This window comes from Virgibacillus kimchii (genome assembly GCF_055379185.1).
In genome coordinates this window covers 3,742,501-3,800,171 of record NZ_AP043951.1, presented here as the reverse complement: position 1 = coordinate 3,800,171, position 57,671 = coordinate 3,742,501, and the positions used below count along the sequence as shown (strand labels likewise).

54 protein-coding genes, 2 tRNA genes and 3 riboswitches (1 of these 59 running past the window's edge) are annotated in these 57,671 nt (G+C 40.9%); of the genes, 25 read left to right on the top strand and 31 right to left on the bottom strand.

Going from position 1 to position 57,671, the window contains the following annotated elements:
• On the bottom strand, positions 1–480 hold the 5' end (the start) of the coding sequence (locus ACZ42C_RS18530) for a spore germination protein (RefSeq protein WP_461182406.1). 1,068 nt of this gene lie to the left of the window's left edge; only the first 480 of its 1,548 coding nucleotides appear in the window; the start codon lies at positions 478–480; its stop codon lies beyond the left edge, outside the window.
• A 203-nt stretch (positions 481–683) separates the two neighbouring features.
• On the opposite strand from ACZ42C_RS18530, the gene ACZ42C_RS18525 reads away from it, so the two are divergent.
• Genes ACZ42C_RS18525 through ACZ42C_RS18515 form a run of 3 tightly spaced genes read left to right on the top strand, consistent with a single transcriptional unit; the run spans position 684 to position 2,648 of the window.
• The gene (locus ACZ42C_RS18525; protein WP_461182407.1) at positions 684–1,721 is read left to right on the top strand and encodes a DUF3231 family protein; all 1,038 of its coding nucleotides are present in this window, start codon (positions 684–686) and stop codon (positions 1,719–1,721) included.
• On the top strand, positions 1,705–2,145 hold the full coding sequence (locus ACZ42C_RS18520) for a hypothetical protein (RefSeq protein WP_461182408.1): 441 nt from the start codon (positions 1,705–1,707) through the stop codon (positions 2,143–2,145). The genes ACZ42C_RS18525 and ACZ42C_RS18520 overlap by 17 nt, the downstream gene beginning before the upstream one ends.
• Before the next feature lie 5 nt (positions 2,146–2,150).
• Positions 2,151–2,648, top strand: a complete 498-nt coding sequence (locus tag ACZ42C_RS18515; protein ID WP_461182409.1) for a hypothetical protein — start codon at positions 2,151–2,153, stop codon at positions 2,646–2,648.
• A gap of 132 nt (positions 2,649–2,780) precedes the next feature.
• Here ACZ42C_RS18515 and ACZ42C_RS18510 read toward each other — a convergent pair whose 3' ends face one another.
• Positions 2,781–3,050 (bottom strand): hypothetical protein, encoded by a 270-nt coding sequence (locus ACZ42C_RS18510; RefSeq protein ID WP_461182410.1) that lies wholly within the window; start codon positions 3,048–3,050, stop codon positions 2,781–2,783.
• 186 nt (positions 3,051–3,236) lie between these two features.
• Positions 3,237–3,307, bottom strand: a tRNA-Gln gene (locus ACZ42C_RS18505).
• A gap of 281 nt (positions 3,308–3,588) precedes the next feature.
• Here ACZ42C_RS18505 and ACZ42C_RS18500 point away from each other — a divergent pair.
• From ACZ42C_RS18500 to ACZ42C_RS18485, 4 genes are all read left to right on the top strand, one after another.
• Positions 3,589–4,212, top strand: a complete 624-nt coding sequence (locus ACZ42C_RS18500; protein ID WP_461182411.1) for a flavodoxin family protein — start codon at positions 3,589–3,591, stop codon at positions 4,210–4,212.
• Positions 4,213–4,456: 244 nt separating this feature from the next.
• Positions 4,457–5,116 (top strand): HAD family hydrolase, encoded by a 660-nt coding sequence (locus tag ACZ42C_RS18495; protein WP_461182412.1) that lies wholly within the window; start codon positions 4,457–4,459, stop codon positions 5,114–5,116.
• 261 nt (positions 5,117–5,377) lie between these two features.
• Positions 5,378–5,692 carry a transposase gene (locus ACZ42C_RS18490; protein WP_461182413.1) on the top strand — a complete coding sequence of 105 codons (315 nt, stop codon included), beginning with the start codon at positions 5,378–5,380 and terminating at the stop codon, positions 5,690–5,692.
• Between the two features lie 26 nt (positions 5,693–5,718).
• The gene (locus ACZ42C_RS18485; RefSeq protein ID WP_464891302.1) at positions 5,719–6,573 is read left to right on the top strand and encodes an IS3 family transposase; all 855 of its coding nucleotides are present in this window, start codon (positions 5,719–5,721) and stop codon (positions 6,571–6,573) included.
• A 314-nt stretch (positions 6,574–6,887) separates the two neighbouring features.
• On the opposite strand, the gene ACZ42C_RS18480 is transcribed toward ACZ42C_RS18485, so the two are convergent.
• Positions 6,888–8,465, bottom strand: coding sequence for a BCCT family transporter (locus ACZ42C_RS18480; RefSeq protein ID WP_461182269.1), 1,578 nt, complete (start codon positions 8,463–8,465; stop codon positions 6,888–6,890).
• A 227-nt stretch (positions 8,466–8,692) separates the two neighbouring features.
• Between ACZ42C_RS18480 and ACZ42C_RS18475 the strand changes: the two genes are divergently transcribed.
• The 3 genes from ACZ42C_RS18475 (at position 8,693) to ACZ42C_RS18465 (ending at position 10,617) form a co-directional block, all read left to right on the top strand.
• A complete protein-coding gene (locus ACZ42C_RS18475) occupies positions 8,693–9,961 on the top strand; it encodes a hypothetical protein (RefSeq protein WP_461182268.1) in 1,269 nt (422 codons plus the stop codon).
• Positions 9,962–10,120 (top strand): hypothetical protein, encoded by a 159-nt coding sequence (locus ACZ42C_RS18470; protein WP_461182267.1) that lies wholly within the window; start codon positions 9,962–9,964, stop codon positions 10,118–10,120. It begins immediately after the preceding gene.
• Positions 10,121–10,215: 95 nt separating this feature from the next.
• On the top strand, positions 10,216–10,617 hold the full coding sequence (locus ACZ42C_RS18465) for a KGG domain-containing protein (RefSeq protein WP_461182266.1): 402 nt from the start codon (positions 10,216–10,218) through the stop codon (positions 10,615–10,617).
• 176 nt (positions 10,618–10,793) lie between these two features.
• On the opposite strand, the gene ggt is transcribed toward ACZ42C_RS18465, so the two are convergent.
• A complete protein-coding gene (ggt, locus tag ACZ42C_RS18460) occupies positions 10,794–12,512 on the bottom strand; it encodes a gamma-glutamyltransferase (RefSeq protein WP_461182265.1) in 1,719 nt (572 codons plus the stop codon).
• 1,407 nt (positions 12,513–13,919) lie between these two features.
• Here ggt and ACZ42C_RS18455 point away from each other — a divergent pair.
• The 4 genes from ACZ42C_RS18455 (at position 13,920) to thiE (ending at position 17,236) form a co-directional block, all read left to right on the top strand.
• Positions 13,920–14,816, top strand: a complete 897-nt coding sequence (locus ACZ42C_RS18455; RefSeq protein ID WP_461182271.1) for a LysR family transcriptional regulator — start codon at positions 13,920–13,922, stop codon at positions 14,814–14,816.
• 97 nt (positions 14,817–14,913) lie between these two features.
• Positions 14,914–15,023: riboswitch (TPP riboswitch) on the top strand.
• A gap of 206 nt (positions 15,024–15,229) precedes the next feature.
• Positions 15,230–15,715 carry an energy coupling factor transporter S component ThiW gene (gene thiW / locus ACZ42C_RS18450; protein WP_461182264.1) on the top strand — a complete coding sequence of 162 codons (486 nt, stop codon included), beginning with the start codon at positions 15,230–15,232 and terminating at the stop codon, positions 15,713–15,715.
• A 36-nt stretch (positions 15,716–15,751) separates the two neighbouring features.
• Positions 15,752–16,570 carry a bifunctional hydroxymethylpyrimidine kinase/phosphomethylpyrimidine kinase gene (gene thiD / locus ACZ42C_RS18445; RefSeq protein ID WP_461182263.1) on the top strand — a complete coding sequence of 273 codons (819 nt, stop codon included), beginning with the start codon at positions 15,752–15,754 and terminating at the stop codon, positions 16,568–16,570.
• A gap of 45 nt (positions 16,571–16,615) precedes the next feature.
• Positions 16,616–17,236 (top strand): thiamine phosphate synthase, encoded by a 621-nt coding sequence (thiE, locus tag ACZ42C_RS18440; RefSeq protein WP_461182262.1) that lies wholly within the window; start codon positions 16,616–16,618, stop codon positions 17,234–17,236.
• A gap of 102 nt (positions 17,237–17,338) precedes the next feature.
• On the opposite strand, the gene ACZ42C_RS18435 is transcribed toward thiE, so the two are convergent.
• The 4 genes from ACZ42C_RS18435 to thiM form a co-directional block, all read right to left on the bottom strand.
• Positions 17,339–17,578 (bottom strand): thioredoxin family protein, encoded by a 240-nt coding sequence (locus ACZ42C_RS18435; protein WP_461182261.1) that lies wholly within the window; start codon positions 17,576–17,578, stop codon positions 17,339–17,341.
• A 159-nt stretch (positions 17,579–17,737) separates the two neighbouring features.
• The gene (locus ACZ42C_RS18430) at positions 17,738–18,097 is read right to left on the bottom strand and encodes a Lin0512 family protein (protein WP_461182260.1); all 360 of its coding nucleotides are present in this window, start codon (positions 18,095–18,097) and stop codon (positions 17,738–17,740) included.
• A 1-nt stretch (position 18,098) separates the two neighbouring features.
• A complete protein-coding gene (locus ACZ42C_RS18425; protein ID WP_461182259.1) occupies positions 18,099–18,713 on the bottom strand; it encodes a cysteine hydrolase family protein in 615 nt (204 codons plus the stop codon).
• 27 nt (positions 18,714–18,740) lie between these two features.
• Positions 18,741–19,523, bottom strand: coding sequence for a hydroxyethylthiazole kinase (thiM, locus tag ACZ42C_RS18420; protein ID WP_461182258.1), 783 nt, complete (start codon positions 19,521–19,523; stop codon positions 18,741–18,743).
• A 98-nt stretch (positions 19,524–19,621) separates the two neighbouring features.
• Positions 19,622–19,722, bottom strand: a riboswitch (TPP riboswitch).
• 119 nt (positions 19,723–19,841) lie between these two features.
• Positions 19,842–19,939, top strand: a riboswitch (TPP riboswitch).
• Positions 19,940–20,098: 159 nt separating this feature from the next.
• Here thiM and tenA point away from each other — a divergent pair.
• A complete protein-coding gene (tenA, locus tag ACZ42C_RS18415) occupies positions 20,099–20,773 on the top strand; it encodes a thiaminase II (protein ID WP_461182257.1) in 675 nt (224 codons plus the stop codon).
• A gap of 115 nt (positions 20,774–20,888) precedes the next feature.
• Here tenA and ACZ42C_RS18410 read toward each other — a convergent pair whose 3' ends face one another.
• Positions 20,889–23,561, bottom strand: coding sequence for a M14 family metallopeptidase (locus tag ACZ42C_RS18410; protein WP_461182256.1), 2,673 nt, complete (start codon positions 23,559–23,561; stop codon positions 20,889–20,891).
• A gap of 600 nt (positions 23,562–24,161) precedes the next feature.
• Between ACZ42C_RS18410 and ACZ42C_RS18405 the strand changes: the two genes are divergently transcribed.
• Positions 24,162–24,848 (top strand): class D sortase, encoded by a 687-nt coding sequence (locus tag ACZ42C_RS18405; RefSeq protein WP_461182255.1) that lies wholly within the window; start codon positions 24,162–24,164, stop codon positions 24,846–24,848.
• A 156-nt stretch (positions 24,849–25,004) separates the two neighbouring features.
• Positions 25,005–25,457 carry a hemerythrin domain-containing protein gene (locus ACZ42C_RS18400; RefSeq protein ID WP_461182254.1) on the top strand — a complete coding sequence of 151 codons (453 nt, stop codon included), beginning with the start codon at positions 25,005–25,007 and terminating at the stop codon, positions 25,455–25,457.
• Positions 25,458–25,627: 170 nt separating this feature from the next.
• Here the strand turns inward: ACZ42C_RS18400 and ACZ42C_RS18395 are convergent, their stop codons facing one another.
• Entirely contained in the window at positions 25,628–26,914 is a 1,287-nt protein-coding gene (locus tag ACZ42C_RS18395; RefSeq protein WP_461182253.1) for a S8 family peptidase, read from the bottom strand.
• A 201-nt stretch (positions 26,915–27,115) separates the two neighbouring features.
• Between ACZ42C_RS18395 and codA the strand changes: the two genes are divergently transcribed.
• Positions 27,116–28,372, top strand: a complete 1,257-nt coding sequence (codA, locus tag ACZ42C_RS18390; RefSeq protein WP_461182252.1) for a cytosine deaminase — start codon at positions 27,116–27,118, stop codon at positions 28,370–28,372.
• 211 nt (positions 28,373–28,583) lie between these two features.
• On the opposite strand, the gene ACZ42C_RS18385 is transcribed toward codA, so the two are convergent.
• Entirely contained in the window at positions 28,584–30,638 is a 2,055-nt protein-coding gene (locus ACZ42C_RS18385) for a catalase (protein WP_461182251.1), read from the bottom strand.
• A 370-nt stretch (positions 30,639–31,008) separates the two neighbouring features.
• On the opposite strand from ACZ42C_RS18385, the gene ACZ42C_RS18380 reads away from it, so the two are divergent.
• On the top strand, positions 31,009–32,409 hold the full coding sequence (locus tag ACZ42C_RS18380) for an MDR family MFS transporter (protein WP_461182250.1): 1,401 nt from the start codon (positions 31,009–31,011) through the stop codon (positions 32,407–32,409).
• A gap of 84 nt (positions 32,410–32,493) precedes the next feature.
• Entirely contained in the window at positions 32,494–34,341 is a 1,848-nt protein-coding gene (gene asnB / locus ACZ42C_RS18375) for an asparagine synthase (glutamine-hydrolyzing) (RefSeq protein WP_461182249.1), read from the top strand.
• Positions 34,342–34,728: 387 nt separating this feature from the next.
• Here the strand turns inward: asnB and ACZ42C_RS18370 are convergent, their stop codons facing one another.
• Together ACZ42C_RS18370 and spxA are read right to left on the bottom strand one after the other, a co-directional pair.
• Positions 34,729–35,028, bottom strand: a complete 300-nt coding sequence (locus tag ACZ42C_RS18370; protein ID WP_461182248.1) for a hypothetical protein — start codon at positions 35,026–35,028, stop codon at positions 34,729–34,731.
• 243 nt (positions 35,029–35,271) lie between these two features.
• On the bottom strand, positions 35,272–35,667 hold the full coding sequence (gene spxA / locus ACZ42C_RS18365) for a transcriptional regulator SpxA (RefSeq protein ID WP_461182247.1): 396 nt from the start codon (positions 35,665–35,667) through the stop codon (positions 35,272–35,274).
• Positions 35,668–36,891: 1,224 nt separating this feature from the next.
• Here spxA and wrbA point away from each other — a divergent pair.
• On the top strand, positions 36,892–37,503 hold the full coding sequence (gene wrbA / locus ACZ42C_RS18360) for an NAD(P)H:quinone oxidoreductase (protein WP_461182246.1): 612 nt from the start codon (positions 36,892–36,894) through the stop codon (positions 37,501–37,503).
• A 433-nt stretch (positions 37,504–37,936) separates the two neighbouring features.
• On the opposite strand, the gene ACZ42C_RS18355 is transcribed toward wrbA, so the two are convergent.
• The 5 genes from ACZ42C_RS18355 to groES all read right to left on the bottom strand — a co-directional run bounded on the left by ACZ42C_RS18355 (position 37,937) and on the right by groES (position 41,785).
• A complete protein-coding gene (locus ACZ42C_RS18355) occupies positions 37,937–38,230 on the bottom strand; it encodes a hypothetical protein (RefSeq protein WP_461182245.1) in 294 nt (97 codons plus the stop codon).
• 457 nt (positions 38,231–38,687) lie between these two features.
• Entirely contained in the window at positions 38,688–39,137 is a 450-nt protein-coding gene (locus tag ACZ42C_RS18350) for a C69 family dipeptidase (RefSeq protein WP_461182243.1), read from the bottom strand.
• A 6-nt stretch (positions 39,138–39,143) separates the two neighbouring features.
• Positions 39,144–39,329, bottom strand: coding sequence for a hypothetical protein (locus ACZ42C_RS18345; protein ID WP_461182242.1), 186 nt, complete (start codon positions 39,327–39,329; stop codon positions 39,144–39,146).
• Positions 39,330–39,819: 490 nt separating this feature from the next.
• Positions 39,820–41,454 carry a chaperonin GroEL gene (gene groL / locus ACZ42C_RS18340; RefSeq protein ID WP_461182241.1) on the bottom strand — a complete coding sequence of 545 codons (1,635 nt, stop codon included), beginning with the start codon at positions 41,452–41,454 and terminating at the stop codon, positions 39,820–39,822.
• Positions 41,455–41,500: 46 nt separating this feature from the next.
• Positions 41,501–41,785: a co-chaperone GroES gene (gene groES, locus ACZ42C_RS18335; protein ID WP_164219699.1), complete on the bottom strand. Its 285-nt coding sequence runs from the start codon at positions 41,783–41,785 to the stop codon at positions 41,501–41,503.
• Between the two features lie 326 nt (positions 41,786–42,111).
• Between groES and ACZ42C_RS18330 the strand changes: the two genes are divergently transcribed.
• Both ACZ42C_RS18330 and ACZ42C_RS18325 read left to right on the top strand, forming a co-directional pair.
• The gene (locus ACZ42C_RS18330) at positions 42,112–42,816 is read left to right on the top strand and encodes a CPBP family intramembrane glutamic endopeptidase (RefSeq protein ID WP_461182240.1); all 705 of its coding nucleotides are present in this window, start codon (positions 42,112–42,114) and stop codon (positions 42,814–42,816) included.
• Between the two features lie 3 nt (positions 42,817–42,819).
• The gene (locus ACZ42C_RS18325) at positions 42,820–43,017 is read left to right on the top strand and encodes a YdiK family protein (protein WP_461182239.1); all 198 of its coding nucleotides are present in this window, start codon (positions 42,820–42,822) and stop codon (positions 43,015–43,017) included.
• 112 nt (positions 43,018–43,129) lie between these two features.
• Here ACZ42C_RS18325 and ACZ42C_RS18320 read toward each other — a convergent pair whose 3' ends face one another.
• The 3 genes from ACZ42C_RS18320 to moaC form a co-directional block, all read right to left on the bottom strand.
• Entirely contained in the window at positions 43,130–44,158 is a 1,029-nt protein-coding gene (locus tag ACZ42C_RS18320; protein WP_461182238.1) for a hypothetical protein, read from the bottom strand.
• 666 nt (positions 44,159–44,824) lie between these two features.
• Positions 44,825–45,472 carry a redox-sensing transcriptional repressor Rex gene (locus ACZ42C_RS18315; protein WP_461182237.1) on the bottom strand — a complete coding sequence of 216 codons (648 nt, stop codon included), beginning with the start codon at positions 45,470–45,472 and terminating at the stop codon, positions 44,825–44,827.
• Positions 45,459–45,968, bottom strand: a complete 510-nt coding sequence (gene moaC / locus ACZ42C_RS18310) for a cyclic pyranopterin monophosphate synthase MoaC (RefSeq protein WP_461182236.1) — start codon at positions 45,966–45,968, stop codon at positions 45,459–45,461. Before moaC ends, ACZ42C_RS18315 begins: the two co-directional genes overlap by 14 nt.
• 133 nt (positions 45,969–46,101) lie before the next feature.
• On the opposite strand from moaC, the gene ACZ42C_RS18305 reads away from it, so the two are divergent.
• Entirely contained in the window at positions 46,102–48,039 is a 1,938-nt protein-coding gene (locus tag ACZ42C_RS18305; RefSeq protein WP_461182235.1) for an ABC-F family ATP-binding cassette domain-containing protein, read from the top strand.
• Positions 48,040–48,352: 313 nt separating this feature from the next.
• Here the strand turns inward: ACZ42C_RS18305 and ACZ42C_RS18300 are convergent, their stop codons facing one another.
• Entirely contained in the window at positions 48,353–49,111 is a 759-nt protein-coding gene (locus ACZ42C_RS18300) for an SDR family NAD(P)-dependent oxidoreductase (protein ID WP_461182234.1), read from the bottom strand.
• Between the two features lie 320 nt (positions 49,112–49,431).
• Here ACZ42C_RS18300 and ACZ42C_RS18295 point away from each other — a divergent pair, with 320 nt between their 5' ends.
• Positions 49,432–50,439 (top strand): DUF3231 family protein, encoded by a 1,008-nt coding sequence (locus ACZ42C_RS18295; RefSeq protein ID WP_461182233.1) that lies wholly within the window; start codon positions 49,432–49,434, stop codon positions 50,437–50,439.
• A gap of 956 nt (positions 50,440–51,395) precedes the next feature.
• Here ACZ42C_RS18295 and ACZ42C_RS18290 read toward each other — a convergent pair.
• The 8 genes from ACZ42C_RS18290 to ACZ42C_RS18255 form a co-directional block, all read right to left on the bottom strand.
• Positions 51,396–51,857, bottom strand: a complete 462-nt coding sequence (locus tag ACZ42C_RS18290) for a GNAT family N-acetyltransferase (protein ID WP_461182231.1) — start codon at positions 51,855–51,857, stop codon at positions 51,396–51,398.
• A gap of 132 nt (positions 51,858–51,989) precedes the next feature.
• Positions 51,990–52,772, bottom strand: a complete 783-nt coding sequence (locus tag ACZ42C_RS18285; protein ID WP_461182230.1) for a class I SAM-dependent methyltransferase — start codon at positions 52,770–52,772, stop codon at positions 51,990–51,992.
• A 732-nt stretch (positions 52,773–53,504) separates the two neighbouring features.
• Complete coding sequence (tsaD, locus tag ACZ42C_RS18280; protein WP_461182229.1) at positions 53,505–54,515, bottom strand: tRNA (adenosine(37)-N6)-threonylcarbamoyltransferase complex transferase subunit TsaD; 1,011 nt, start codon at positions 54,513–54,515, stop codon at positions 53,505–53,507.
• Positions 54,512–54,961 carry a ribosomal protein S18-alanine N-acetyltransferase gene (gene rimI / locus ACZ42C_RS18275; RefSeq protein ID WP_461182228.1) on the bottom strand — a complete coding sequence of 150 codons (450 nt, stop codon included), beginning with the start codon at positions 54,959–54,961 and terminating at the stop codon, positions 54,512–54,514. Before rimI ends, tsaD begins: the two co-directional genes overlap by 4 nt.
• Positions 54,954–55,658, bottom strand: coding sequence for a tRNA (adenosine(37)-N6)-threonylcarbamoyltransferase complex dimerization subunit type 1 TsaB (gene tsaB, locus ACZ42C_RS18270; protein WP_461182227.1), 705 nt, complete (start codon positions 55,656–55,658; stop codon positions 54,954–54,956). Before tsaB ends, rimI begins: the two co-directional genes overlap by 8 nt.
• Positions 55,659–55,670: 12 nt before the next feature.
• On the bottom strand, positions 55,671–56,132 hold the full coding sequence (tsaE, locus tag ACZ42C_RS18265) for a tRNA (adenosine(37)-N6)-threonylcarbamoyltransferase complex ATPase subunit type 1 TsaE (RefSeq protein ID WP_461182226.1): 462 nt from the start codon (positions 56,130–56,132) through the stop codon (positions 55,671–55,673).
• 8 nt (positions 56,133–56,140) lie between these two features.
• On the bottom strand, positions 56,141–57,109 hold the full coding sequence (gene thiL / locus ACZ42C_RS18260) for a thiamine-phosphate kinase (protein WP_461182225.1): 969 nt from the start codon (positions 57,107–57,109) through the stop codon (positions 56,141–56,143).
• Between the two features lie 219 nt (positions 57,110–57,328).
• Positions 57,329–57,405 (bottom strand) — tRNA-Asp (locus ACZ42C_RS18255).
• Between the last annotated feature and the right edge of the window lie 266 nt (positions 57,406–57,671).

Below are 57,671 nucleotides of genomic sequence, written 5' to 3'. Positions count from 1 at the left end.
TATTAACGATTCTGATTCCGGTTCGTCAATCGACCTCGTTTCCCAGCCCGGTGTGGGCATAATCAGTACTTCCACCACACCATCTATAAATAGAACCGTGCTTCCGGATAATAAAGCAATTGTCATATCATCCCATAGCTGGGCTTTTTCAATTTCTGTAACAGAAATAATATTATTCTTTAGTTCATCAACAAGCTTACTTACATCTTCCGGCAGTTCATTTTTCTTTGCCAGGATTTGAAGGTTTTTGACAATATCGGTATGTACTAATTGCTTATCTACCAACCCATCTATATTGACAAGTGCGTATCTTTGTTTATTTTCGCCAAGGGATAGTTCCCTGACTACGAGGTCATCCGGTTCATCAAGCATTTTTTTCAGGTTATTCAGATTTTCATCCAGGCTTTTATCAAACTCACCAGTGTAGGCTTCTTCCGTTTGTTTTTTTACTTGTTTCTTTTTAAGGGTTCGGCGTTTCAAAAATTATCACCCTCCATCAGAACAGAATTTACTTTACATCAATAATGGCACAGAGTGGGAATACAATGATTCCATTTCTTTTCTTTTGCCCCTGTTTCCGTATTTTTATACAAACGGATAAATGCTGTATAACACGTAAAATTAATACCATACTAAAAAAGAGGAATGCATTATTTTTTTAACGGAAACGGAGGCAAAATGTCATGGAGAAAAGCATCCCGTTAACTGCAGCAGAACTCGGACAGATTTGGGGAAGCTATATGGATGCCAGTTTAAATAAAGCAGTTTTTTCGTACTTTATAGAGAAAGCGGAAGACGAAGAAATAAAATCGGTGATCCAGCAAGCCCTCGATTTATCACAGAACCATGCCGAAAGCCTTAAAAAATTCTTCGAGATGGAAAATCATCCGCTCCCAACAGGATTTACGGAGGAAGATGTAAATACGGAAGCACCGCGACTATATACAGATCAATATATGCTGCAGCATTCTTTACAGTTGGGAGCACTTGGTATGACAGAAGCAACTGCAGCATTAAGTATGACGGCCCACAAGGATATTTATGACTATTTCAAACAGGCTCACCAGTATTATAATAGTCTTCATGAGCACGCAATGGCAATTGCCATCCAGAAAGGAATCTTCCTCCGCCAGCCAATAATACCGGTTCCAAAGAAAGTTGATTTTGTGAAAAAGCAAAATTTCATTCACGGCTGGTTTGGCGATCGGAGACCATTATTGGCACCGGAAATTGCCAACTTATACTCAAATTTGCAGCGTAATGCTTTGGGTGCTGACACACTTACAGGATTTAGCCAGGCAGCAAAATCGGAAAAAGTAAAATCCTTTATACAAAGAGGTATAGAAATTGCCAAAAAGCACACCAATATATTTACCGACATTTTAAAAGAAAGTAACGTACCTGTGCCTATGGGAAGCGATGCATCTGTTACGGATTCATCAGCGGTTTCTCCTTTTTCCGATAAACTGATGATATATCATACAACCGGAATGATCACACTCGGGATTGCCTTTTACGGAACAAGCATCCCGGTAAATATAAGAAAAGACATCGCAACTCATCTCATACGGCTCAGCGGAGAAGTTATTTTATATGCGGAAGATGGGGCAAATCTTATGATTGAAAATGGATGGATGGAAGAACCGCCCCGAATGGTCGACCGGGATGAACTGGCTAAGAAAAAATCGGGAAGGAGTAAAGCGGATGACAATGAGTACTAGTCTCTCTGGCTTACCACAATTGCAGGAAGGTATTTCTGTACATTGGGTAATCGAACAGCCTGAACGCAAAGCCGTTGGCAATATAAATCAAGCTCAACAAATGCATAACATTTCCCATGAAAAATTACCAGCAATCATTGGTCCAGTTTTAAAAATGGGGCGGCTTCATTCCCAGCCTGTTAACTTTAATGTACTATGTTTCAGTAAACATACTATCTCTCGGCTGTTCGATAGAAATATTAAAACGCTTTACGAACAACCCGCTCCCCCGGTAACGGCTGTTTGGAAAACTTTGAAAAATATTCATATCGGCAATGTAACTCCCTTTAAAATGGAAAATATCAGGGCACACCATTTAGTTGATACGAAGAAGAAACTGCCGCCAATATTAACGCCGGAAAAGAATTGGCGAAAAAACGGGTAATCAGCATGGGAAATCATTTGAACAAGAAAAGCAGAAAACTTGAAGCGATCCTCTGGAGTGTTGCCCTGCCAGGGTTCGGACAACTTCTCAACGGAAAATATCTCAAAGGTCTTTTTTTTATCATATTGGAAATTATAATTAATGTAATGGGAAATTTTAATCGTATTATTGTACTTAGTTTTAATATGGAAATTGAAAGAGCCATTGCTGAAACGAATTATTTATGGCTTATGTTTTACCCATGTTTATACTTTTTCAGTATATGGGATGCTTATAAAGATGCGGGTGGGGGAAAGACGGCTTTTGCATACTTGCCGCTTGTATTTTCAGCCTATTTTGTCACGGTAGGTTTAATTTTTTCAGCAAGACTTACATTATTTGGATATTTAATTGGTCCTATGTGGCTCCCCATTTTATCCCTGCCTGTAGGTTTGGCAGTCGGGGCCTTGATTCGCTGGATTTTATTAAAAGTATATAGCAATGAGGCGGAGGAGTCTTCGTAAAAGTGCACTCGATCAGTTTATGTTGAGTGTACTTTTTATTTTGGGGAGGTAAACTACTGAAGTTTTTGCCGTTGTTTGATGAAGTTACTTTATTGTTGTATATAAAAAAGGGACCCAAACGGATCCCTTTTTTTACTGCATATTATTATTCTGCTGTGAACCTTGTGCCTGCTGCACTTGCTGAAGTGCTTGCTGAACCTGTTGCTGCGCTTGCTGTAATTGTTGGTTTTGTTGCGCATCCGCACCAGCTTGTGCGTTCTGCAATTCCTGTTGAACCTGCTGCAACTGTTGCTGCGCTTGCTGAATCTCCTGCGGATTTGCATTTGCCTGCGCTTGCTGTACAGCCTGCTGTGCAGCCTGAGCTTGTTGTAAAGCCTGCTGCATCTGTTGGTTATTTGCCATAATAAATCCCTCCTGCATTTTTTGAGCATTGTGCTCTCTGTATTTAGCGTGCCGAATTTATAGGGGATTATGTATTTTTTCATGCTTTTTTTAGCTAGTTTTTTACTGAATACTTTCCAGCGAACCGTGCTGATCAACTACCTCTACCTAACAGGATTCTTGATAATCTGCAATAGAATTAAAAACTTGGCTACCAGGATTCGAACCTGGGGATCACGGGATCAAAACCCGTTGCCTTACCGCTTGACTATAGCCCATTAAAAAGAAATAATTTTGCACAATCCATCTTATTTTGTGCCCCTCTTCCTTCTTTATTCCTCACTTTTTTTTACTTTTTTCAGTTCAACCTGGATGACCCTGTATCAATACGTTGCTGCCCGAAGTACCATCCAATAAATCATAGAGGTACAATAGAACACCAGCCTTCCCGGGTCCAAGTAGTTTGCCCCTTTTTACAATCAAAATCTATTTCACACTATGATTAATGATGGTATTTTCGGGAATAGCACATATAGAATTTGTAAAAGGAGTGGTATTGTTGAGTCAATTAAAGGCAGTTATTTTAAATTGTTCTTTAAAAACGTCAGATGAAGAATCGAATACAGATGCTTTGATCAAGAAATTCGTGTCTACCTTCGACGAGAAAAACGTAAAATCGGAAATTCTCCGGGTCGCTGACTACACTCTGGGTTACGGAATCAGTGCCGATACCGGCAATGGAGATGAATGGCCAACGATTTTATCGAAAATAAAGGATGCAAATATTGTTGTTCTGGGAAGTCCTGTCTGGCTGGGAGAGAAGAGCAGCATTTCGAAATTGGTGCTGGAGCGTTTAAATGGCTCCAGTGACGAAACGAATGATCAGGGACAGCCTATTTTTTACAATAAAGTAGGTGGAGCTGTCGTTACTGGAAACGAAGATGGGGCGAAAAAAGCTGCCGGTGAGTTAATATTCGGGCTATCCCAGCTTGGCTTCCTTATTCCACCAAACCCGCTGGCATACTGGGTAGGAGATGCAGGGCCGGGCCCTTCCTATATAGAGGCTGAAGGGCATAAGAGTGAATTTACACAGGAGAATGCTACAATGGCCAGCCATAATCTGATTCATTTGGCGGAAATGTTGGATGAACGCCCGATTCCTGCAGAAGGAAATGCATCATAATAAATGAATTCATAAAAGAGTGCTTGCCTTACTACGCTGTCTGGCAGGCACTTTTTTTCCCAGTCATTTCAATTGCAAGTGAATTCCTGATAAAGTTGAAAAACCAGGTGCCTTTCTTTAAAAGCGATAGATGAGTAAATTCATTTATGTCGCGATTATTAAAAATACTCCTAATAATGTTTTGACAAATCCTAAAGGAAACGGGAGAATATGACATAATAATTGATTTGGAAAGGTGAAACATATGCGTGTAGCCATATTTGATTTTGATGGGACTTTGTACAAAAAAGAAACATTCCCCGTGTTAATGAATCATTTAAAAAAACATCCCTTGTACAGTAATAGGTACAGGCGGTTTTTTCGTACGATCCTCCCTCCCTACATCGGATATAAGTTAAAGGTCTATCCGGAAAATAAAATGAGGGAACGTTCCATGCAAATTTATTTATCGTCGTTGAATGGTTTATCAACAGAAGAAGTGTACGGATTTTTTTCCGAGCTGGCTGACAAAATGAAAGAGGATTATAATCAGCAAGTAGTGGAACAATTAAATCATCACACCGCAAACGGTGATTGTATCATGCTTGTATCCGGTGCCTTCATGCCATTGCTTGAAGAAGCCACTAAAACGTACCATGTTGATAAAATTATAGGTACAGAAGTGCCTTTTGCAGAGAATAAGTTTGACGGTACAGCAGCTATTTACCACATACAGGGTCAACGAAAAAAAGAACAGATTGAACAAGCGTTGGAGAATACAGATATTGACTGGGAAAACAGCTACGCCTACGCAGACAGTTTTTCGGACCTTCCTGTACTGGAAATGGTCGGTAACCCGGTTGCTGTACAACCGGAACCCCGTTTAAAAGCTGCCGCAAAAGAGCGTAAATGGAAAATTATTTAATAGGATCGCCACTGCAGCAACTTGTGTAAGGATAGTACAGTTTGTTCCACTCAAATTATGGCTGGCATACATAAGCCGACTGACAAGAGCATTATTAATAAAAATGGGAGAATACCCGATTGCAGGTATCCTCCCATTTTTATTTTTTAGTTCGACAAAATTCGAGCTTTTTCGGGTGGTGCCTGTGCTCAACCCCCTTATAATGGACAATAGGGTATAATGAAAATACGTCATTACGGACTTTTATAAGGGGGTTATAAAATGGATGAAAAGCAAAGAAAGACCCACAAAAGTGCTGAATTTAAATTGAAGGTAGTACAGGATATTCTTGAAAATGGTCGGAGTGTTGCACAAGTTGCCGAAGAGATTGGTGTACATCGGGATACGGTTAATAATTGGCGTAAAGCTTATCTTTTAAATGGTAAAGAAGGATTAATCAATCAACGTTCTGTTACTCAACGGAAGAAAGTTAATGAAGGACAAAAAGTGACAGAGCTAAAGAAAGAGCTAAAAGAAAAGGAATTAGAGATAGAAATCCTAAAAAAGTTCCAGGCCTTTCTCAAGGAGAACGAATAGCCAAAAAATATGATGCGGTTACTTATTTGAGGAAGGCTCATCATTATCCTGTGGTCCTGTTATGCCGCGTACTTGGTGTGTCCAAAAGTGGCTATTATGCTTATTTAAAGCGTGTTAGAAGGCCCGTGTCCACGGAAGAAAAGCAATTGCTGGATCAAATTAAAAAAATATATAGAAGGCATAAAGGAACATACGGTGCCAAACGGATCGCTAAGGAATTAAAAGGAGCAGGGATAACTGTTAACCACAAGAAAGTTGCCCGCCTTATGCATGAAGCTAATTTAAAAGCTAAAGTGCGGCGCAAAAAAACGACCAGTGAAGCTAGAACCAGTTCAACCGGTTTTGTTTATGAAAACCTTCTGGATCGTAATTTTGATGCAAATCATCCAAACCAAAAGTGGGTGACGGATATGACGGAGCTGTGGGTGGAAAACCAAAAAGTTTATATTTCAGCCGTTATGGACTTATTTAACCGGGAGATTATCGCTTTTAAAATATCGGAGAGCCCAAACCAGCAGTTAATTAAGGATACGATTGAAGCAGCACAAAGAAAAAGAAGGTTAAAGACATTGGAAGGCGTACTCATACACAGCGATCGGGGCAGCGTCTACAGATCACTTATGTATCATCAATTGAGCAGCAAACTTAAATTTATACCCAGCATGTCAAGGAAGGCAAACTGTTGGGATAATGCCGTCATTGAAAGTTTTTTCTCACAGCTTAAAACAGAATTTCTTTGTTTCTATCCCAACTGTTCACGAAAGACTTACAGGAAAAATTTATTATCCTTCGTAAAACGATTTAATGAGAAACGAATCCAAAAGAGACTTGGGTTCATTTCTCCTAAAGCATATTATGTACAATACAAAAATTGTGCCTGACTGCCGTCCATGTAACCACAGCGTAGCTGCTTGCCCTTGACTGTCGTGCCACTTCTTAGTGATCGCTGGAAGGGGACGGGGCCCCGCCAGCGGAACTTAGAAGTGATTGTCCATGGTACGCTTGTTAGGCGGATGGTCTTCCCCTTGGGGGATTATTTCTCCCATCCGCCAGTCAAAAAATACCATGGACACAAACAAAGTCAAGGGTGGTGGGTCAAGAAAACCTATATTGATTGTCGACTTTTTTAATGTCCTTTTTTAAGGGGCTTGACCACTGTCACTACAGTACCAGGCACCGCCACTACCTCTGCGGACTATCTGTTTCTCCGCGATTTCTTCACTTCTCTTACGTTGGTCTCCCAGGCTCGGTCGTTGTCCATCATTTTCTTGGCTGCATATATTAATATGAATTGAAGGGCGATGATAGGAACGCCCATAATGCCTGATAATACTTCCAACGGAGGCAGCCCCCCAATTCGCATAAGGATCAGTGCCAGTATCGTGATAACTGCTGCTACAAGCAGGCGCAAATGCTTAGATGGTTCGTATTTGGCCATGTTTTCCCTGCTTGTATAAGACGCGATCGTATAGGTGGTGGAGTCAAGCGTCGTAACAAGGAACACCATTGCAATAATCACAAAGGCAATCATGGCAATAGTTCCCAATGGCAGCGAACTTAAAATGGCCGGGATTGCCGACATTACATCATCGGCTGCTATTTCCAGCACAGGCAGTTCCCCGGTAATATAACGATGTACACCAAGGCCGCCCAGAATTGCCGTCGCAATCCAGGAAATAAGTGTTGGGGCCAGTAAATAGGTTAAAATCATTTCCCTGACTGTACGTCCTCTGGAAATTTTGGCAGCAAACACACTGTGCAGCATCGCCCAGGTCGCACTATAGGCAAACCAGAATACCGTATTACTTTCAATATGAGTCATCTCCCCTAAAGCAAGGGAATTAGTGGACAAGGACATTTGGAAATAATTAGAAAACAGGAATCCAATCGTATCTGAAAAATAACTAAGAATGAAAATCCCCGGACCAATCAACATAATAAAAAGTCCAAACCCAGCTGCAAAGTACATATTAAATGTACTCAGCCGTTTAATCCCTCTTTCTATCCCCAGATAGGCGCTGATAGAAAATAGAAACACCCAGATCAGGGTAACCATTAATGTCAGCGTAAAGGTTATTTCCATATTAAAAATCTCTGCCAGATTATAGGTGACGATGGGAGTACCCAAACCAAGCGTTACCGCTGCCCCTGCAAGGATACTGATAAGAAAAAGAATGTCCAGTAACTTCCCGCCAAGACCGTCGGTAAATTTATCCCCGAACAATACCCGGGTTGCCTCGGAAACCCGCATCAACGGCCTTTTCTTTACGTGCAGGATATACGCAAATGCCGGTGCTGCCATGACAAATATCGCAAACACCTGTACACTCCACATGAACATTCCGTAAGCATTCCCCCACAAGAGAGCTTCCGCCGATTCCGGCTCCACTCCGAACGGAGGATCAATTGCTACCTGAGTCCATTCTGTCATACCGGTTCGCATAATCGTAGAACCAAGCCCCATAGCAATCAAAATAGAGGCATATTCAAACAAAGTAAATCTCGGTTTTTCCATAGGATCTCCAAAGACTACGTCTCCATATTTGGAAAAAGATAAGTATAAGCCAGCGATCACGAGAATGATAGCGTACCAGATATAGCCCCAGCTAAATGAATTAACGATAAAGTCAAAAATGTCATTCAATAAATCAAGCGATTCTGCTTCATAGAGGGAAAATGGGATACTGATTGCAATAATGATAAGCAATGATGGAATAAATATCTTATAATCTATTAATCTTTTTCTGTTTGTTGTTTTACTGTTTTGCGGCAATGTTCTTCCTCCTCTTTCCTGATAATCCTGCTTCCATGCCTTATTAAGTAAATCTCTCGGTTATCTTTATTTTTCCTTTTGGAAGGCAGGATAAACATAGATAAAAAATGATATGTTTCAGTCATTTTTCAAACTATACAGGAAACAACAAAATCCCTCCTTTAGTTTCATCCTCTATTATTACGGTAACATATTTAACAAAGTCAGAAGGAAGAAAGGAAGATGATATGACAGCTGAAGTAGTGATCATGAATAAAAAGGGGTTGTCTTTGGCCGCAGATAGTGCCATCACTAGTGGCAGGGACGGAATTCAAAAAGTGTACAACTCCGCCAATAAGTTATTTTCCTTATCGGGCCAGCACCCCGTCGGCCTGATGATTTATGGTGCCGCTTCATTCATGGAAGTACCCTGGGACGTTATTATTAAATCCTACCGAGATTATTTAGGGGAAAAAAAATATGAGAATTTAACAGATTATGCAGAGGGACTGATGCAGTTTCTAAACGAGGATGAGCGCTTTAAAAATAAAGAGATTGAAAGTATCATCGTTGACCGTACTTACTCTGATAAGCTGAAACAAATTGTCAAAGAAGTAGAGGAAAAAATGGAGCAGCATCCGAATGAAGAACATATGGACAACAGGATACATGATTGGTTGACGGAAAGAACAGAAGCTCATTTAAAAAGAATGAAAAAAATGGAAACTGTTTATCTTGATATACGTTTTCTCACATTCAAAAAAGCTTTTCACCCGCTTATTAAAGAAATAACAACTGAACTGATCACCCACCCTATTTCCGGTCAATTGGAAAAAAAATTATGTGAATTGGCCTTTGAAACAGTCAAAAAGGACTTTTTCAGTGCCGGGAGCAGCGGAATTGTTATTTGCGGCTATGGTGAAAAAGAAATTTTCCCCCATTTGCTGAATTACAGGCTGGAAGGATTCGTTTTTGGTCAATTAAAATATAAAAAGCTGAAAGAAAGAAAAATAAGCTATACTTCTGATAAAAAAGATGGAACGGCAAGTATTTCAGCTTTTGGGCAAACGGAAATGGTTGATTCTTTTTTACTCGGTATGGAACCGAATATGGCAGATGCCGTATTTGGCATTATTAATAAAGTATTCCTCAACTATTACGAACAGATCAATAAGCATACAAATATCGATTTAACAAACGAACAGGTTACCTCCTTGGAAAAATTGGGTAAAGAAGTATATACCTCTATTAATGAAGCTGTAGATGAATACCAGCAGCAGCATTATATGAATCCGCTGCTTGGTGTTGTCAGATCATTACCGATAGAGGAACTCGCGGAAATGACAGAAGCGCTTGTAAACCTCACTTCCTTTAAACGACGTGTAACAAGAGCAACTGAATCTGTCGGCCCACCAGTCGATGTAGCTGTGATCTCAAAAGGAGATGGATTTGTCTGGGTGAAGCGAAAGAATTATATTGATCCTCAAATAAACTATCGCTGGGAAGGAGGCGGTTAAATGACACCAAATAAAAAAGAACCACCAAAAAAAGAGCATTTCTTTAATTTAAAAGAAGAAGACCGGCTTGAATTTGAATTAAAGGATAGGGAAAAGCAAGAAAAAGAAAATGTGGCCAGAAACGTGATGGACAGGCTAAACGGAAAGTACAATAAATAAAATTCGACAAATGGGGTTTAGAAAAATCCATACGTGGAAAACAAAGAACTGTAAGGCGATCTCACCGCCTAAATCATTGAAAGGAGTTGTTACCGATGGCTCAAAACAATAAGAACAATAACAACAAAATGTCCCGTGAGAAAGCAGGACAAAAGGGCGGAAATCAAACAGCAAGAAATCATGATCAGGAGTTTTTCCAGGATATAGGACAAAAAGGTGGAGAAACTACTTCTCAAAATCATGATCAGGAGTTCTATGAGGATATCGGGCAAAAAGGCGGAGAAACTACTTCACAAAAATACGATCAGGAGTTTTATGAAGAGATCGGCCAAAAAGGTGGAAACGCCACATCTCGTAACCATGATCAGGAATTCTATCAAGATATAGGGCAAAAAGGCGGAGAGACAACCTCCCGTAACCATGATCAGGAATTTTATGAAGAAATAGGCAAAAAAGGCGGAAGAAGCCGTCAGCAAAATAACAACAATAACTCTTAAAAAAACTGGGACGAGGGTAAGCTACCTCGTCCCATTTCTTTTGAAGAAAAAGCTTGTTTCCAGTTTGGATATCAGTACGCAAGATGTACTTATCAGCGGATCCCCTCCAACATTCATCCTCAATAAACCCTTCACTAAAAAGAGGCATCCGCCAAAACCGGATACCTCTTTTTTATTTAATCTTCCTTTTTATCCTTTACTCCAATTGCTCTTCCCGGTCTTGGGGAATCTGCTGTTCCGTAGAGCTTCCCGTTCCACGGATCAATCATAATACCCTTGACGTCACCGAGACGGTCGTCTGCAGATATACTTTCAAACCCCCTGCCCAGGTTATAGCCCAATTCCTTTAGTTTTTCCATTGCTTGTTCATTGATACCGTCTTCCCATTCCCAGGAACGCTGAGGGTTATTGAAGATCCGAGGTTCATCAATGGCTTCCCCTACATCCATTTTATAATCGAGCACGTGGAGAAGTACTTGTGCTACAGACCCGACAATCGTTTCTGCGCCTGGTGAACCAAGCGTGAAGAACGGTTTCCCCTTATGATAAACAATGGTAGGTGTCTTGGAACTCACTGCAAATTTGTTTGCGTTCGCTTCATTCACCGTTCCGGGTTCAGGATTAAAATCAGTTAAATCATTATTCAAAATAAATCCGTACCCGGGAACCATAATTCCTGAACCGAAAATCCGCTCTATGGAAGACGTGCATGCTGCAATATTTCCCCATTTGTCTATTGCAGTGAAATGAGTGGTCTCCATTCCGTGAAAACTCGTATCCTGCCTCTGTTTGTAGCTTGCCTTTCCTTCTTCATACTTCCAAGGTTCTCCCGGATTTATTTTCTCTTTCCGCTCATTAAAATCTATCAGTTTTAACCTTTCCTTAATATAAGCCTCTGAAAATAGGCCCTTTAATGGTAATTTAACAAAATCCGGATCGCCAATATGTGTCTGCTGGTCAGCCAGCACCACCCTGATTGATTCAGCCACCAGATGATATTTCTCCCAGGAATGTACATCGGATTGACTGATATTAAGTTTCTCAAACATTTTCAGCAGCAGGGATATGGCAAATCCTCCTCCATTTGGCGGCGGTGGAAAAGCCAGATCGTATCCTTTGTAACTTCCCCATAAAGGATCCTCCATGACAGCCTTATAGTTTTTTAAATCCGATTTTTTCATAATCCCGCCCATCTTATCCAACGTCTCTATGATTGCATCGGCGATCTCACCTTCATAAACTGAAGAAAAACCTTCATTGCGAATTATTTTCAGCGCTTTTGCCAGATCCGGCTGGCGAATCGTATCCCCTTCTTCCAACGGCTTGCCATCGGGAACAAACACCTTTCTTGCTTCTTTTCCAAACCGGTCTTTAAAGTTATCTATGGTTCTTTCCCACAGGCTGTTCACATGGTAATCATTTTCCGCCAATTTAATAGCCGGGTCAATGAGGTGTTTAAGTTCCTTGCTGCCATAGGTGGTATGCGCCAATTCAAGTGCTTTCATGATGCCGGGCACACCTACAGACTTCGCACTGACAGAGCGCTCTTCAAAAGGGATCAGCTCCCCGTCTGCTTTATAAAATATATCCGGGGTTGTAGCTGCCGGTGCCTTGCTGTGACCGTTAATCACCTTTGTTTCCTTCTTTTTATTGTCATAATATAAAATATATCCACCTGCAGCAATACTGGTATTCATTCCTTCCACTGCGGTCAGGGCCATTTGCATGGCAATGACGGCGTCAATTGCATTCCCTCCTTCTTTCAGAACTTCTTCTCCTGCCTCGGCGGCTTCCTTTACCGGGCACGATACCATGCCATCCTTCCCACTTGCAGTATGGTACTTCGAAGCCTCTCCCACAGGCTTTTGATTGTGAAAAATTTCTTCCAGACTCATCAGCACTCACCTCTTTTTTATAATGCAATCTGCACAGCTGTCCATAAAAAATATAAACACTTTCCATGTACCCGTTTCTGCCTCATTTCATTCCTGGGACGGGAGATGAAGGGACATTTTTTCGGGAGGAGCATTTACGCGCAGTCCCAGGTCTTTCGGTGGGACGAGCATTCACGCGCAGTCCCAGATCTTTTCGATGGGACGAGGATTCACGCGCAGTCCCAGGTTCAAGGATTTATATAAATCTGGTCATCTTCATATTTCACCTAAAAATCCAGTAAACCAATTACGGATTTCATTCGATAACATTATTTTTATTCCTTTATGAAAGAAGCCCAGGCCGGAGGGAAATACAGCCGTGCACATAGCTGAGGGTCGAGCGGTTACTTGAGATCGGTTCTATCATACATGGTTGGGAGGATTTACGCCGAGCGTGTACTTGAGGGCGTTCTATCATACATGGTTGGTGAGATTTACGCCGAGCGTGTACTTGAGAGCGATTCTATCATACATGGTCGGGAGGATTTACGCCGAGCGTGTACTTGAGATCAGTTCTATCATTCATGGTCGGGAAAATTTACGATCGAGCGTGTACTTGAGGGCGATTCTATCATACATGGTCGGTGAGATTTACGCCGAGCGTGTACTTGAGATCGGTTCTATCATACATGATCGGAAGAATTCACGACTGAGCGTGTACTTGAGAGCGACTCTATCATACATGGTCGGGAGGATTTACGCCGAGCGTGTACTTGAGATCAGTTCTATCATACATGGTCGGGAAAATTTACGATCGAGCGTGTACTTGAGATCGGTTCTATCATACGTGGTCGGTGAGATTTACGCCGAGCGTGTACTTGAGATCGGTTCTATCATACATGATCGGAAGAATTCACGACTGAGCATGTACTTGAGAGCGATTCTATCATACATGGTCGGCAGGATTTACGCCGAGCGTGTACTTGAGAGCGATTCTATCATACATGGTCGGCAGGATTTACGCCGAGCGTGTACTTGAGATCAGTTCTATCATTCATGGTCGGGAGGATTTACGCCGAGCGTGTACTTGAGAGCGATTCTATCATACATGGTCGGCAGGATTTACGCCGAGCGTGTACTTGAGATCGGTTCTATCATTCATGGTCAGAGAAAGAAACGACCGAACGTGTACACGAGGGCAACTCTATCATAAATAGCCTGACCTCTACTCTCACGATTCCTGCCTTCATGGTTAAACGAGCATTAATTAGACTTCTATGACGGCTTCCTCTCCACGCCACCCACCCCTTCAATCTTTCCATCTATTATATCCACTCTTCTCGCCGTAACCGTAAAAAAACATTTTCATTGCCCATACCTATTATCTCCTTCAGAATAGAGGCAACACCTATCAATCGAAAGGAGGAGATATATTTGGAATTAAGGCAGTTGGAGTATTTCATGATTGTCTGCAAAGAGTTGCATTTTACCAGGGCGGCGGAGAAATTAAATATCTCCCAGCCTACATTGAGCGAACAGATTAAACGGCTGGAGGATGAAGTGGGTATTCCTTTATTTGACCGGATCGGCAAAAGAATTTTACTGACGGAAGCCGGGAAAATTTTACTGTACTATACGCAGTCCATCTTTTTTGAAGTCGAACAGGCAGAGGCGGCACTCCGTGACTTAAATGAATTGCAGCGCGGTAAATTGGTGATCGGCTCCCTCCTTTCCTGTGTGAATTACCTGCTCCCTCCGGCCATCATTGAATTCAAGCGATTATATCCAAATGTAAAGCTTTCTGTCCATGGATTGAAAACAGAAGACATCAAAAAATCACTGATTGAAAATGAGTTGGATCTGGGGATCGCCTTTTTACCTGTGGAAGAGAAAGAATTTGATTCAACACCGTTATTTACGGAAGAACTCTCTCTTGCCGTTTCTTCCGATCACCCGCTGGCTTCTCAATGGGAGATGGATATGAAAACGCTCGAAAGTACATCAACTATTCTGCTTCCTGAAAGTTATTACCTGAGACAGTTGATTGACTCATATTGTAAGGAGCTTGGTTTCACATTGAAGCCAATCCTGGAAATGACAACACTGGAATCTTTAATCCAGATGGTTTCCGAGGGGGTAGGGGTAACGATTTTGCCTGAACCTTACCTTGACTCCCTGAACAACCCCCGAATTACAAAGGTGAAATTAATTAACCCAACACCACAACGGGAAATCGGCTTTATTTACCGAAAAAACAAATTCATCTGCGCTACCACGCAGACATTTATGGGACAAATTATGAAGGCTATTCGCCACGTGTCTTAATTTTCGCGAATCAATCCCAACAGGATACACGCAGAATACCTGTTTTCATGACAACCTGATCAAAATATGTTATTCTATGATCGACAAATCAATAGTTTCACACTACTGGAGGTGCCCAAAATACGGGCTGAGAGGAAAGTGAGGCTTTCCAACTCTTATGGACCTGATCTGGTTAATGCCAGCGGAGGGAAGTAGTCAGATGACAAAGACTATACTATTCTCAGCATATAAAGCCGGGTCCGCTAATTTGGATCCGGCTTTGTTTTATTCATGCTGTCAGCAAATCACGACAACTGACCCGCTAACTCATCCACTTTCTGCCCTGCAGCTTTCACCAGGCTGCCTCTTCCCTTTCCGCCAGAGTCTTAGAAACTCACCTGTACCTGGAACCTCATTTAAAGGGAGGTATTAATTTGAACCGAACAAGACTATTAACGACCATGGCTGTATTTGTTGCCATTGGAACATTGGGTGCCCAGTTAATATGGTTTCCTGCCGGTGTAGCCAGGGCCTATCCCGTGCAGCATGCTGTCAATGTGATGGCTGCCGTGACTCTCGGACCGTGGCCTGCTGTTGGCATTGCTTTTATGATCGGCTTATTAAGAAATATGCTTGGCCTTGGTACATTACTGGCATTCCCCGGTGGTATGGTGGGAGCGCTGGTCGCAGGCTATCTTTACAAAAAAACCGAAAAACTCGGTTTTGCTGCCGGCGGTGAGGCCATTGGAAGCGGCATAATCGGTGCTTTATTTGCCGTGCCGATTGCACAAATACTGATGGGAAGTGCTGCTGGTGCTTTTGCCTTTATACCTTCATTTCTTGTAAGCAGTGTCACCGGCGCGCTTATTGGCTGGTTTATTATCGCAAAAGTGAAACAGACAAACCTGCTAAGCGTATAAGTCTGTTAAATAAATAGATATTGAGGAGGAAAAAACTTGAAAAAAGTCCATAGTGCCCTGACGATTGCCGGCACAGATCCAACCGGCGGTGCGGGAATTCAGGCTGATTTAAAAACATTTCAGGAACTGCAAAGCTACGGGATGTCGGTAATTACATCCGTCGTCGCTCAAAATACAACAGGTGTTCAGGATGTGTATCACCTGCCTATTTCCATGATCGGGAAGCAGCTGGATTCCGTGTTTTCCGACATGCCTGTTGATGCATTCAAAACCGGAATGATCGCCAACATAGACATGATGAAAATGATGAAGGCCAAAATTTCCGGTATGAGCGCGCCATACGTCATGGATCCGGTTATGGTGGCAACGAGTGGGGATGCGCTCATACTCGAAAACGCACGGGATTACTTGCGCGACCATTTAGTCCCGCTAACTGCCCTTGTAACACCTAATATTCCGGAAGCAGAGTTTCTGACAGGAGACAAAATTCAATCAAGAGATGATATGAAAAATGCTGCAGTAAAACTTGTTGAAGAATTTGGGGCAGGAGCAGCATTAGTGAAAGGCGGTCACCTGGATGGTGAAGCGACGGATTTTCTGTATGACGGAACAGAACTTTCCGTTTTCACCGCAAAGAGAATTGATACAAAAAACACGCATGGTACCGGCTGTACCTATTCAGCTGCAATTACTGCCTATTTAAGCCAGGGAGTGTCACTGCAGGAAGCTGTTCAAAAATCAAAGAAATTTGTTACGGCAGCCATCAAACATTCCTTCAACCTGGGCAATGGTAATGGCCCGACAAATCACTGGGCTGTCCGATCTGAAGAGGAAATAGAATCCGGAAACAAATAGTAGGCCGTCAGACACATTTAATGCATCTAAAGAAGGGATGATCGTATGCAATATAATGTACGAAAAGCGCTGAGAAAATACTTCATAATGGGAAGCGGGGATTGCAGCAGAGATCCAAGAGACGTTTTAAAAGAAGCAGGAGAAGCCGGTATCACCGCATATCAGTTCCGGGAAAAAGGAGATGGTGCTTTGACCGGCAGGGAAAAACTGGAATTGGGTAAGGATCTTCGTGACATTTGCCGGGAATACAGCATTCCATTTATCGTAAATGATGATGTGGAACTCGTTCAGACATTGGAAGCAGATGGTATACATGTTGGACAGGATGATCACCCGGTTACAGAACTGAGAAAAATGTTTCCAGGTAAAATCATTGGTCTGTCGGTATCCAGGGGTGAACTTGAGAGCAGCCCGCTGGATGATGTGGATTATGTCGGAGCCGGCGATATTTTCGGCACGGCCTCTAAGCAGCACGACAAATCCGCTGTGGGAACAGAGTGGGTCGTGGAATTAAGAAAACAATTCCCGAACCTTCCTATCGTAGGCATCGGGGGAATTAATAAAGATAATGCTGCTTCCGTACTGAAAGCAGGAGCAGATGGAGTAGCTGTCATCTCCGCAATCGCCCAGGCTGAAGACATTAACCAAGCTGTAGCTATGCTTTAAGGAAAACCATCAGTACTATTCTTTCTCTGCACTATCCAAATTGGCCAGAACCTGGCTATACAGTAAACGGGAGGGCAATTTACACCCTCCCGCTTTTCTATATTATCCGTTCTTCACTTCTTCCATGCTTGCCCCGTGGTTAATATGATACGTTTGTCCATTTAAAACAAGCGCAGGGACTGATTTAACCCCAGCGTTCTCTGCTTCGTTGATTTTTGATGCATCATCGTTAAAGTCGATGACTTCTACATCTACCTTTGATTTGTCAAAGTAGTCCAAAACCATTTTTTCTGCGTCTGCACAAACCGGGCAGCCGGCATGATAAAATACTGCTTTTTCCATACATAATACCTCCTTGGTTTGACTTACTACATCCAAGCATAGGTCAAATCCGAGGTACCATCAATAAGGCTTTCCCTATCATACCCATAGGAATAAGCTATCAATCACAGGAATTTATCGGTAAACTTTTGTTAATGCAAGTAAAACTGATGGGACTCCTTAATAGCCTACCTCCACTACAGCATTGACGATATACATCAAATCATTTTTATCATGCTGATCCTCAAGAATAATCCCGCTGGTGGCAGTCATTCCCCCTTTTACTGTTTCTACGGTCACGGTGCCATAAGGAATAAGCTGTTTTATTTTCTTTTCATCCAGATTTCCCAAATCCTGCGGAATGCCAAGTTTCACATTCACTTTCATTTTATTAATATCTTCATCAGGAAGCATTTTTCTTATTCCCGGCATGGAATTATAATGAATCGCATCCATCACCGCCCGCTTTGCCGCTTCATTGACATCCTGGCCGTGCAAATCTACCCCCGTGCCTGTTTCAATAAATAGAATTTCCTTCATATCATCTGCTCCTTTCCCATTGTCTTTTTATATCATCTGAATGCACTACATCTGCAAATGTCCCGTCAAGCAGAGCAAGTGCATAATCATGGTGTCGTTGATGGTCAGAAACGGCACAATCAGCGGGAACAATAACGTGAAAATCCCGCATATACCCGTCCCGGGCAGTGCTATCTAGGCAAACATTTGTATAAGCACCGGAAATGACCAGTTCAGTAACGCCACTACGGCGTAGAATCAATTCAAGGTCAGTGTACAAAAAAGCACTGTAACGATGCTTTATGACAATCTTTTCACCATGTTCCGGTATGAAAGGTTGAAAAAATTCTGCGCCCCAGCTCCCAGGTTCACAATAGGAAAGGCCGCTTTTCGAACCTGCTCTGCCATACCTTTCTTTTTGTGTCGGAGATGCTGTCCATTCACTATGTTCAGAAATGGCATGGATCACCGGGATGCTATTATTTCGGGCAGCATCCAGTAAATTTTTCGTCCTTAATAAAGTTTCCCGAAAAACGTGGACATTTTTCCCCCGTTTGGCTGCAGTACCGTCCGGATGGCAAAAATCATTTTGCAAGTCTACAAGTAGCAGTACTGATTTTCCATTTGAAGTGCTCATTTGCAACAGACCCCTTTTCACCATTCGCTAGTATATTTGCTCCACCCGTTTATACTTATCCACTTTCTCCTTATCGAGAAAGTACAGCTCATCTAGCAGTGCCGGGATAAATGAACCGGGACCATTTGCTTTTTCCATTGCCAATTCGGCGGCGATGCCATAAGCCGCAGCTACTTCAATTCCTGCTTCATATGGATCATTTCCTACACTAACATACGGCCCGACAAGAGATGTAAGCAGGCAACCGCTGGCAGTGATGTTTTGCAGCATGGCATGTCCGTTTCTGCACAGGGTCGTGCGCTTGCCATCAGTGATGACATCTGTTTTTCCGGTCGCGATAACGACAGTGTTATACTTATTGGCAACGCCTTTGGCCACCTCCGGATCTACTTCCTCAATCGTAGAATCCGGTCCTTTCATTACTGACAAAGTATCCCCGAGTACAGCAATTTCCCCCGCATTAGCACGGATGGCAGCAAATTTCACTTTATCCAGCAATTCATAGATCACTTCTGTACGAAATTTGGTCCCTCCAACTGCAATGGGGTCCAGGATTACCGGCACACCTTTTTCGTTTGCTGTTTTTCCGGCAATCAACATCGCTTCTGCCCGATCTTCGGTAAGGGTACCCAGGTTTAACACAACTGCTGCTGCATGCTGTGCATTTTCTACAGCTTCTTTAGGCGTATTGGACATGGCCGGAGACGCACCGACGGCGATGAGTCCATTGGCAGCCATATTTGTGGCCACTTCATTGGTAATATTATAAATGAACGGGTTCTCTTTCCTGATTTCTGCAAGATAGTCCATACTGAACGCTCCTTATTCATAGATTTTGAGAAAAAAATAGGGAAGATTACTAAAAAAACCACTCCGGAAATGGAGTGGTTTGATATACAAAATCCGTATATTCGCCAGCTCCACTTCCCTACGCTGGTACAAACCAGATCAGGTTCAAAGGGATTAAGAAAAATCTTATCTCAGCCTGCCGGCACCCCTAGTGGAATTTCATATGTACATTCATTATACCGATAACTTTCTCCTGGGACAAGAGGACAGGTACCTCGAACCGGTTTGCTATTTTAACAGGAAGCGGCTATAATTGTTATCGAAAATTAAATTAATTTGTAATTCTGCTGGGGGAGCACGTGGATGCTGAGAGAGTAAATCGACCCTTGGAACCTGATCTAGGTAAGGCTAGCGTAGGGAAGCGGATTGGCAATGTTCTATTTATGAGTATACCCATTGCTGAACCCATTTCTATGACTGGAAATGGGTTTTTATTTTCCTGTTTCCCCTTGCATGAAAAGAGGTGAGAGCATTCTGCAACTAAAAGGTCCAGCTACTTATTAAGCAAATTTAATAATCGGAGAGGAGAAGAGGAAATGGAAAAATTATTTACAGAACGTCTATGGGAAAAGGTGGAACCTATTTGGAACTCATACATCACCCACCCTTTTGTAAAAGGACTTGGGGAAGGATGGTTGGATCAGAATAAATTCATGCATTGGCTAAAACAGGACTATGTATATTTAATAGAGTATTCCAGACTTTTTGCACTGGGGAGCGCCAAAGCGCAGGATTTAAAAACGATGACCACTTTTGCCAAACTGCTGGACGGCACACTCCATATGGAAATGGATTTGCACCGGCAATATGCCGCCCAATTCGGCATATCCCAAGAAGACTTGGAAAAAACAGAAGCTGCCGCCACAACTACAGCTTATACAAGCTATATGCTGAATGTCTCCCAGCGCGGTGGAGTGGAAAATGTCGTGGCCGCTGTACTGGCTTGTGCCTGGAGTTATAATTTTATTGGCAAAAAGCTGGCAGCATGGCCAGGGGCAAAGGAGCACGAATTTTATGGCCGCTGGGTAAAAATGTATTCGTCGGATGATTTTACCGAACTGGCTGAAGACTGCAAAAATCTGCTTAATGAAATAGCAGCAGGAAAGCCTGAAAGAGATTTGGCTGAACTGGAAGAGATCGTCGTGAAAACAAGTAAATTGGAATATATGTTTTGGGATATGGCGGAGAATAAAGAAGATTGGCCGGTATAATTTCGCCCAAAAACAGCCCATCACCCATCTAATGATATATAATTTTTTATTAAAAGGCAAAAGCAGCCATCCGCAGAGCACTTGACTGCTCCACGGATGGCCTTATTCCCAGCCCTTATATGGCTTCTTCGGTATCCAACTCCGATGACCAGATTTCAATCAATTCATTTGAATAGTTTTCCAGGATACGATAAACCTTTCCTGAAATAAGCTCATTATTTTCCTGATGATAAAGCAGCAACAGAAAGCTATTCATATGTCTGACTACTTTATCGCCATCTCCCTGTTGTTCAAAAAGATCCACAGCTGTTAAATGGTTTTTCAGTGTGCGAGGAGCTGTTTCATCAGCAAATTCCTCTTCCTGTTCAAAACGTTCCACTAGCGATTGCATCCCGGCTGCAGTTACCCCTTCCGGCAAATAATCAATAACAACTTCAGCTTCGTTATAGTTATTTCCTTCTCCATCCGGGTCATAATCATTCTCAATATTTCCTGCCGGATCTACAGAGAACCATTTGATCGTCGTGGTTTCTTCAATTGTTAATGTTTCTCCGCCCATTCTTGTTCCGGCTACACTAATGACATCGGAGTCAAAAGTTGGTCGTGAACCATCCAGGGTATAATAAACAGTAGCTGGTTCGCTCATTTCAAAGTCTACCTCAACAGGATCATGGTACGTTCCTTCTTCCGGAGAAATCCAAGTTTCCGGATTTACATCATCGTTTGCATTTTCAAGGGCTACCTCAAATAATCCGATTAAGCCGTTGGCAAATTCCATTGCTTCTGCATGGCCTTCTTCAAATTCCGGTTGGAAGCCAACACTTACCCAGCGTTCCGTTTCTTCATCCCACAGTTGTGCTCCCACTTCAAAGTTCCATGCATAAATATCATGGTTATACCATAATGCGTCTGCTGAGTTGCCCCCTGCAGAATACAGCACATCCGGGATGGGGCCGGTTCTTCCAGGGTGGATAACAGTACCGCGGTAGTTTTTAATTTCTGTCAATATATGTTCTGAAGCCTGCCAGTAATAGGCTTCCTCTCCTGCCGTCGGACGAGGCAATGGATTGCGGTCTGCATCGTAAGCTCCAGGAGACCACATAAAGTACCCACCATGGGAATGAATATTCATGGCAAATTCAATATTTTGAAATTCCTCTGCCAACCAAACAATATTCTTCGCCTCTGGCTCTGATTCTATTTCCGGTCCGGCATAAGTCCCTGACAGGCAATTTGTTGAACCGCCAATCCATCCGTCATACACTGATCCAACTGCATGGTTTCTATTTAAGTCAACACCCCATTGATTGCGGTAAGCTGGATCTGAAGCTTCGGCAGGACAATGATTCGTAAGATTTTTACGTTGCATATTGTAATCATAGAATGAGAAAATCCCGCCATCCGGATTCACTGTCGGTACGATGAAAATATCAAGGTTATCCACTAACTCTTTCGTATTTTCATCAATATGATAGTTTCTCAACAGCCTTTCAGCCGTCTCCACGGAAACCAGCGGTGTTACCCACTCACGAGCATGTTCCTGAGAATATCCCAATACACCCGGCTTAGAGCCGTCGCGCTCTTTACCTATACGTATGGCCTTTACTTGACGAGGTTCTCTGGAAATCTCATCAGGTGCATTTAATCCATCGGTTAATGCTATGTCAGCTTCATTTTCCACCAGTCCATCACCACTGGAATCTCTGTAATTGGTTGCAGTAACCAGATCACCTGCCTGACTGTTAATTGCATTTATTACATCATTTGCTGTACTGTTCGCTTCGCCGGCATCATCTGTTCCAAGGGTAACTGTTATTGCATCACCCTCTACTGCAACATGAAGCTCCTCATTTTCCCCTTCTGCAGTCTGAATATCTATCGTAATATCATTGCCGCCTTCATGACCCCATGCTTCTGATGTAAGTACAAATGCAGCATCTACTGTATTTCCAAAAGTTGCTTGTGCATGTCTTCTGTAACCATTTGTTTCATAAGGAAGCTCTACAATTTCTGCTAATTCGGGAAATTCTTCCGCTAAAGCAATGATTCTTTCTTCAGTTTCTATTGGATCCATATAATGATCAACAAAATCTTTCAAATAATCATCACCCACCGGCGTGCCATCACCTATCCATTCAGTTAATTCTGTTTCCACAGATCCTTGCTGACTGGTAGTAATTAATACATTTTCCGGGACTGAATCAATATTTGTGAGTGTATAGTGATATAAATATTCCCCATAATCCACTTTTCTTGTCATGGAGACAGTTTGTTCTTCACCGTTTTCATCCACCCAAGATGCATTCATGGATACATCAGGTCCGGCGCTGGACTTTGCCTCAAGATATAAAAATGTCCCTGACTGATTAGTGAAGTAATCAGATCTGAAGACATTAATATTGTCTTCTGCACTGGATAAAGTCCACTCCTGTTCTGATCTTCTTTCGCGTTCCTCCAGTATTCTTTCCACATCTTGAGAGGTTTGAACGATAGTGAGGTCATAACCTTCCGTTTCCAATCTTTCCATTTCCACTTCTGTAACAATTGCATGGACTTCCAGCTGGCCATTTTTATCACTGGCATAGCCTGTTAATTCATAGCCGTTTTCTACTAAATAGTCAACAGCGTCTCCATCCGGCACAACAATTTCAACAACTGCCGTCTCCGGTGGTTCTTTTTCCACGACTGCGGGTGAGGCGGAAGTAGAGCTGAAATCCATCGAGGTAAGCGCTATCATAATTACTCCTGCCACGGCCAGCAAAGACCATGTGAATCTTTTGAGATTCATTTGATTCCCTCCTCTATTATTTTTTTCTATTCACTAGTCATTATATAACTATTATCTGAACATTGGTATGATTTAGATAAAAAATGATTCTAAAGGTATACGAATTTACAAGAATTACTTTATTACATAATAGAATAGTAACGTACGTTTTTTTATTGGTAGGAAGGAATATTTATAGGGATACATGAAAAATATGAAATCTTACACGGGCCGTTGGTAAGAAGTCTTTTTTTGTTGGGGGGAGCAGTAATATTTATACCAGGAGAACTTGAATAAAGAGTTAAACTGCAACAGAGTTTGCAAGAAAGTACGGTCTGTCTGGTTAAGAAACTCCAATTTAATTAAGACGGCGACTCCTTTAGGAACATTGATAGCCAAAAACCATACAGAAAAGCTGGAAGGATGAAGCAGCATCCACTGGCAAAGAAAACGGGGTGAAAAAGCGTTCGAGCAATAATTTTCGGCGGGCGTGCATTTCAGTTCAGCCTCAAATATTGCACTTATGCCTATGGGTAAAGCATCCGTCCGGATCGTTTTGCAATAATAATTTTTCGTTATGAGATAAGCTCACACAAATAAAAAAACAATGTGTAAATATATATGGAATACCGACTAAATTCTGATGGTTTTTCTGAAAGAATCGTTGCAGGAACATACGGAAAGGTGTACATTGGAATTAATAAAATTACTATTGAGGTGAATGTGATGCTTAAGTATATATCCTGGCTGTTTATCATTGCAGGTCTCTCTACTTTAGCGTTTGGCGGTTATCAGCTATGGAGTTCATCACATCAGGAAAAAGAAAGGCTCTCAGAGGCAGAGGCTATGCTTGCTGCAGACAATAACACATTGCAGGAAATAAATGATGAAAATATTACAGAGATAAAATATGAAAAAGGGGAAACCATCGGGTTACTGTACATTCCGAAATTAGACCGGGAAATTCCTATCGTGGAAGGTACGGACGAAGAAGAACTTGCACAGGGAGTAGGTCATTACCATGACACCGGGCTCCCGGGTCAAAATAAACAGATTCTTCTTTCAGGCCACAGGGATACCGTCTTTAGAGATTTTGGCGAATTGGAACACGGGGATGAATTCCATGTAAAAATGGAATACGGCACATATAAATACCGGATAAGAGATCATGAAATCGTGGAAGCAGACAATACGACCGTGATCGATCCAACCCGGGAAGATGAATACTTAACTGTTTCCACTTGTTATCCTTTTTCAATGATTGGAAGTGCACCCGACCGTTACGTATTATATGCATACCCGATGTGAAAACAAAATACAGGTAACAACAATATCGAAAAAAGATAAATCCCGCTTACAACTGTACTGGTCTGGTCAGTGAATAGTCCTTGCAGGGCTGTTAGTTAAAAGCTGGTATACTTGTGAAGAGGGAGAGGGTTCATCATAGTTAAAAGGAGTGTCGCTATGACAAACAAAAAAGGCATGAAACGGCATGAATCGCTGAAAGATTTATCACGACATCATATGATTGGCTTGCACCTGGCACTCAAATTAAAAAGAGCAGGAACAGAGAAAAGCCGCTTATCGATCGAAGAAATAATGAAAGATGCCGATGATTTTTGGAACCCTGGTGGCCAGGAGCATTTCCGGGAAGAAGAAGAAATCCTTTTACCGGCCTATGCCCAATACGAGGATATTAATAAACCGGAAGTAATAGAAATGCTTATGGAACATGTAAAATTACGTTCCCTGTTCGATCAACTCTTAAAGTTGAAGGAAACGGACCTGGATATGATGCATGAATTAGGCGCTTTACTGGAAAACCATATCCGTAAAGAAGAACGTGTCCTGTTCCCCATGATTGAAAAAGCATTGCCGGAGGAAAAATTGCAGGAATTGGCTCCCTATTTGCATTGATACAAGTATGCAGAAGGCCCGTCTGCAAATAATATCGTATCCCCCGGCCCGGCCTTTGTGGACATTTCACATAATGAGGGCTATGAGCGATCTTCTCTATTTTCCTCTCCCCTGATAATAAGGGAGAGGAAGTAATCATGCCTGCACATGTCATCATAAACTTTATAAATTTAGCTTTCTATTAAATTTGCAGCATTTAAATACCCGCTCCCCTGTACATTCGCTGGCTGTCCCATGTCTTCACATGCTTCCATTAATCTCTGTTTCACTTCATCCGGTGTGAGATCCGGATTACTTTGCAGAAGCTGGGCAGCTGCTCCGGCACAGAGCGGTGTGGCCATGGAAGTACCCGATAAAGAAATATAACCGGAATCTACGCGTGCAGATTTATTATTTTTATCAAGAAATGATCCGGGAGCTCTCAGGGAAACCACTTCGACACCCGGAGTTAAAATATCCGGCTTTGTATACCCTTCCATTGTTGGACCCCGGCTGGAAAAATCGGCCACTGAATCGTCTGAACGATCCGGAGTATTATTGTCATCCACAGCGCCAACCGTGATCACTTTCGGACTGTTGCCCGGACTTGCTATTGTCTGGGAATCGGGTCCTGAATTTCCGGCCGCAACACAAACTACCATGCCTGCATCCCAAGCTGATTCCACAGCTTTTACCGCAGGGTCGTCTTCAACAGGACCGGTCGGATGAGAACCAAGTGACAGGGAAAGAACATCGATATCATACGCAGACTGGTTCTCGATGCACCACTGCACGCCATCAATAATTGCGGATAAAGAACCGGCACCCATTTTGTTTAATACCTTTACACCTACTATATTCGCTTCAGGGGCCGGACCTTGATATTGTCCATCTGAATCCGCACCGTCTCCCGCTGCATCACCAGCACAATGGGTGCCATGTCCATTATCATCGTAGGGTTCCTCTTGATTCCCCACCATATCCTTAAACGCCGTAATACGTCCTTCCAAATCAGCATGGGGCTGTACTCCTGTATCAATAACCGCGATAGTTACACCCTTTCCTGTCAACCCATTTTCCTGTAATTGATGGGAGTTGATCGAGGGTGTTGCATTATCTAATAGCGTAGTAACTTCTCTATCATAGTGGATTTTTTTTATATGATCACAGCTGTCAACTAGCTTACCTATATTTTCTATTGAGAGATGGGCGGAGCAGCATGAGATAGAAGGTAACTCTCGTAATTTCCGGTTTTTCGTATTTTTAACATCCTGTAAACCAGCAGCATAGCAATTATCCTCAAATTCTATAATAACTGGCAGCCGCTTCATGTTCTTTCTGATCTTTTCCAACGGACGGTGCAGGAAACAAGGAACAAAACGAAATGGCCGGTAAAAGTCGATGAAATGACGCTTCATCTGTTTATCTAACTTTCTCCCCTTTCGTCTGCTCAATTCAATCATGGAAAAGTTTAACATATTCATTCTCCTTTCTTGCATATACGATATGCTACGCAGACTCCGAAAAAAGAGAATATACAGTTGTACAAAAATAAGAAAAACAGGCTGCAAACCGAATTTTTAGACCTTATGCAGGCCCTTTACTGGATTTTTTAAAGGGATGACGTAAAATAGAATTAGACTGTACCATAAATTTATAGCTTCAGGAGTGATACACCAATGATATTAAAAAATGCCAGACTTTATGGAAAAGAAAATAGATGGGATATTGAAATAAAGAAAGATAAAATACAGTCCATTACACCGGCAAAAATCAGCGATGCATCCAATGAGGAGAACACCATTGATTTAAACGGAAAAATGGTACTTCCTCCCTATGTGGAGCCTCATATTCATTTGGACTATGTTTTAACAGCCGGAACACCAAGATGGAACAGGACTGGTTCTGTATTTGAAGGCATCGAGATTTGGTCCGAGCGGAAGCAATTAGTGGACGAAACAAAGGATGACATAAAAAAACGTGCGTTGAAAGCAGTGAAAATGCAGTTGAAACACGGGGTTCAGCATGCACGGACCCACGTGGATGTAAGTGATCCCACACTAAAAGGATTAGAAGCAATGCTGGAGGTAAAAGAAGAAATAAAACCATGGATGGACTTGCAGATTGTGGCGCTTCCACAAGAAGGGCTTTACACGAAGCCAGACGGCGAAAAACTGCTCATCCAAGCATTGGAAATGGGCGCGGATGTGGTTGGAGGCATCCCTCACTATGAGTTGACACGCGAAGATGGAGTCCGTTCCGTGATGAAGGCACTCGAGCTTTCTGGGAAATATGACAAATTAGTTGATATTCATTGTGATGAGATTGATGATGACCAGTCAAGATATTTGGAAGTACTAGCAGGAGAATCATTGAAACTGGGCATTGGAAACCGAGTTGCAGCCAGTCATACAACTGCCATGGCATCCTACAGCAATGCGTATACGTATAAACTGTTTCAAACCCTGAAGAAAGCCAACATCCATTTTATTGCCCTGCCAAAGGCTAATTTACATTTACAGGGAAGGTTTGACAATCATCCGACACGCCGTGGTCTGACACGGGTAAAAGAGCTGTTGGATGAAGAAATTAAAGTATGTTTCGGAATGGATTCCATCATGGATCCTTGGTATCCGCTCGGGGACGGGAATTTAATGGATGTCGTCGATACAGGACTGCATGCCTGTCATATGACTGATTATGACCATATTGTAACAGCACTTAATCTTATTACAATTAACGGAGCAAAAACGTTAAATATAGAGAATGAGTATGGTGTCAAAGAAGGGAATAAAGCTAATTTAATTGTCATAGACTCGGATTCTGAATATGAAGCTGTCCGTACACAGGCACCGGTAATCTATTCGATTCGTAATGGCAAAGTGATGGTTGAAACAAAACCAATGGAAACAAAAATGAACATCCCGGGCCTGTAATAAGTTTCCAAAAAGCACAAAAGTCTTTCGTGATAGATGTGATTAGGCAAGGATATAAAATAAAACAACAGGACGGCATGTTATACTGCCAGCCTGTTGTTTTGTTTTCATAGTATTTTTACTGCACATCGATTTCCCTATACTTTCGATATGCAGCAATGACGGTATCTTATAAAGAAATCTTGGTTGGGGTCTATTTGAAAAAAAGCAACTACTTTCTATTCCAAAAACGCTGCTGCGCGATGGCATGCACAAAATCCTTTCCGAAACTGGTATTATTTCCGCCAATCACTACACCAGCCGGGTTATTCTTCTCAGTTGTTTTCAAATAAGTTTGACCCGTGGAAGCCAATCCAATTGGTTTATAATGCTTATACGCATTACTGACAAATTCCATCACATACTGGTTAAACCTCGTTTGATCCTTCGCACTTCCCCCTACAACATAGAGAGCATCAAGGAGATAAGGACTAGTTGTCATAAAGGTTTCATCCACTTTCAGCTTTGTACCATCCGAACCTGTTACAGTACCAAGTGTGTCACTGATGATAACTATAAAAACACCGGATTGCTGCAGGACATTCAAAACATTGGTTACCTCATTGCCGTTAAAACCGTCGCCTATCAGAACCCCCACTTTTTGCGTATAGGCATACTTTGGTGTGTTTTCCTGACTAAGAGATGGATAGCTTGTCGAAACGGGAACATGGGAACCTGCGGGACGTTTAACTCCTATATTATCAGCAACAATGTAAGCAAGATCCTGATCAACATTTACCAACAAATCAACGTTTTGCTGCCGCACTGATTCGCTTCTTACTTTTCCAAGCTGATAGCTGAAACCATTAATTATTTGTTGCCTTTCAATTGGTGTCACGCTATTCCAAAATATCCTCGGCTGTGAAAAGAGATCATTAAATGATTCACTTCGGCCGCGGATCACATGTCCCTCTACTTTCTTGGGATAGTGTTCATACCCACCTGCTTCCGGAGGGGTTGTGTGCGGCGTATTATTAGCGAGTGAATTTTGGTGATAATTCACCTGATCCACATCTATCCGGTACCTCATAGGGCCTCGCCGCTGGTTATTATGGAAGGGGCAAATCGGTTTGTTAATCGGTAATTCCTGAAAATTAGTCCCGATCCGATGTACTTGTGCAGTATGATATGCAATTAATCTTCCCTGCAGCACAGGGTCATTGGAAAAGTCTATCCCCGGAACGACATTTGCAGGATTAAATGCTACCTGTTCCGATTCTGTATGGTAATTATCAATGTTTCTGTTTAGCGTCATCTTCCCGATCATTTGCACAGGAATAAGCTCTTCAGGCCAGAACTTGGCAGGATCAAGAATATCAAAATCGTATTTGAATTCATCCTCCAGCGGGACCAGCTGAACGCCCAACTCATATTCCGGGTAGGCCCCTTTATCAATTGCTTCCCGGAGATCTCTCCGGTGGTAGTCAGGGTCAAGCCCTCCTATTTTAAGCGCTTCATCTTGAAGCAGGGAATGCACTCCCAGTACAGGTTTCCAGACAAAACGAACAAAAGTTGCCACACCTTCATCATTCACAAATAAATACGTATTAATTGACCAGGACTCCATCATACGATAACTTCTAATAAGTCCCCGGCCTGACATAATCCATTCCACCATATGGAGGGCTTCCGGATTACTGGCTACATAATCCCAAAAATGATCGTGTGCGCCGGAAGCTGTTGGTATATCATTATCCGGCTTTGCCTGATATGCATGCATAGCATCAGGGAACTTCATTGGATCCTGGTTGATCAATACCGGCATCGCTATGGTGGTGAGATCATAATTTCCTTCTTCTGTATAAAACTTAACCCCCTGACAGCGTAAATCCCTTGCTGTATCATATGATCCTCTAGGTCCTTGTACAGTGGAAAAACGGATCGTTAAAGGTGTCTTTTTCCCGGGCTCCTGTAAGAATCCGGCTTTTGTCACATGCTTCATGGACTGATAGCATTCAAACTCTCCATGGGCACTGTAACCTCTTGCATGAACCACTCTTTCCGGTTCCTCTTCCTGCACAAAGTGCGACATTTTCTCAAAATAATGCCAATCCTCGTGTAATGAGGGACCACGCTCTCCGGCTTTCAAGATCTCTGAGTCGTTGGATATTTTTCTTTTCTGATTTGTGGTCATTGGCTTCCCAGTGTTTTGTATACGATAGCGATCAAGCTGTTCTTGTTTGCGATCGCTGGCAGCCGGTTTTTGTCTTGATGACTTCTCATCCATATTATCGCCCAGCCTTTCTCCGTTGTTTTAATTCCACTTATATAATATGTTAGAAATAAAAGGAATATACACTCATTAAATGAACAAACAAAACGGCATGGAGCACCTTGGTACATGACTTCTCCTATACATTTTATAAAAGCTATGATTAAACCTTGATTTTCACATATATGTTTTACTGCATAAATAATTGCTTACAGACACGAAACAGTAGCATCTTTTTAAATTTAACAGATACCTTCTACATTTCAGGTTTCCTGCCAGATACTCCATTGGCAAAAACAACTGCTATGTGCTTCAAAAGTACACGCAGCTTTGTTATCTTAGTATTGTCTGTGTCATGCAGTAAATTAGAAAGGCAGGTCAAACAATGGCTAGGGAAATATTATCACCTGTACATAGGAGATTACTCGTATCAATTGCATTGGCGGGTTCTTTTCTATCCGTATTAACGCAATTCCTTCTTATCACAGCCTTTCCTAAAATCATGGTTGAATTTGATATAAATGCAAGTCAAGTGCAATGGCTGACAACCAGCTTTATGTTGGCAATAGCGGTTCTCATTCCCATGACGGCTTATTTAATTGATAAATTTAATACAAGAACATTAATGATCGGATCTATGCTGCTCTTCCTTTTTGGAACCTTGTTGGGATTATTTTCCCCCTCCTTTGAAGTATTACTTGCAGGACGTGTAATCCAAGGAATTAGTTCCGGAATCATGATGCCTTTAATGCAAACCATATTATTTCTCGTTTATCCCAGGGAAAAAAGAGGGTATGCCATGGGTTTGGCGGGTCTTGTGATCAATGTGGCACCTGCCATTGGTCCTCCTATTTCAGGCGTTCTTATCAACCATTTTGAATGGCGGTCCGTGTTTCTTTTTACCCTTCCTGTGGCAGCAGTGATCCTGGTGTTTACCTTCCTGTTTATGCGTAATGTAACGGAACAAAAGGAAACAGAGATTGACTTTATTTCCATCCTTCTGTCAAGCATCGGCTTTGGGGGAGTGTTGTACGGAGTTAATACGGTGGGTGCTGAAGCGATTGGCACCGGTGCCACGGTAAGCATTACTGCAGGCTTTGCCGCTATTATTTTATTTGTCGTGAGACAGTTGCGGTTACAAACACCGATTTTGGAACTTCGGGTACTCAAAGTTCCGGTCTTTGCACTGGTGACAGTTATATCCATTATTTCATTCAGTCTGCTGATTTCGATCGAAACCATTTTGCCCATGTACGTGCAAAATGCCCAGCAGCTATCTCCATTGTATGCAGGACTTGTTGTCGCTCCCGGCGCCTTAACGCTTGCAGTAATGAGTTTATTTGCCGGAAATTTATACGACAAATACGGCGGGAAAATTATTACAATCATTGGCTTTGTTCTCATTTCCACCAGTACTCTATGGTATTATTTCAGTTTGGAAACCACCAGCTCCTTTGTGTTTACATCATTTCTCTTTATGTTGTCAATGGCTGGCGTGGCCATGATCAACATGCCGATAATGACCGCCGGCATCAATGCATTGCCTGACAAGTTGATCCCGCATGGAACGGCAATTATTAATACAGCCCGCCAATTCGGAGGATCACTCGGATTGACGTTTATTATTTCTTTTATCAGCAGGACTGCTTCGGGAGACGGTGCGACAGACCCTCTACAATTTCTGCAGGGTGTGAAAACTGCATTTTTCGTTGCTTTTTTATTTTCAGTTACCGGGTTGTTATTGTCCCTTCTATTAAAAAGAGACAGGCAGAACGCAAGACAATAAGATTGCTATCTGGATTTTACCAATGTACATCTGGCAAGCTATCCGTGCATACACTGGTTTTTATACAGAGGAGAGGTGGATGATATGTGCGGAATTACCGGATGGGTGAATTTCCGAAGAGATTTAACAGGACAAATGGAAACGATGAAAAGAATGGCGAAAACCTTGGAAAAAAGAGGGCCTGACGATTTTAATTGCTGGTTTTCCCGCCATTGCGCTTTCGGTCATACCCGATTAACTGTAGTGGATCCGGCAGGTGGGAAACAACCGATGACCCGGAGTTATCAAGGTAGAAATTATACCATTTGTTACAACGGTGAGTTATATAATACAGAAGATATTCGCAGGGAGCTAATCAAACTTGGTCATCAATTTCAATCTCACTCTGATACAGAGGTCTTGCTTCAAGCATATATAGCCTGGGAGGAAAATTGCCTTAAATACTTAAATGGCATTTATGCATTTGCTATTTGGGATGCAACAAAGCAGCGTTTGTTTGCTGCAAGGGACCGATTAGGCGTTAAACCATTTTTCTACACAGTTTCATCTGTAGGACTTCTTTTCGGTTCCGAGCAAAAGGCGATTATCGCACACGATAAAATAAAAGCTGAAGTGGACCGTGAAGGACTGCAGGAGATATTTGGAGTCGGTCCCTCAAGAACCCCCGAGCATGGTGTTTTCCGGGGAATTAAGTCATTAAGACCCGGCCATGCACTCAGCTTCTCCAAGGATGGCTTAAAAAAATGGCGCTATTGGAATGTGGAAAGCAAACCACATGAAGACACATTAGAAGAAACAGCTGAAAAGGTAAGGGATTTGTTTACAGATTCCGTTATTCGGCAACTTGTATCCGATGTTCCGATTTCTACCTTTTTATCTGGAGGAGTGGATTCGAGTGCCATTAGCGCAATTGCAAGTGATCACTTTAAAAAGAATGGCAAAGGAGCACTTGACACGTTTTCGATTGCCTACACAAACAATGATAAGTATTTTAAAACAAATACATTTCAGCCTAATTCTGACGAACAATGGATTGAAAAAATGGTGTCGTCACTTGGGAGCAATCATCACGCTGAAGAAATTGATACAGAGGAGCTTGTCACTTCTTTAAAAGAAGCAGTAATAGCCAGGGACTTACCTGGCATGGCCGATGTTGATTCCTCGCTTCTCTGGTTCTGTAAACAAATTAAGAAGAAAACAACTGTTTCCTTGTCCGGGGAGTGTGCCGATGAAATTTTTGGAGGATATCCCTGGTTTCATAACCAGGAGCTATTGTTTCACGAAGGGTTCCCATGGATGCAGTATAACCAGGAGCGGGAGAACATTTTAAAACCGGATTGGCGCAATAAATTAATGCTCCCTGCATATCAGCATGAGCGTTATCATCAGACCATTGCAGAAACACCAAAATTGGAAGGTGAATCAAAAACTGAAGCCCGGCGCCGGGAATTATTTTACTTAAATATCCATTGGTTTATGACAACACTGCTTGATCGCAAAGACAGAATGAGCATGGGTGCCAGCCTTGAGGTACGCGTGCCTTTCTCGGATCACCGCATCGTGGAATACGCCTGGAATATTCCATGGGAGATGAAAATGACGGATAACCGTGAAAAAGGGATTTTAAGGAAAGCGTTAAAAGATCGGCTTCCCGATGAGATACTGTACCGTAAAAAAAGTCCCTACCCGAAAACCCATAGTCCACATTATACGAAAGCTGTAAAGAGCTGGTTGCTTCGCATTCTTGATGATGCTTCCTCCCCATTACTGGAGTTAATTGATGAAAGGAAAGTCCGGTATATTGCAGAATCCGACGGAAAAGGGTATCAGGCACCTTGGTTCGGGCAGTTAATGACCGGTCCACAAATGATGGCATACTTAATTCAAGTTAACATCTGGCTTAAAACATATAATATAAACATTGTTAAATAGCGATATAACTCGTAGCACCAAAATCTATTTCTTCTCTTATGAATTTGGACCAGATTCTGACTCGTTATTTATATGAGGGGATGTTTGATAATTTTAAAAGGACCAAACAGACCGTGGGGTATCTTACGAGTTTTATCCTTCCTCTTTAAAAAAACACTTCTAAAATGATTATTAGATGAATGAGCGCTTCTACAGTTCTCGCCTATTACTGATAAATTAATAAAAATTATGGTGGACCCCATTGTCAATACACATGATCTGTCCAATAAAGGTTTCATGCCAAAACCATATTGTTGTTTTAGAAAGTGTAATATATTAAAAATGGATCGAAAAGATACAGAAGTACTTCCACCTTTTCGATCCATATATAAATCTAAAGAATTTCATTCAAGCATGATAAGCCTTATCGGCAGCCTCCAATCCCTGGTATGTCTCCAGGTAAGTGCCACATCCATCACTTGGCACTTCATAGTTATTTGTAACTTTGCGCAGCTCCTGAAACTCTTCCGATAACTCTGCCTGATCTGCTCCAATTTCTTTTACTTTTGCATTTATTTCTTCAAATAGGTCTCTGACTTGTGCAAGTTCAGGGTGATTTCTGCCGTGAACTCTTACTAATACCGGCGTATATTGTTCCAATATAGGAAAATGCTCGTTAACTACTTCTGAAAATGTTAAAGTCTCCATTTACATACCCTCTTTCATTTTATTTATCTATAGTATAGCTTATTTAAAGGAAAAATAACTTGACCTATATCAAGTTTGCCGAAATCTATGGATAAACTAGTGATTCTGGTATTCACACCTGCTCCCTAAACACTGTAGAAGCAAATCATATTACAACTATGACTCCAACTGGACTCGTATAAAAACATTTTTAGATAAAAATGATGCTCCTATATGATTTACACATAGGAGCATTTTTCACATTCAGTTAATCATCTTTTGCGCTTCTTCCAAATAAAATGTTCGGACAGACCGGGGGAGAAAACTGCGAATTTCTTCCTCGTTATATCCCACTTGCAGACGTTTTTCATCTACCATAATCGGCCTTTTTAATAGTCCGGGATTGCTTTGAATAAACGAGTATAATTTTTTCAAAGGCAGTTGATCTATATCAATACCCATTTCCTGAAAAGTTTTGGATCGCTTGGAAATAATCTCTTCCGTTCCATCTTCCGTTAAGCGTAATATTTGTTTTATTTCACCTATGGAAAGTGGCTCGGCATTCATATTTCGTTCAATAAATGGTATTTCATTCTCCTGAAACCATTTTTTGGCCTTTCTGCAGGATGTACAACTTGGTGTCACATAAAGAGTTACCATAAAAATCACCTCTATTTTTAATGAAGAACAATGCTAAGTGTCCTTAAGCGCATTAATGTTGTGGATGATAAAGAAAACCCCAACGTATATAAAAGTAGCATATAAACATCGTTAAAGCTATTTAAATATACTTAATTAATTTATACTTAATTAAGTGTATATTTACATGTTATCTCTTGCCTGTCAACTATTAAATTTGAGACAAAGATAATGACCAGTCCTATTTTATGTGCCAGTAATTTTATAGCAGATAGTAATACCCTTTGAAAATCCTTGAAAGTTGAGGAAAGCGAGCTTCATATTGGTGGTGAAGATCATAATTGCATAAATGTCGAGGGAAATGAGCTTCATAGGGGCGGTGAAGATCATAATTACAATAAATGTTGAGGGAAATGAGCTTCATACAGACGATGAAGATCATAATTGCATAAATGTTGAGGAAAATGAGCTTCATATTGACGGTGAAGATCATAATTACAATAAATGTTGCGCGAAATGAGCTTCATATTGATGGTGAAGATCATAATTGCATAAATGTCGAGGGAAATGAGCTTCATACAGACGATGAAGGTCATAATTGCAATAAAAGTTGAGGGAAATGAGCTTCATAGGGACGATGAAGATCATAATTGCAATAAAAGTTGAGGGAAATGAGCTTCATAGGGACGGTGAAGATCATAATTACAATAAATGTTGCGCGAAATGAGCTTCATATTGATGGTGAAGATCATAATTGCATAAATGTCGAGGGAAATGAGCTTCATACAGACGATGAAGATCATAATTGCAATAAAAGTTGAGGGAAATGAGCTTCATAGGGACGATGAAGATCATAATTACAATAAATGTTGCGGGAACTGAGCTTCATATTGATGGTGAAGATCATAATTGCATAAATTTTGAGGAAAACGAGCTTCATATAAACGATGAAGATCGTAATTGCAATAAAAGTTGAGGTAACTGAGCTTCATACAGACGGTGAAGATCCAAAGCGAATACATTGAATTAAGTATTATTGAAGTAACGATATATTATCTAATGTTAAAAGGAACATATTATATAAATATGATTATAAAAGGCGGTTCATCATAATTTCTTTGTTCCATGGAACAATAAGAACCAACCGGGTTGTTCAATAGGGGCATCCTATAAAGTAAAATATTGAAGGTGGAGTATACGCCCTTTTTGGATAAGTTAATTGGTAAATCAAAGGAGATGGAAAATATGTCAAATGTAAAAGTAGCAGTAGTATTTTATAGTATGAGTGGAACAAACTATCAATTAGCTAAATGGGCTGAAGAAGGAGCTAAAGAAGCAGGTGCTGAAGCTAAAGTATTAAAAGTACAGGAATTAGCTCCTCAATCAGTTATTGAAGGCAATGAAGCATGGAAATCTACTGTAGAAGCAACTAAAGATGTTCCGGAAGCTACATCAGATGATCTGGAATGGGCAGACGCCATCATATTTAGTGTACCAACCCGCTTCGGAAACATGCCTTCACAAATGAAGCAATTCCTTGATATCCAAGGTGGAATATGGGCAGAGGGCAAGACAGTAAATAAAGTTGTGAGTGCGATGACCTCTGCACAAAACCCGCATGGTGGTCAGGAAGCTACCCTATTATCTTTATATACTTCCATGATGCATTGGGGTGCTATTATTGCAACTCCGGGATACACTGATCCGGTTCTGTTTGGCGCTGGAGGAAATCCATATGGAACAAGTGTCACGGTAGATCAGGATGGCAATATGGTTGAAGACGTTGAAGGTGCAGTAAAGCATCAGGCAAAACGTACTGTTACAGTTGCAGACTGGGTTAAAAAAGGAAATCAATAATTACATCTATATACTGAGAGTCAATCAAAAAACTTTGATTGACTCTCTTTTTATTATGGTTTCTTTGAAATTGCTCACATATAAAATAACTCCCGCCTATTTAGACGGGTATTTCATATATGCAATTGCACCGAAAAGACATAGAAAGATGTTTAACTAAAACACTGTTAACCATTGTACTTGACTCGCATTAACGCCAGTAAAGCTAAAAACATCTAAACAGACTCATAAGCGAGAAATTTTTAAAAGAGGAATACATCAGATTTATATCCTTTAAGAAAATCAGGCATAGATGGCCTGAAGAAAATAGTTCACTGGTTCAGCAGTCCTGAGTATGTATCAAAGGTATCGTGAGGCAATTAACGATACCTTTAATTCTTTAGCTGACGGAAAGTTGCTGTAAGGAACAGAAATGGATAGGTAATAGAAAATCTTATTCTTTATCCTTGCTGTAAATCCCAAACTTACGAGGATACACATCAAGCGCAGGATCATAACTATTAACAAACTGCTCATCTGGCTTTTTAGTCATCGATTGGCTCCAAGGAGGTGTAGTCTCTCCGCTTTCTGCCGTATCCTTTGGCATACGAATACCATATCGTTTTCGGATTATCGTTTCAATTTTTTCTGTCAATTCCATCCCTAATTGAAGGCTCTTAAACAACCATTTTTCCACGTTTTCGCTGATCATCTTTTGTGCGGCATCAGCACCCTGCGTTCTCAGCAATGAAAGATACTTTTTCTTCCACTGCTTTATGTTCGTTCAGCATTTTCATTTCAAGCTTTTCTATGCTTCCTGTCACTCGTTTTAAGAAAAGTTAGGGATACTCACTCGTAAAATACAACAGTCGTTTAAATTCACGAGTTGCATACCTTGTTGCTTCTTGCATTGCATAATACGGACTTAAAGGTTCCGATGCGGAGTATTTGGTCAAATAACGGTGTTGGACAAATTCAGGAGGAACTGCTGACGGTTTCGTTACAATTGGAATTGGAATTGGAACGTATAGTGTGGTGACTGCCCCTGTGATTGCTACCCAAAGTGTTTGCAAATCCTTATGCACATCAGGACGTATATGGGCAACCTGACCATAACCTGCCTGGTCATTGGACCAGCGTGGATTCCTTACTAGTGCAAGTATATTCTCAAGGGACATTGGAATGAATGGTAGAAGTTCTTCCTCTTATACCGGCGGGACCCGCATTGCAATGTAGTGATCCTCATCCTTATCAACACCTTCTCCCGGAAAAGGCATACTATACACTTCCTGCAAATTTAAATAGTTAGGATCATCCTGCTCTGGGTTCCACCATCCTTGCTCCATGGCAAAATCAACAAGGTTGTCTGACCCCATATAGTCATCATTGTTTTTAAAATCAACAGGGAAATCATGTATATAACCTGGATAGGAAACACGCACATCTTTGGGGCCGAGTCGTTCTGCTGCCCATAACCCTTGGCCGCCGGTATATTCTATCATCACCCGGCCCTCATTCTTATCTGCAAAAAGATGGGAATTGCCTCCATATGTTGCATAGCCATACTCATTGATCAAACCGCCGGCAATTTTCACTGCTTCACGAGCTGTTGTTGCACGCTCCATTGCAATACGCGCGAGATCACTATAGTTCACTCCTCTTTATGGTTCAGGTGTCATATCTATTAATTCCTGTCGAATCAACCAAACATCACGCCCTGCTACACCATGTTCGTTTAATCCACCATTTGTTAATGGTGGAGGAAAACCAAGAAAGTTTGAATAGGTGGAGCTGATGTATTTATACGTGTGTCTGACCTGGGGAATAATGATAAGTTCTCCAGGCATATTTGCTTCCTCCGTACCCCGACCTGAATCTTTGAGCCCACTGGATGATTCTGCGCTTGCACAATATCTATCCAATCGCTGGAAGGTTCATGGTCAAACCCACGAAGTAGTGCGGATCCATCGGTTGTTAAATTTTTCCCAACATAAAAAGCATTACTCATATTATAGACTCTATTTTTGAAAACTTTACATTTATCCTATGTATTCCATATATACGGGTTAATAACTTATGGATGATATTGTATTTCATTTTAAACCTAACGATTATATTAAAGATATTCAAGAACATTTAACTTATAGTACATTAACACAACAATGGCCATTTACATCCACATGATAAAGAACATTAAAAAAGAGGTTTCCACTAAGTTTAATAACTTAATGGAAACCTCTTGAAAAACCTTTTATAAATATATTAGTCGTTTTTTTGGTGGATTGGTTTTCTCTAACAAGCTATAAGCGTTGATATAACAAGTTTTTTTAACCTATATTACATCATGCCGCCCATTCCACCCATGCCGCCCATGTCAGGCATTCCGCCGCCACCGGCTTCTTCTTCAGGAATATCAGCTACTACTGCTTCCGTAGTCAGGAACATAGCTGCAACAGATGCTGCGTTTTGCAGTGCAGAGCGGGTAACTTTTGTCGGGTCAACGATACCGGCATCAACCATATTTACCCATTCTCCGGTAGCTGCATTATATCCAACGCCTACTTTTTCGCCTTTCAGTTTCTCTACAATGATAGAGCCTTCCAGGCCGGCGTTTTCCACAATACGGCGTACAGGTTCTTCCAGTGCACGGCGTACAATATTAACACCAGTTTCTTCGTCACCTTCGAGTTGAAGCTCTTCTACTTTTTTCAGTACATTGACCAGTGCTGTTCCACCACCGGAAACGATACCTTCTTCCACTGCTGCACGTGTGGAGTTAAGCGCGTCTTCAATACGCAGTTTACGCTCTTTCAATTCTGTTTCGGTTGCAGCACCAACTTTGATTACTGCTACGCCGCCAGCCAGTTTGGCAAGACGCTCCTGCAGTTTTTCTTTATCAAATTCAGAAGTAGTTTCTTCCACCTGTGCACGGATTTGCTGAACACGGGAAGAAATTGTTTCAGGGTTTCCTGATCCTTCTACAATGGTAGTGTGCTCTTTAGTTACTACTACTTTGGAAGCACGGCCCAATTGCTCAAGCTCTGTGCTCTTCAGGTCCAGACCAAGATCTTCGGTAATTACTTCTCCGCCTGTCAATGTAGCAATATCTTCCAGCATTGCTTTACGACGGTCACCAAACCCTGGAGCCTTCACTGCCACTGCGTTAAATGTGCCGCGCAGTTTGTTTACAACCAATGTAGCAAGTGCTTCACCTTCCACATCTTCAGCGATTAACAGAAGCGGTTTGCTTTGCTGTACAACTTGCTCAAGTACAGGTAGTACTTCCTGGATGTTGCCGATTTTCTTATCTGTGATCAGAATATACGGATCTTCCAAAACTGCTTCCATTTTATCCTGGTCTGTTACCATGTATGGAGAAGCATATCCGCGGTCGAATTGCATCCCTTCCACTACTTCAAGTTCTGTGCTGAATCCTTTTGATTCTTCAACAGTGATAACACCATCGTTGCCCACGCGCTCCATAGCTTCTGAGATCAGGCTTCCCACCTCATCATCTCCGGATGAAACAGATGCAACCTGTGCAATGGACTCTTTGCTTTCAATAGACTCTGAAATGTTTTTCAGTTCACTTACTGCTGCTTCCACTGCTTTTTCAATCCCACGGCGTACACCTACCGGGTTTGCACCGGAAGTAACGTTTTTCAATCCTTCTGTAATCATGGATTGCGCCAGTACTGTAGCTGTAGTAGTACCGTCACCGGCAACATCGTTTGTCTGAGATGCAACTTCGGATACAAGCTGTGCACCCATATTTTCGAATTGGTCTTCCAGTTCGATTTCTTTTGCGATCGTTACACCGTCATTTGTAATTAATGGTGAACCGAATTTTTTATCCAGAACTACGTTGCGTCCTTTAGGTCCCAACGTTACTTTTACTGCATCCGCCAGCGTATCCACCCCACGCAGCATTGCACGGCGGCCGTCTTCACTGAATTTAATTTCTTTAGCCATTAAAATACCTCCTTGAAAATTCTTCGTATAGTCTGTTTATCTTGAATTAGCTTACAACAGCTAAAATGTCATTTTCACGTAAAATTAAGTATTCTGTCCCTTGATATTTAACTTCGGTACCGGCAAATTTTGAGAAAATAATGCGATCCCCTTCGCTTACTTCAAGTGCCACTTTTTCTCCATTGTCGGTAACACGGCCGGAGCCAACCGCTACAACTTTACCTTCCTGTGGTTTTTCCTGGGCAGAATCGGGTAGAACAATTCCGCTTGCAGTTGTTTCTTCTTGCTCGACAAGCTCGATAACAACACGATCCCCTAGTGGTTTAATCATCTGTAGAATGCCTCCTTGGTTCCATAGTATTTTTAATTGTTAGCACTCTGCATCGGTGAGTGCTAACTCCAATTATTATAATAATTAATTCCGTTTAAAAATGCAAGCATAGAGTCACCATTCCCTGTATTTTTTCATCAGGCCCCGCTTCTTTCCTGACATTTCATTATAAATGGGGGACCCACTTATGGTAAAATACACATGATAAATATGCAAAACATCATGTATGATGAGGATTTTCACATTCAGTTTTAGCGTGTTTGGGAATTGAATTGTTACATCAAACCATATACTGTATAAAGTTTTTCTAAAAGGAGTCGTTTTATTTGCCAAAGCGTTATTGGTGGGTCATTATCACCTATATTGTCATGCAATTTTCAGGGCTTTTGTTTGCCCCTATTTTAATGGACTTGCTTCCCTACAGCGAAGCGGATATTATTATTTATTGGACTATTTTCAGCTTCATCATTGGTCTTATTATTGTGTTGCTGTTAATGCGGCCGGACATGAAAATGGGAAGTGCGCGTAATGCTTCCGGTGCAGGTTCTATTATATTATGGTCGTTTCTCGGTTTGCTCATGGCTTATTTTGGCCAGGGAATTGCTGTATTGATCGAAATGGAATTGCTCGGCATTGAACCCGGATCGGAAAACACCCAAGCAATTATGGATATTGCCCGCTACTCGCCATTGTTTATGGTCGTTCCTGCCATTATCGGGCCTATTTTGGAAGAAATTATTTTCCGTAAAATTATCTTCGGAGAGCTTTATAAAAAAATGAATTTTTTCTTTGCTGCCCTGCTGTCCTCATTTATCTTCGGGATCATCCACGGAGAGCCGCAGCATCTGTTAATATACGCAACAATGGGATTTGTATTTGCATTTCTGTATGTGAAAACAAAACGAATTATTGTACCGATCATTGTGCATGCTGCTATGAATTCACTGGTCGTTTTTGCACAATATAATATGGACCCGGAAGAAATTGAAAGAATACTGAACGAGCTGCAGTTTATCTTTTTTGGAGGCTAACATATGAGGTTTTCACCGCGGACCATGGCTATTATCTATTTCTTCCTCGGTATCTTCTTTATCTATGTAGCCATACAAAGTGTGGAAGATACCATATGGAATGTAACCACCGTGGTGCTCGCTTTATTTGCCACCCTGGAGATTGGTGTGAGCATCAGGTTAATGGCTATGTATTTCAGAATGAAAAACAATGAAAAATAAACACGCAAAATGCTCTTATTTTCTGGTCTACAAAAACACAGCATACCAATACTGGTATGCTGTGTTTTTTTTAGCCTACTTCATTTTTTCGCAAGCAAAATGCATTACCATGTTATTGAATCTGAGATAAGTTTTCAATCCACTCATCTCTATCTTCAATTACATCTTCTATCACGGTATATCTTACTGCAAATAAATCCTCATCTTTTACGAAGGTACGGGCAAGTTCTTCCTGATCAAATTGCATCGGGTCATTTTCCACCGAGAATTCAAATATTCCTTCTTCTTCGGTTTCTTCCAGCCGGTTAAATGCAAATTCACCTTCTGCCGTCATATCTGTTAAATTGGTCTCCATGACATCCATAAATTGTGCAACTCCGATTTCATCTTTTCCGCCAGGGAAATAATGTACTGTTACAAGTTCCGAGAAATCGTCAATATCATCTCCCGGCATCAGATATTCAGCAATGGCTTCACCCATATCTTCCGCATAGTGGATCAGTACCCATTCATCTTCATCAAATGGCATTTCCAGCCCGGATACAGCATCAGCATACTCGCCTTCCATTACTACTTCTTCTGCTGCCCCTTCCTCTAATGGCTCCCCATTTTCATCCAGTACAACGTAATCTACGAGCTCCGTATCATAAATCTTCCATTCTCCATCTTCCGGACGCAAAATATGGACACCGGTCAGTTCATTATTTTCATAAACCGGCCCATCCAGTTTAATATTCGTCTGTGTGTAAAAAACCCTTGCTTCCTCTTCGGATTTTTCTTCCACTTCCATATCAGAAATGTCAATGTCCAATGTGTAAACGGACATATCTTCCAGGATTTGCTCCGTCTCTGCATATCCCGGTGATTCAGAGTGCAGTGTTTCCATATGGGCTGTCTTATCATCATCCGCCATAGTCGCCACGTTACGCTCGAGGACTGCAAACAACTCCTCATCCTCCGGTATGCTTGCTTCTTCCTCCTCTTCCTCAGCTTCTTCCTCTTCTTCGGTTGCTTCAGCTTCTTCTTCCGTGTCCGCCTCTTCTTCTTCGGCCTCATCTACTCCTGCATCATCATTACAGGCTGCCAGGAAAATACCGAGCAAAAGACCCAAGGCCAAAAGTAACAGTTTCCACTCTCTCACTTACGCTACCTCCTATGTAATTGTTTAATAAAATCAAGGCTGCTCACAAGAAATTTGGCTACTGCCCACCTTTGCAGTAGCCCCTATGGTACTTATGCAGAAGAAAATACTTTAGTGCCGATTAGAAAAGCTCGCCCTATAGCGAATCTTTAGCTTTTCTTATACTTAGCACTTAAAAATTTTTACTACCTCGAAATACTTCTCTGGGACCACGGTACAGCAGTTCCTAGCCCCACCATAAAGATTTGCAAAAATTTTATACTTTCTTTCTTGCAAGTAAGGAAATATAGTCAGCATAGCACGCTTGTTTTTATGTACAGCCTTCATTTCTCGCGTGCTTTCTTCAAGTTTCTATGGTGCCCCCGTCATTCATTTTCATATTTTCAAAGAAAAAGTGCATTATTTATTTGCTTAAAGGGTGCATCGCCATTATTTTGTATTATTGCAAATAATTTTAAAAACCGGATAACACCTGATTAGAAAAAATGATTATTTCACAACCATTATGAAGAAAGCATCACCCTATATCATAGACTATGGCCAGGCATCCGAAAAGATGCCTTTTGACTTATAAAACCAAAATTTATAGGTATAATTTACTATTTTAAATTTATTTCAAGAATTCCCACAAATTTTATGCCGCAAAAAAGAGACCTTTTCAGCCTCTTAATTCTCCACCGAGTTCTTTGTTAAAGGATAATGTTTCAGGAAATATACCAAGGCCTGCAGTTCCACGGCCAAATCGATATGATGAACCCGTATATGATTGGGTACAGTAATGCGTGCAGGGGTAAAATTTAATATTCCTGTAATCCCCAGATCAACTAACCTATCCGTAACAGTGTCCGCTTCCTCTGCGGGAATGGTCAAAATGGCAACTTCAATCCCTTCCATTTTTTCCTCCAGCTGATCGATATGGTAGATGGGTACATCACTGATTGTCGTGCCAACTTTAGTAGGATCAGCATCAAATCCCATTTGGATCCTTATATTGTTGTTTTTCAGGAAATTATAATTTAGAAAGGCTGTTCCCAGGTTACCGACTCCAATCAATGCAACATCTGTAACTTCATCCTGGTCCAATGTTTTTCTAAAAAAACCAAGCAGGTATTCCACATTATACCCATAACCTTTCTTACCAAGCGCACCAAAGTAGGAAAAATCCCTGCGTATGGTGGCAGAGTCGACTTTCACCGCTTCGCTCAGCTCTTTGGAAGAAACCCTGCGTTTCCCCTGGTGGTTTAAATTATTTAAAAATCGGTAATAAAGCGGCAATCGCTTTGCCGTTGCTTGTGGTATTTTATTCTGATCCATGTTGATTCCTCTTTTCTTCCCGGTAGTAGTCTCCTGACTTTCCACCTTTTTTCTCCACTAAATAGGTTTGACCAATAACCATTGATTTATCAATGGATTTACACATATCGTAGATGGTAAGCGCGGTGGCAGAAGCTGCTATTAAAGCTTCCATCTCCACACCCGTGGAACCTTTCGTCTTTACAAACGCTTTTATACCCAGCTCGTAGGTACCGTCTTTCACAAACCATTCAAAGGAAATATCAATAGAAGTTAATGGCAGCGGATGGCACATAGGAATGATATCGGACGTTTTCTTGGCTGCCATCACGCCTGCAACCTGCCCTACTGCGAGCACATCCCCTTTTTTTATACTTTTTTCCGTAATTTTATAATATATTTCTTCATTAACCAAGATACTAGTTCTGGCTATAGCAGTCCGCTCTGTTTCTTTTTTCTCGCTAATATCCACCATTCGAGCTCTGCCTTCTTCATTAAAATGTGTGAAATCAGACATTCGCTTCACTCCATTATTCCAGCGTTTATCTCTATTTTAACAGAAATTCAGCCGGAAGTCGTGATTTATTTCACAATTATATTGCTTGCTCCATCAATTATAAGATAAACTGGAAGGTGATGAGGTGAAGATAATGATTCAGATGCAAATAAATGCGCTTTCCAAATCTTACGGTGCGGAAGAGATTTTATCTAATATAAAACTGGAAGTGAAACAAAATGACCGGATCGCCATTGTCGGGAGAAATGGTGCAGGAAAATCAACCTTAATGAAAATTATGGCCGGGGAGCTTACCTATGATGAAGGAGAGCTTTTTAAGCCAAAAGATTTAACGATCGGTTATCTTGCACAGCATACTGTACTGGAGTCTGAGAAGTCGATCTGGGATGAAATGCTGGAAGTGTTTTCCCATTTGCTTCACAAAGAAAACGAACTGCGGACAATGGAAAAAAAACTGCAAAAATCGGACACCCTCTCCGGCAAGGATTATGAAAAGCTGCTGCATGATTACGATCAGCTCATGGAAAACTTCCAAAAAGAAGGCGGATATACGTATGAAGCCGATATAAAGTCTGTACTCACCGGACTCCATTTCCATCATTTTGATTACGATACACCGATCAGTGAATTAAGCGGTGGACAAAAGACGAGACTTTCTTTGGGTAAATTGCTGTTGAGCAGGCCGGACCTTCTCCTGCTGGATGAGCCGACAAACCATTTGGATATGGACACCCTCAACTGGCTCGAAAATTACTTGGTGGGATATCCCGGTTCCATTGTAGTCATTTCCCATGACCGTTATTTTCTCGATAAGACCGTTTCCATCGTCTATGAAATTTCACGGCATAAAACAAAAAAGTATCATGGTTCCTACAGTGATTTTCTGAAACAGAAAGCCTTGGACTATGAAAAAGAACTGAAGGAATTTGAAAGACAGCAAACTGAAATAAAGCGGCTGGAGGATTTTATTCAGCGCAATATTGCCAGGGCTTCGACGACAAAAAGAGCGCAAAGCAGAAGGAAACAGCTGAACCGTATGGAAAAACTCGACAAGCCATTGGGGGATGAGTCTTCTGCCAACTTTTCCTTTCAAATAAACAGACGAAGCGGAAATGACGTATTAAAATTGGAGGATCTTTCATTTCGCTATGAAGAGGAAGAAGCGATGTTGTTCAGAAATGCCACGCTCCATGTGAACCGTGGGGAAAGAATTGCGCTTATCGGTCCAAATGGTGTCGGAAAAACAACCCTGCTGAAAACCATCCTGGGGAAAAATACACCAAGCAGCGGCACGATTCAAATAGGAACGAACGTACAAATCGGATACTATGACCAGGAACAGGCTAACTTGACATCCTCCAAAACGGTACTTAACGAATTATGGGATGATTACCCGCAGATTAATGAAAAAGATATCCGTACCGTTTTAGGGAACTTTCTATTTACCGGGGATGAAGTATTAAAACCGGTCCAAGCTTTAAGCGGGGGAGAAAAAGCAAGGCTGGCACTGGCCAAGCTGATGATGCAAAAGGCAAACCTGCTTATTATGGACGAGCCGACAAACCACCTGGACATCGACAGTAAAGAGGTATTGGAAGCAGCACTGCAGGATTATCCGGGAACGATTATTTTTGTTTCTCATGACCGTTATTTTATCAACAGAATTACCGACCAGGTAGCTGAAATGAATAAAGACGGAATTACTCTTTATCTCGGCGATTATGATTATTACACAGAAAAGAAAGAAGAAGAAGCTGAACGAAAAAGGTTAAGAGAAGCGGGAGAAAAAGCAAAAAAACGGGAAGCAAAGAAAAACAGCTACTGGGAAGTAAAACAGCTGCAAAGTGAACAGCGGAAGCGAAAAAGAAAAATTAGCGAGTTGGAAACCCAAATAGAGAAACTGGAAGAAGCCATTGCAGAACTGGAGGAGCAGATGACAGACCCGGAAGTCTACCAGGACCATGAGAAAGCCTTAAGCCTGACCATGGAAACAAATGAATTAAAACAGCAAGCTGAGGTATTAATGGAAGAATGGGCCGGTTTGCAGGAAGAGGAAGAAGCGAATTTGTAAGCAAAAGGAAGATAGAATAGTTGAGCTATACCTGTCTTTCGCGCAATGAAAACAGTGTTCTTTTTTTACACTGAGCATAGGCTTCCCGACCATCTCGTGTAGCTTTTAAATATGGCCTGATCCTTTAAAGCTACGCATTATATGAAAAATAAAAAGAATCCATTTTGAAAAAAGTTGTATCAAAATGGATTCTTTATTTTTTGTTTGGTGAAGTCTTTATAACAACCAAAAAAACCCGTTGTGAAGAATCTTTTCTAATTATATAGAAATCAAACACCATCATTAGATATGCTCATTCTCTATGATTAACTTCTTATTTTACAATCCATCCACCATCAACTGGCACAACCGCCCCATGCATAAAGGAAAAATCTTCACTTGCCAGGAATAATGCAACAGTAGCAATTTCTTCCGCTTGACCATATCTGCCTGCCGGAACAGAATTTACTGCTTCCATTACATCTGCTGAACCTTCTTCAAAGATTTCTTTTGTCATACCTGTTTCAATTGCTCCAGGTGCAATTGCATTTGCTTTTATACCTTTTGGACCATAATCAAATGAAAGCTGTCTTGTATAGCCGGCAATACCATGCTTAGCAGCTGTATATGCTGCGCCACCGCCTCCTGCAACAAATGCGGCAATGGAAGCAATATTGATAACGGTACCTTGTCCGTTTTCAATCATTTGTGGAAGTACGGCGTTCGTCACATAGTAAACACCTTTCAGATTTATATTAATAGTTTTATCCCAAAGATCTTCTGATGTTTCCAGACTTGGAGCATATCCATCTAGAATACCGGCTGTATTACTTAGAATATCAACCCTTCCGTACTGTTGCAGTCCCTTATTAACTGCAGCTTCTACACTGGCTTTGTTTGATACATCTATTTCTACTGCCAATGCATCTCCGCCTTCAGTTTTAATTTCTTCTGCAACTTTTTTCACCCCTTCAATATTAATATCAGCGCCTATGACGGTTGCACCTTCTTTTGCAAAAAGGGAAGCTTGAGCTTTACCCATCCCAGATCCTGCACCTGTTATAAATGCAATTTTGTTATCCAATTTTCCCACTTTAATTCTCCTTTTAATGTAGTATTAAAATCGCTTCGTTATAAATGTAAGCATTATTTCGACATTGCTAAACATCTATACGCACGCAGACACTAAGAGCATACTCTTTTCAAGCGAAGTTACTAATTAAATATCTTAGTTATATGCAAATAAGTGAGGTTAATACTTTGGACCTAAATCAATATTTAACCGAAAAAAGTACCTATGCTGTCTCATTACCCTCTTTTAATAAAGCACCCGATTATTAAAAACAGAATAACTGGAACATTAATCTAAATAAAACCCTAATAATTGGGGTAACATTAAAAAGAGGTGATTACATGGATAAAGAAGAATTAAAACTCACATCTGCTGAAATAGGAACATTGTGGGGACAATATATAAATGGTACTGCTGTTGATATTGTAAATAAATATATGTTGTCCATTATAGAAGATGATAAGATAAAAGAAATATTCCAAGATGCAATAAAAACTTTCGATAAACAAAAGCAACAAATAAAAAAGTTTATTGAGAACGAAAGATTTCCAGTTCCAGTTGGGTTTTCAGAATCAGACCTTAATAAAGGAACCGAAAGATTGTTTTCTGACATATTTTGTTTGCAATACTTACACATTATGACGTTGCATGGTTTATTAGGGCATACTACATCACTTAGTTCTTCTGTTAGAAGGGATTTAAGACATTTTTATGAATCATGCAGCAATGATGGAATGAGTATGTATCAGCGAACTACTGAATTACTATTGGAGAAGGGACATTTTCAAAGGGACCCTTACTTTTACCCTGAAAAAAAACCGGAATTTGTCTCAGGTCAACAATTTATTAATGGCTTTTTTGGAGATAAACGTCCTTTAGCTGCAACAGAAATTATTGCACTCTCCCTTAATATAAAAAAGAAAATAATGGAAAAATCACTTTCAATAGGATTTAGCCAAGTGACAAAATCAAAAGAGGTGAGAAAATTTTTAGAGAGTACCCAAAATGCTTCCAACCAACAAATTCAATCATTAAGCAAAATTTTAAAAGGAGATAATTTGCCTGTTCCAATGTCTTGGGAGTCAGAGGTTACGCCATCACGGGATGCTCCCTTTTCAGACAAGTTAATGTTGTACCACATGGGATTCTTATTACAATCTGCACAATCATATCATGGTGCAGGTCTTGCTTCAGCAATGCGAGTAGATCTTGTAACCACTTATGAAAAAATCATATTAAAAAATATAATGATTACAAAAGAATGGTTCAATTTAATGACCAAAAATAAATGGCTGGAACAACCACCACTCGCTCCAAATAGAAAGGAAATAGCAAGAGACAACTACTGATATAAAAGATGGAACAGTATCAACCAATATCTGATCATGACTTTCAAACCCTTAATATGACACACCCAATTATATTGTATTTTCCAATATATTTTTATATCATTTTCGGAGCTTATCACGGAAAAGCAAACAGTTGTATGAAGATTTCCAAAACAATTTTAAATAGAATGGACATATACAAAAAAGAAAAAGGTTGGGAACTCGTACACAAGCTAACTTTCACTTAATACAAGCAGTACTCGATAAGTCAGACAATTGAGAAGGAAAAAACCATCCCTTGTCCGAAGGCGATTCGTCCCCCACTTACTCATTGGGCTTTGCCCTGGGGGTTTTATTATGGCCTTCCTCCATCGAACAATAAGCATAAATAATAAAAGTAACCCAAGTAATTTAATGACACCTGTCAGCCATACGATGATGATAAAAGAAGGAGAAGGATATTTCATAGATCGCGCCTCCAAGGGACCTGACACCGATTCTCCCTCCCATGGCCCAATAAAAACTCATTCCTGAAAAAACAATGGTCCAAATCATGCCCAAAGTGATGATCCAATCATTTCTCTTCATTAGAAGATGAACATCCCCCCTTTATCTTCATTAGCAGGATATTTTTTAATTCAATTTTAAGCTTTTTCTATTCGTAAGAAATGGAAAAAGTATTGACTTAAATTACCCGACAATTTTTCAAAGAAATTGAAGCGGTTCTCTTATTTAATCTCAAAAGGATTCATGCTGCTTTCATAAATGCATCCTATCCAGGATTAACTCGTGAGTAGTTTCTTTTATTTCCATTTTCGTGGATTAATTGGTTATTTATTAATTTACAGCCTGTATTTTAATTTTAATTTTCTGAACTTAAATATTTTACTCTGGTACCTGTTTTGTTCTTTTCTTTTCTCTACTCCTCTCAATAAAAAACCTATTACCAAAAAGGTGTTTATTGCTACAGAAGATGATTATAGTTTCATCTTTAACCCTTCGTGTGTTGCTTTAAAACCCAATCGCTCATAAAACTTTAATGCACCTGGTCTATTTTTGTCAGTTGTCAGTTGTACTAAATGACATCCTCGTTCTTTAGAGCGTTGAATTGCCCATTTTATTAGTTGAGTACCTACACCCTTACCTCTTACAGAGGCTGCTGTTCTCACTCCTTCTATAGTAGCTCTCCATCCGCCTTGGTGTGTTATATAAGGTGTAAAAGTAATTTGTTGTACCCCTATTACTTTATTTCCGTCACAGGCCACTACTAACTCGTTGTTAGGATCTGAAGAGATATCCTTAAATGCTTTTAAGTAACTATTTGGAAGTGGATGCTCGTAACGCTCTCGTTTACTACCCAAAACATCATCAGCAAGCATTGCAACAATACTATCTAAATCTTTTTCAGCAGCCATTCTAAACCTTATTTCTGTATCCATTCAAATTCCCCCTTCTTTTATAAACCTTTTATTTCAACGCTAAATGTTTATAGGTTAATTATTATTTTAGGAAAAACAGTAAGTTTTAAATTTGTTAAATATGCTTGATCGCCTTCATAAACTACGTCTGATCTATTGCTGCTTTACTGCTTTCCAAATTGTCCATCTATCTTTTTCAACTATTTGTGTATTTGTTTTTAATACGCTGTCTATATAGCTTACCAGTAATTTTAATTCGTCATCGTCTAATTCATGTAAAATACTTCTGCCGGTTCTTTCACTTATGTCCTTCAACAGTTGGTCTTTATTATGGTAAACTTTTCTAGTCTCCCACAGTTTGACTTCTTCTATAGAATTGAACCCAACTTCCTTTAAAGTTTCCATTACATATTTATTATCGTGTCTGCGTTTGGTTTCAATTTCACTTAATTCAGGAAAGAGTTGAAAGAAATAACCTCTGATATGGTTTTCATTACCTTTTAGTAAGCAATCTTCAGGAGTACGGTCCTGTATAATATAGCATCCTTTGCTTTTCAAAACTCTATAACCTTCTTGGAAACAGCCTTTTAGATCGTCAATATGATGAATCAGCGCTCTCTCAAGCAGGAAATCATAAGTGTTATTTTCTAAACCTGTCTCAAGTGCATTCCCATGTTTAAAAATAATATTTTTATATTCTTTACAATTACCTCTCGCAGCTTCAAGTATGGCTTCCGAAAAATCAATACCAGTTACAAAATCAACTCCCATGTCTGACAAAGCCTTGGAATAAATTCCTCCGCCACAGCCAACGTCCACAGCATTAAATATATTTTCGAGGGGTACAAGCTTCTTTATTTTTTCAATCCATGATTTGTCTGCAGTTCGTGTTGTATAAGCAGCTTGATTTTTCCTGTTATGAAAGTCAATGCTCATATTAAGAACCTCTTCTCTGGGTCTATTTATTCTAATCATAACTCATAATGCAAAAAACTTATAATACTTATTTTTTATGTACACAGATAAGTTTCCCTTATCTATTTTATTCGATTAGTTTACACTAATTCCTTCAATGTAAATGCATATTGTCCAGGGATTGCCGGTACAAGGATGTGGGAGCGGATAGATAAAAAAGTGATGGTGCATATGGGTATGAAGAAAGGAGGAGCATTCGATAAATTTTTCAATACTATTGGCCCATACGTCGGAGGTGGTTTGTGATCATGTTTCCTTCCTCGCTTCAGAGGCTTCAAATTATATTACGGGACAATCGATACTTACAGATGGGGGAATAATATTTTAATAATCGGAAGGATTTGCAGCAGCTATTGTATAAATGACAAACCAAACTGTCGAAAATCATTTATGAAAACCAGGGTTGCCAACCAAGTCTCAGTATTGTTGACATATATAAACCGCCTTATCACAGAAATCCACAGCATGATAAAAATACATGCTGTGGATTTTTCATGACCATGTTATTAACCTCAATTACGCTTTGTTTATCCACAAAGTTATCTACTTCGAAAAGCCTGCAGCTATGGTTATCAACAAAGTTATGCACATTATCCACAAGGAACTAGTACTTTTTACACAGTTTTTACCCACAATACGAATGCTGTTATTCCTGGATTTTGTAAAGATATACACATACCTGTGGATAACATGTTACTTTAATACCAACTTGGCACTGGCGTTTAAGTCCATCCCATCCCGTTTTCCCTGTTCATACAGCACTTTCCCGGCTGCTGCAATCATCGCCGCATTATCTGTGCACAAGTTTAATGCCGGAAAGTGCAAAGGGATTTCGTTATTTAGAAATTGCTGTTTCAGCGCTTCTCTTAAACCTTTATTTGCTGCAACTCCCCCTGCTACAATCACTTGTTTCACATTATACATTTGGGCTGCTTTGAAGGTTTTGGCTGTCAGCACCTCAATGACACTTTCCTGGAAGCTGGCAGCAATATCGGCAGGTTCCAATCTTTCCCCACGCTGTTCTGCATTATGCAGCTTATTTATGACCGCTGATTTTAACCCGCTGAAACTAAAATCAAAACTGCCCTCCTCCAGCCATGCTCTCGGAAAATCAATATTCGCATCGCCTTCAGATGCCAGACGATCAATTTGCGGTCCACCCGGATAAGGTAACTTCAGCATGCGGGCCACTTTATCATACGCTTCGCCCGCTGCATCATCCCTTGTTTGCCCAATCAATTCATACTGACCGTGCTCTTTCATTAATATCAATTCGGTATGCCCGCCGGAAACAATCAATGCAAGAAGGGGGAATGAGAATTCATTTTCCAGTCTATTGGCATATATATGTCCTGCGATATGGTGGACACCGATCAAAGGTTTTTGATTCGCAAATGCCAACGCTTTTGCTGCATTCACTCCCACCAGCAGCGCGCCTACCAGTCCCGGTCCTTCCGTGACTGTTATGGCATCGATGTCGTCCCAGGTCACCTTCGCTTTATTCATTGCTTCTTCCAAAACGATTGTCATTTGTTCCACATGATGGCGGGAAGCAATCTCAGGTACAACACCGCCAAATCGTTTATGACTTTCAATTTGTGAGGCAACGACATTTGAAAGAATTACCGTTCCATTTTTCACAACAGCAGCTGCCGTTTCATCACAGCTTGTTTCAATTCCTAATATAATTGTATCTTTTTTCATTTTAAATTCACCCACATCACTATTGCGTCTTCCTGGTTATCCACATAATAATTTTTTCTGATGCCGCCGGGTACCAGGCCAAACTTACGGTACATTTTCTGTGCTGCTATATTTGATTCTCGAACTTCCAATGACAACCGGCTGACATTCATCAAAATAAGCTTTTGTATTGTATATCGAAATAGCTTTTCTCCCAATTTCTTCCCGCGGTACTCCGGCAAAACAGCGATATTCGTAATTTGTGCATCATCCACTACAACCCAGACACCAACGTATCCGATAATTTTATCATTCAAAAGCATAACAAAATAATACGCATGGTCATTCCTGGTAATTTCCCCATAAAAGATTTCCTTCGTCCAGGGTGCGGAAAAAGTCGCATTTTCCACCTGCCATACCGCTTCCACATCCTGTACGTTCATCGGTCTGATTGTGAGTTCAGCCATTTTGCTCATTTCCCTTTTGTTTTAGCCAATTAGCCTCTGCTTCTGCCAATCGCAAATAATTGGGTTCCAACAAATGAGTTTCTTCCGCTTTTCTGGTCATCCCTGCCAATGCAAGATGGGAAGGCCTGGCCAGATGAAAAATGTCTTCCGGGATAGATGCCGACATACCAAGCTTTTCCCTGATTATTTCTTTATACACAGATATATCCGGGCTTAAAAAAATAACTTCTTGCTGATCTTCAGCAAGTTTCTTTAAAAGAGTTTCCATCGGTAAATTGGCTTCCTCATAAACCGGAACCGATTTATTCCCATCCCACTTATATATCCCTGAAAACACCCGTCCCCGGCGTGCATCAAAAAATGGACAGATGTAGCCATTAAAGTTACGTGCTTGGTAGCTGAGTGCTTCCAGACTGGAGACACCTACAACAGGAATGTTTAATGCCCATGCCATCGTCTTTGCCGTTGTAAGACCAATTCGTACTCCTGTGTACGAACCAGGACCTTTAGCTACAACAATTTTATTCAATTCTTCCGGTGCGATGGACACTTCCTTCATCATCTGTTCAATCGCCGGCATCAGCCTGACGGAGTGGTTTTTCTTTATATTCGTTACGATTTCACCTAAAATTTGATTATCCTGTAAAAGCGCAACTCCCATTGCCTGATTCGATGTATCAATTGCAAGTAAGTTCATTACAATAACTCCTTATAAATAACGCATAAAATCATTCAGTATAACTTCATAATAAAAGCTGGTTGCTGTAAACTCCAGTCTCCTCGTGCGTTCGTCCACGTAGGCAATCTTTATATTCAGCCGATTCTCGGGTAAAAAAGATTCAATATAAGATGCCCACTCGACGACACAAACCCCATCACCTTCAAAGTATTCTTCAAAACCAATATCTTCCTCTGCATATTCCAAGCGATATGCATCCATATGGTATAATGGAAGGTTGCCCTGATACTCTTTAATAATTGTAAATGTCGGACTGCTGATTGTGTCTTTTACGCCAAGTCCGCTTGCTACGCCTTTGGTAAAAGCTGTCTTTCCTGCACCTAGATCTCCTTCCAATGTCACTACATCACCAGCTTTGAGAAATACAGCCAGTCGTGCCGCTATCCGCTTTGTCTCACTTTCACTATATGTAACTAATTCGTATGTTTTCATCAAACCACCTACTTTAAATGTGTAAACCCTTTTTTGGGTAATATCTCTATTTTGTTATTCACATGAAAATATACACTGCCGGGTTTGAGCCTATTTGTTACTTCCCCAATTTTTGTCACCCTAATACCATGTTGTTGAGCCGTATTTTTAACGTATCCCCAGTCATTTACAGGTATCGTACCAATTAGTTCAAAGTCTTCCCCACCATAGTATTTCCAATCCTTCTGCAGTTTTTGCGGGAATTGACAAAACACGCTGCTCGTTGGTATGGCATCATCTTCAAGCCTAATACTGACCCGGGAAGCTGCTGCAATTTCAGCGGCTTCATTTGCAATTCCATCACTGACATCATTTAATGACATACGCGGGATTTGCTGTAAGGAAGTGGCAAAGTCCACTCGTGGTGTCGGCATTCGATGTTTATTAACAAAATATGATTTATCTTGATACTTGCCGCCCGTATTCATTAGAATGTATAGCCCTGCCTGAGAATCACCCAATGTACCAGTTACAAAAACAATATCTCCAGGTTTAGCCTCATGACGGTATCGTATCTTACCTTGATCCACAAACCCTATCACAGTAATGGAGATCATCAGTTTGTCTCCAGATACGGTGTCTCCGCCAATTAAATCGACCTGATAATGGCCAGCCAATGATTTCATTCCATTAAATATTTCCGACAGTTCTTCCATGGACCAATCTTCGGGTACAACTATAGAGACTAAATAATAAGCCGGTTTTGCTGCCATTGCGGCCATATCACTTAAATTGGCAGCCAATATGCGATAGCCCACATGAAATGGCTCCATTGTTTGCCTGCTAAAATGGACACCCTCTACAAACGTATCCACCGCGGTTACAATGCTCCGGCTTGTCTCACGAAAAACTGCAGCATCATCGCCAATACCTTTAATTAAAGAAGGTTGCTTATATGTTTTCTGTTTTATGGAATCAATAAATGAAAACTCATCCATGTAACCATCACCAATTTCTTTTAGTTCATCGTTAATTTAACTTATCATGACACATTCTTCCTACCTTTATCATAGCAGAAATATAAGATGCGACAAAGAAAGACTCATTTTGGGATTTATAAAGTTTACTGAGTCCTGCATTATTACGTTTATAATTGATAAAACAAAAAACACATGAATCCATTATAAGATCATGTGTACCTTGTTTATATATATTTATGGCGGTCCGGACGGGACTCGAACCCGCGACCTCCTGCGTGACAGGCAGGCATTCTAACCAACTGAACTACCGGACCAGTCAATATGTAGATATGCTGAATTATTAGGTTAAACCAGCACGTATGTTCTGAAAAAGTAAAAAAATTAAACAAGTCCTAGCGACAAAATGTTTTATTAAAGCATTTTTGGTTGCACTATACAGCACTTCTGATTTCCAACTAACGAGGAAGCACATTCAACGTAGTGAGTTGGAGTTTTTTGGTTGCACTTTGCAGCACTACAGATCTTCAATTAGCACAGGAGATTACTCGAAGTAGTAAATTGAAATAATTTGGTTGCACTT

Bases quoted from the DNA above. Each gene is read 5' to 3' on its own strand.
- ACZ42C_RS18525 (WP_461182407.1), top strand. From the start codon at position 684: ATGGAGAAAAGCATCCCGTTAACTGCAGCAGAACTCGGACAGATTTGG.
- ACZ42C_RS18520 (WP_461182408.1), top strand. From the start codon at position 1,705: ATGACAATGAGTACTAGTCTCTCTGGCTTACCACAATTGCAGGAAGGT.
- ACZ42C_RS18515 (WP_461182409.1), top strand. From the start codon at position 2,151: ATGGGAAATCATTTGAACAAGAAAAGCAGAAAACTTGAAGCGATCCTC.
- ACZ42C_RS18510 (WP_461182410.1), bottom strand. From the start codon at position 3,050: ATGGCAAATAACCAACAGATGCAGCAGGCTTTACAACAAGCTCAGGCT.
- ACZ42C_RS18495 (WP_461182412.1), top strand. From the start codon at position 4,457: ATGCGTGTAGCCATATTTGATTTTGATGGGACTTTGTACAAAAAAGAA.
- ACZ42C_RS18490 (WP_461182413.1), top strand. From the start codon at position 5,378: ATGGATGAAAAGCAAAGAAAGACCCACAAAAGTGCTGAATTTAAATTG.
- ACZ42C_RS18475 (WP_461182268.1), top strand. From the start codon at position 8,693: ATGACAGCTGAAGTAGTGATCATGAATAAAAAGGGGTTGTCTTTGGCC.
- ACZ42C_RS18470 (WP_461182267.1), top strand. From the start codon at position 9,962: ATGACACCAAATAAAAAAGAACCACCAAAAAAAGAGCATTTCTTTAAT.
- ACZ42C_RS18465 (WP_461182266.1), top strand. From the start codon at position 10,216: ATGGCTCAAAACAATAAGAACAATAACAACAAAATGTCCCGTGAGAAA.
- ggt (WP_461182265.1), bottom strand. From the start codon at position 12,512: ATGAGTCTGGAAGAAATTTTTCACAATCAAAAGCCTGTGGGAGAGGCT.
- thiE (WP_461182262.1), top strand. From the start codon at position 16,616: ATGCAATATAATGTACGAAAAGCGCTGAGAAAATACTTCATAATGGGA.
- ACZ42C_RS18435 (WP_461182261.1), bottom strand. From the start codon at position 17,578: ATGGAAAAAGCAGTATTTTATCATGCCGGCTGCCCGGTTTGTGCAGAC.
- ACZ42C_RS18430 (WP_461182260.1), bottom strand. From the start codon at position 18,097: ATGAAGGAAATTCTATTTATTGAAACAGGCACGGGGGTAGATTTGCAC.
- ACZ42C_RS18425 (WP_461182259.1), bottom strand. From the start codon at position 18,713: ATGAGCACTTCAAATGGAAAATCAGTACTGCTACTTGTAGACTTGCAA.
- thiM (WP_461182258.1), bottom strand. From the start codon at position 19,523: ATGGACTATCTTGCAGAAATCAGGAAAGAGAACCCGTTCATTTATAAT.
- tenA (WP_461182257.1), top strand. From the start codon at position 20,099: ATGGAAAAATTATTTACAGAACGTCTATGGGAAAAGGTGGAACCTATT.
- ACZ42C_RS18410 (WP_461182256.1), bottom strand. From the start codon at position 23,561: ATGAATCTCAAAAGATTCACATGGTCTTTGCTGGCCGTGGCAGGAGTA.
- ACZ42C_RS18405 (WP_461182255.1), top strand. From the start codon at position 24,162: ATGGAATACCGACTAAATTCTGATGGTTTTTCTGAAAGAATCGTTGCA.
- ACZ42C_RS18400 (WP_461182254.1), top strand. From the start codon at position 25,005: ATGACAAACAAAAAAGGCATGAAACGGCATGAATCGCTGAAAGATTTA.
- ACZ42C_RS18395 (WP_461182253.1), bottom strand. From the start codon at position 26,914: ATGTTAAACTTTTCCATGATTGAATTGAGCAGACGAAAGGGGAGAAAG.
- codA (WP_461182252.1), top strand. From the start codon at position 27,116: ATGATATTAAAAAATGCCAGACTTTATGGAAAAGAAAATAGATGGGAT.
- ACZ42C_RS18385 (WP_461182251.1), bottom strand. From the start codon at position 30,638: ATGGATGAGAAGTCATCAAGACAAAAACCGGCTGCCAGCGATCGCAAA.
- ACZ42C_RS18380 (WP_461182250.1), top strand. From the start codon at position 31,009: ATGGCTAGGGAAATATTATCACCTGTACATAGGAGATTACTCGTATCA.
- asnB (WP_461182249.1), top strand. From the start codon at position 32,494: ATGTGCGGAATTACCGGATGGGTGAATTTCCGAAGAGATTTAACAGGA.
- ACZ42C_RS18370 (WP_461182248.1), bottom strand. From the start codon at position 35,028: ATGGAGACTTTAACATTTTCAGAAGTAGTTAACGAGCATTTTCCTATA.
- spxA (WP_461182247.1), bottom strand. From the start codon at position 35,667: ATGGTAACTCTTTATGTGACACCAAGTTGTACATCCTGCAGAAAGGCC.
- wrbA (WP_461182246.1), top strand. From the start codon at position 36,892: ATGTCAAATGTAAAAGTAGCAGTAGTATTTTATAGTATGAGTGGAACA.
- ACZ42C_RS18345 (WP_461182242.1), bottom strand. From the start codon at position 39,329: ATGCCTGGAGAACTTATCATTATTCCCCAGGTCAGACACACGTATAAA.
- groL (WP_461182241.1), bottom strand. From the start codon at position 41,454: ATGGCTAAAGAAATTAAATTCAGTGAAGACGGCCGCCGTGCAATGCTG.
- groES (WP_164219699.1), bottom strand. From the start codon at position 41,785: ATGATTAAACCACTAGGGGATCGTGTTGTTATCGAGCTTGTCGAGCAA.
- ACZ42C_RS18325 (WP_461182239.1), top strand. From the start codon at position 42,820: ATGAGGTTTTCACCGCGGACCATGGCTATTATCTATTTCTTCCTCGGT.
- ACZ42C_RS18315 (WP_461182237.1), bottom strand. From the start codon at position 45,472: ATGGATCAGAATAAAATACCACAAGCAACGGCAAAGCGATTGCCGCTT.
- moaC (WP_461182236.1), bottom strand. From the start codon at position 45,968: ATGTCTGATTTCACACATTTTAATGAAGAAGGCAGAGCTCGAATGGTG.
- ACZ42C_RS18305 (WP_461182235.1), top strand. From the start codon at position 46,102: ATGATTCAGATGCAAATAAATGCGCTTTCCAAATCTTACGGTGCGGAA.
- ACZ42C_RS18295 (WP_461182233.1), top strand. From the start codon at position 49,432: ATGGATAAAGAAGAATTAAAACTCACATCTGCTGAAATAGGAACATTG.
- ACZ42C_RS18290 (WP_461182231.1), bottom strand. From the start codon at position 51,857: ATGGATACAGAAATAAGGTTTAGAATGGCTGCTGAAAAAGATTTAGAT.
- ACZ42C_RS18285 (WP_461182230.1), bottom strand. From the start codon at position 52,772: ATGAGCATTGACTTTCATAACAGGAAAAATCAAGCTGCTTATACAACA.
- tsaD (WP_461182229.1), bottom strand. From the start codon at position 54,515: ATGAAAAAAGATACAATTATATTAGGAATTGAAACAAGCTGTGATGAA.
- rimI (WP_461182228.1), bottom strand. From the start codon at position 54,961: ATGGCTGAACTCACAATCAGACCGATGAACGTACAGGATGTGGAAGCG.
- tsaB (WP_461182227.1), bottom strand. From the start codon at position 55,658: ATGAACTTACTTGCAATTGATACATCGAATCAGGCAATGGGAGTTGCG.
- tsaE (WP_461182226.1), bottom strand. From the start codon at position 56,132: ATGAAAACATACGAATTAGTTACATATAGTGAAAGTGAGACAAAGCGG.
- thiL (WP_461182225.1), bottom strand. From the start codon at position 57,109: ATGGATGAGTTTTCATTTATTGATTCCATAAAACAGAAAACATATAAG.